The organism is uncultured Gemmiger sp. (assembly GCF_934561205.1).
Lineage (GTDB): Bacteria > Bacillota > Clostridia > Oscillospirales > Ruminococcaceae > Gemmiger.
This window is the reverse complement of sequence record NZ_CAKTFU010000011.1, coordinates 1-57,671: the sequence shown is the minus strand read 5'-3', so window position 1 is coordinate 57,671 and position 57,671 is coordinate 1. Positions and strand designations below refer to the sequence as shown.

General features: G+C 58.9%; 42 protein-coding genes and 3 tRNA genes (1 of these 45 running past the window's edge). 28 read left to right on the top strand and 17 right to left on the bottom strand.

Annotated features, from left to right (window positions below):
• From Q0I19_RS07945 to Q0I19_RS07920, 6 genes are all read left to right on the top strand, one after another.
• A protein-coding gene (locus Q0I19_RS07945) for a ParB/RepB/Spo0J family partition protein (protein WP_294760832.1) crosses the window boundary here: on the top strand, positions 1–73 show its final stretch. 767 nt of this gene lie to the left of the window's left edge; 73 of the gene's 840 nt are visible here — the last part of the coding sequence; its start codon lies beyond the left edge, outside the window; the stop codon is at positions 71–73.
• A gap of 339 nt (positions 74–412) precedes the next feature.
• Positions 413–1,177, top strand: coding sequence for a ParA family protein (locus tag Q0I19_RS07940; RefSeq protein ID WP_294760833.1), 765 nt, complete (start codon positions 413–415; stop codon positions 1,175–1,177).
• Positions 1,178–1,195: 18 nt separating this feature from the next.
• On the top strand, positions 1,196–2,086 hold the full coding sequence (locus Q0I19_RS07935) for a ParB/RepB/Spo0J family partition protein (RefSeq protein WP_294760835.1): 891 nt from the start codon (positions 1,196–1,198) through the stop codon (positions 2,084–2,086).
• 45 nt (positions 2,087–2,131) lie between these two features.
• Positions 2,132–3,442 (top strand): serine--tRNA ligase, encoded by a 1,311-nt coding sequence (gene serS / locus Q0I19_RS07930; RefSeq protein WP_294760837.1) that lies wholly within the window; start codon positions 2,132–2,134, stop codon positions 3,440–3,442.
• Between the two features lie 148 nt (positions 3,443–3,590).
• Positions 3,591–3,667, top strand: a tRNA-Met gene (locus tag Q0I19_RS07925).
• Between the two features lie 91 nt (positions 3,668–3,758).
• Positions 3,759–3,830 (top strand) — tRNA-Glu (locus Q0I19_RS07920).
• A gap of 814 nt (positions 3,831–4,644) precedes the next feature.
• Here Q0I19_RS07920 and uxuA read toward each other — a convergent pair.
• Positions 4,645–5,742: a mannonate dehydratase gene (gene uxuA, locus Q0I19_RS07915; protein ID WP_294760838.1), complete on the bottom strand. Its 1,098-nt coding sequence runs from the start codon at positions 5,740–5,742 to the stop codon at positions 4,645–4,647.
• A gap of 78 nt (positions 5,743–5,820) precedes the next feature.
• The gene (locus Q0I19_RS07910) at positions 5,821–7,437 is read right to left on the bottom strand and encodes a mannitol dehydrogenase family protein (RefSeq protein WP_294760840.1); all 1,617 of its coding nucleotides are present in this window, start codon (positions 7,435–7,437) and stop codon (positions 5,821–5,823) included.
• Positions 7,438–8,211: 774 nt separating this feature from the next.
• Between Q0I19_RS07910 and Q0I19_RS07905 the strand changes: the two genes are divergently transcribed.
• Genes Q0I19_RS07905 through Q0I19_RS07895 form a run of 3 tightly spaced genes read left to right on the top strand, consistent with a single transcriptional unit; the run spans position 8,212 to position 11,175 of the window.
• On the top strand, positions 8,212–9,078 hold the full coding sequence (locus Q0I19_RS07905; RefSeq protein WP_294760841.1) for an AraC family transcriptional regulator: 867 nt from the start codon (positions 8,212–8,214) through the stop codon (positions 9,076–9,078).
• Between the two features lie 57 nt (positions 9,079–9,135).
• Entirely contained in the window at positions 9,136–9,690 is a 555-nt protein-coding gene (locus Q0I19_RS07900; protein ID WP_294760842.1) for a YgjP-like metallopeptidase domain-containing protein, read from the top strand.
• Between the two features lie 54 nt (positions 9,691–9,744).
• Positions 9,745–11,175: a polysaccharide biosynthesis C-terminal domain-containing protein gene (locus tag Q0I19_RS07895; protein WP_294760844.1), complete on the top strand. Its 1,431-nt coding sequence runs from the start codon at positions 9,745–9,747 to the stop codon at positions 11,173–11,175.
• Positions 11,176–11,506: 331 nt separating this feature from the next.
• On the opposite strand, the gene Q0I19_RS07890 is transcribed toward Q0I19_RS07895, so the two are convergent.
• Positions 11,507–12,838 carry an MFS transporter gene (locus tag Q0I19_RS07890; protein ID WP_294760845.1) on the bottom strand — a complete coding sequence of 444 codons (1,332 nt, stop codon included), beginning with the start codon at positions 12,836–12,838 and terminating at the stop codon, positions 11,507–11,509.
• A gap of 201 nt (positions 12,839–13,039) precedes the next feature.
• On the opposite strand from Q0I19_RS07890, the gene Q0I19_RS07885 reads away from it, so the two are divergent.
• Positions 13,040–13,633: a cytidylate kinase-like family protein gene (locus Q0I19_RS07885; protein ID WP_294760846.1), complete on the top strand. Its 594-nt coding sequence runs from the start codon at positions 13,040–13,042 to the stop codon at positions 13,631–13,633.
• A gap of 9 nt (positions 13,634–13,642) precedes the next feature.
• Positions 13,643–14,383: a type I 3-dehydroquinate dehydratase gene (gene aroD, locus Q0I19_RS07880; protein ID WP_294760848.1), complete on the top strand. Its 741-nt coding sequence runs from the start codon at positions 13,643–13,645 to the stop codon at positions 14,381–14,383.
• A 105-nt stretch (positions 14,384–14,488) separates the two neighbouring features.
• Here aroD and Q0I19_RS07875 read toward each other — a convergent pair whose 3' ends face one another.
• The 5 genes from Q0I19_RS07875 to Q0I19_RS07855 form a co-directional block, all read right to left on the bottom strand.
• Positions 14,489–14,656, bottom strand: a complete 168-nt coding sequence (locus Q0I19_RS07875; RefSeq protein ID WP_294760850.1) for a 4Fe-4S binding protein — start codon at positions 14,654–14,656, stop codon at positions 14,489–14,491.
• Between the two features lie 160 nt (positions 14,657–14,816).
• A complete protein-coding gene (locus tag Q0I19_RS07870) occupies positions 14,817–15,656 on the bottom strand; it encodes a stage 0 sporulation family protein (protein ID WP_294760852.1) in 840 nt (279 codons plus the stop codon).
• Positions 15,657–15,998: 342 nt separating this feature from the next.
• Entirely contained in the window at positions 15,999–16,940 is a 942-nt protein-coding gene (locus Q0I19_RS07865) for a hypothetical protein (RefSeq protein ID WP_294760886.1), read from the bottom strand.
• Positions 16,940–17,263 (bottom strand): cyclic-di-AMP receptor, encoded by a 324-nt coding sequence (locus Q0I19_RS07860; protein ID WP_294760853.1) that lies wholly within the window; start codon positions 17,261–17,263, stop codon positions 16,940–16,942. The genes Q0I19_RS07865 and Q0I19_RS07860 overlap by 1 nt, the downstream gene beginning before the upstream one ends.
• 27 nt (positions 17,264–17,290) lie before the next feature.
• On the bottom strand, positions 17,291–17,935 hold the full coding sequence (locus tag Q0I19_RS07855; protein ID WP_294760854.1) for a Rhomboid family protein: 645 nt from the start codon (positions 17,933–17,935) through the stop codon (positions 17,291–17,293).
• A 717-nt stretch (positions 17,936–18,652) separates the two neighbouring features.
• Here Q0I19_RS07855 and Q0I19_RS07850 point away from each other — a divergent pair.
• From Q0I19_RS07850 to Q0I19_RS07835, 4 genes are all read left to right on the top strand, one after another.
• Complete coding sequence (locus tag Q0I19_RS07850) at positions 18,653–20,455, top strand: Na/Pi cotransporter family protein (RefSeq protein ID WP_294760855.1); 1,803 nt, start codon at positions 18,653–18,655, stop codon at positions 20,453–20,455.
• Between the two features lie 104 nt (positions 20,456–20,559).
• Positions 20,560–21,249, top strand: coding sequence for a response regulator transcription factor (locus Q0I19_RS07845; protein WP_294760857.1), 690 nt, complete (start codon positions 20,560–20,562; stop codon positions 21,247–21,249).
• Entirely contained in the window at positions 21,242–22,618 is a 1,377-nt protein-coding gene (locus Q0I19_RS07840; protein WP_294760858.1) for an ATP-binding protein, read from the top strand. Before Q0I19_RS07845 ends, Q0I19_RS07840 begins: the two co-directional genes overlap by 8 nt.
• A gap of 24 nt (positions 22,619–22,642) precedes the next feature.
• A complete protein-coding gene (locus Q0I19_RS07835; RefSeq protein WP_294760860.1) occupies positions 22,643–24,073 on the top strand; it encodes a glycosyltransferase family 39 protein in 1,431 nt (476 codons plus the stop codon).
• A gap of 292 nt (positions 24,074–24,365) precedes the next feature.
• On the opposite strand, the gene Q0I19_RS07830 is transcribed toward Q0I19_RS07835, so the two are convergent.
• From Q0I19_RS07830 to Q0I19_RS07800, 7 genes are all read right to left on the bottom strand, one after another.
• Positions 24,366–25,697 (bottom strand): hemolysin family protein, encoded by a 1,332-nt coding sequence (locus Q0I19_RS07830; RefSeq protein ID WP_294760861.1) that lies wholly within the window; start codon positions 25,695–25,697, stop codon positions 24,366–24,368.
• A 689-nt stretch (positions 25,698–26,386) separates the two neighbouring features.
• Positions 26,387–27,565 (bottom strand): acetylornithine/succinylornithine family transaminase, encoded by a 1,179-nt coding sequence (locus Q0I19_RS07825; protein WP_294760862.1) that lies wholly within the window; start codon positions 27,563–27,565, stop codon positions 26,387–26,389.
• Positions 27,566–27,583: 18 nt separating this feature from the next.
• Positions 27,584–28,432 carry an acetylglutamate kinase gene (argB, locus tag Q0I19_RS07820; protein WP_294760863.1) on the bottom strand — a complete coding sequence of 283 codons (849 nt, stop codon included), beginning with the start codon at positions 28,430–28,432 and terminating at the stop codon, positions 27,584–27,586.
• Between the two features lie 32 nt (positions 28,433–28,464).
• The gene (argJ, locus tag Q0I19_RS07815) at positions 28,465–29,697 is read right to left on the bottom strand and encodes a bifunctional glutamate N-acetyltransferase/amino-acid acetyltransferase ArgJ (protein WP_294760865.1); all 1,233 of its coding nucleotides are present in this window, start codon (positions 29,695–29,697) and stop codon (positions 28,465–28,467) included.
• A 182-nt stretch (positions 29,698–29,879) separates the two neighbouring features.
• The gene (gene argC, locus Q0I19_RS07810; protein ID WP_294760867.1) at positions 29,880–30,821 is read right to left on the bottom strand and encodes an N-acetyl-gamma-glutamyl-phosphate reductase; all 942 of its coding nucleotides are present in this window, start codon (positions 30,819–30,821) and stop codon (positions 29,880–29,882) included.
• Positions 30,822–30,979: 158 nt separating this feature from the next.
• Positions 30,980–32,365 carry an argininosuccinate lyase gene (gene argH, locus Q0I19_RS07805; RefSeq protein ID WP_294760869.1) on the bottom strand — a complete coding sequence of 462 codons (1,386 nt, stop codon included), beginning with the start codon at positions 32,363–32,365 and terminating at the stop codon, positions 30,980–30,982.
• Positions 32,366–32,662: 297 nt separating this feature from the next.
• Complete coding sequence (locus tag Q0I19_RS07800; protein ID WP_294760870.1) at positions 32,663–33,898, bottom strand: argininosuccinate synthase; 1,236 nt, start codon at positions 33,896–33,898, stop codon at positions 32,663–32,665.
• A 267-nt stretch (positions 33,899–34,165) separates the two neighbouring features.
• Here Q0I19_RS07800 and Q0I19_RS07795 point away from each other — a divergent pair, with 267 nt between their 5' ends.
• Positions 34,166–35,164, top strand: a complete 999-nt coding sequence (locus tag Q0I19_RS07795; protein WP_294760871.1) for a 2-hydroxyacid dehydrogenase — start codon at positions 34,166–34,168, stop codon at positions 35,162–35,164.
• A 425-nt stretch (positions 35,165–35,589) separates the two neighbouring features.
• On the opposite strand, the gene Q0I19_RS07790 is transcribed toward Q0I19_RS07795, so the two are convergent.
• Positions 35,590–37,080, bottom strand: coding sequence for a carboxypeptidase M32 (locus tag Q0I19_RS07790; protein ID WP_294760872.1), 1,491 nt, complete (start codon positions 37,078–37,080; stop codon positions 35,590–35,592).
• 138 nt (positions 37,081–37,218) lie between these two features.
• Between Q0I19_RS07790 and Q0I19_RS07785 the strand changes: the two genes are divergently transcribed.
• From Q0I19_RS07785 to Q0I19_RS07735, 11 genes are all read left to right on the top strand, one after another.
• On the top strand, positions 37,219–38,076 hold the full coding sequence (locus Q0I19_RS07785) for a glycosyltransferase family 2 protein (protein WP_294760873.1): 858 nt from the start codon (positions 37,219–37,221) through the stop codon (positions 38,074–38,076).
• A gap of 488 nt (positions 38,077–38,564) precedes the next feature.
• The gene (locus Q0I19_RS07780; RefSeq protein WP_294760874.1) at positions 38,565–39,461 is read left to right on the top strand and encodes a ribonuclease Z; all 897 of its coding nucleotides are present in this window, start codon (positions 38,565–38,567) and stop codon (positions 39,459–39,461) included.
• Entirely contained in the window at positions 39,458–39,814 is a 357-nt protein-coding gene (locus Q0I19_RS07775; RefSeq protein WP_294760875.1) for a NusG domain II-containing protein, read from the top strand. Before Q0I19_RS07780 ends, Q0I19_RS07775 begins: the two co-directional genes overlap by 4 nt.
• A 429-nt stretch (positions 39,815–40,243) precedes the next feature.
• A complete protein-coding gene (locus Q0I19_RS07770; protein WP_294760876.1) occupies positions 40,244–40,744 on the top strand; it encodes a GNAT family N-acetyltransferase in 501 nt (166 codons plus the stop codon).
• A 21-nt stretch (positions 40,745–40,765) separates the two neighbouring features.
• The gene (locus Q0I19_RS07765) at positions 40,766–41,890 is read left to right on the top strand and encodes an exonuclease SbcCD subunit D (protein WP_294760878.1); all 1,125 of its coding nucleotides are present in this window, start codon (positions 40,766–40,768) and stop codon (positions 41,888–41,890) included.
• On the top strand, positions 41,887–44,382 hold the full coding sequence (locus tag Q0I19_RS07760) for an SMC family ATPase (RefSeq protein ID WP_294760880.1): 2,496 nt from the start codon (positions 41,887–41,889) through the stop codon (positions 44,380–44,382). The genes Q0I19_RS07765 and Q0I19_RS07760 overlap by 4 nt, the downstream gene beginning before the upstream one ends.
• 3 nt (positions 44,383–44,385) lie before the next feature.
• Complete coding sequence (locus tag Q0I19_RS07755; RefSeq protein WP_366012617.1) at positions 44,386–44,943, top strand: prolyl-tRNA synthetase associated domain-containing protein; 558 nt, start codon at positions 44,386–44,388, stop codon at positions 44,941–44,943.
• Positions 44,927–46,351, top strand: a complete 1,425-nt coding sequence (locus Q0I19_RS07750; RefSeq protein WP_294760881.1) for an aminotransferase class I/II-fold pyridoxal phosphate-dependent enzyme — start codon at positions 44,927–44,929, stop codon at positions 46,349–46,351. Before Q0I19_RS07755 ends, Q0I19_RS07750 begins: the two co-directional genes overlap by 17 nt.
• A gap of 76 nt (positions 46,352–46,427) precedes the next feature.
• Positions 46,428–46,574 carry a six-cysteine ranthipeptide SCIFF gene (gene scfA / locus Q0I19_RS07745; RefSeq protein ID WP_078784854.1) on the top strand — a complete coding sequence of 49 codons (147 nt, stop codon included), beginning with the start codon at positions 46,428–46,430 and terminating at the stop codon, positions 46,572–46,574.
• 75 nt (positions 46,575–46,649) lie between these two features.
• A complete protein-coding gene (gene scfB / locus Q0I19_RS07740) occupies positions 46,650–48,113 on the top strand; it encodes a thioether cross-link-forming SCIFF peptide maturase (protein WP_294760882.1) in 1,464 nt (487 codons plus the stop codon).
• 67 nt (positions 48,114–48,180) lie between these two features.
• Positions 48,181–48,253: transfer RNA gene (locus Q0I19_RS07735), tRNA-Ile, on the top strand.
• Positions 48,254–48,623: 370 nt separating this feature from the next.
• Here Q0I19_RS07735 and Q0I19_RS07730 read toward each other — a convergent pair.
• Complete coding sequence (locus Q0I19_RS07730) at positions 48,624–56,795, bottom strand: YDG domain-containing protein (RefSeq protein ID WP_296023534.1); 8,172 nt, start codon at positions 56,793–56,795, stop codon at positions 48,624–48,626.
• 6 nt (positions 56,796–56,801) lie between these two features.
• On the opposite strand from Q0I19_RS07730, the gene Q0I19_RS07725 reads away from it, so the two are divergent.
• Positions 56,802–57,671: hypothetical protein (locus tag Q0I19_RS07725; RefSeq protein WP_296023531.1), on the top strand; the 870-nt coding region annotated here is incomplete at its 3' end.

Below are 57,671 nucleotides of genomic sequence, written 5' to 3'. Positions count from 1 at the left end.
GGAGTACACGGTGCGGATTCCTGTAAAGCCTGAGGAAGCCGCGGAGGAGGAATGTTTTGAGGTGAAGGTGTGATGGATAAAGCAAATGCCTGACCGGAAAATATTACACAGAGATAATAGATAAAAGATAATAGATAATAAATAAGGTGGAGTTTGTGCCAAAGGCACAAACAAACGATAGTTTCCCGCGTCATAAAAATGTGCCCGCGCGGCGGGCACACCACATTTCTTATTTATTATTTCTTATTTGAACAACGCTCCCTCTCCCCCAATGACCCGCAACCCTCCCCCTCAATGTTCCACGTGGAACATTTGCGGGGGATTTTTTGTGTTTGCCCCCTTTTTTATGCCCGCGCAATGTGCTATAATAGGTTTGTACATCTATTTCTGCGTTTTTTAGGAGGTCAACAAGGTGGCAAAGGTCGTTGCAGTGGCAAACCAAAAGGGCGGCGTGGGCAAAACCACGACCGCCGTCAACCTGTCGTCCTGCGTGGCTGCGCTGGGCAAACGGGTGCTGATCGTCGATCTCGACCCGCAGGGCAACACCACCAGCGCCTACGGCGTGTCCAAAAACAAGCTGGACGCCGACGTCTACACCTGCCTGATCGACGACGACGATGTGCGCTCCGCCATTGTCAAGACCGAGTACAACGCCGATTTGCTGCCGTCCAACACACAGCTGGCGGGCGCGGCGGTCGAGCTGGTCAACCTGCCCCGGCGCGAAATGCGTCTGCGCAGCGTGCTGGCGCCCATCGTGCCGCTGTACGATTACATCTTCATCGACTGCCCGCCGTCGCTCGACCTGCTGACCGTCAACGGCCTGTGCGCCAGCGACACGGTGCTGATCCCCCTGCAGTGCGAGTATTTCGCGCTGGAAGGCCTGACCGAGCTGATGAACACCTTAAAAATCGTGCGCAAAAAGTACAACCGCTATCTGGACATCGAGGGTGTGCTGTTCACGATGTACTCCGGGCGGCTGAACCTGACGATGCAGGTCGTCGCGCAGGTCAAAAAATACTACGGCGACAAGGTGTACAAGGCGGTCATCCCCCGCTCTGTCCGCCTGTCGGAAGCGCCCAGCTTCGGTATGCCCATCAATTTCTATGAGCCGAACGGCAAGGGCAGCGAGGCCTACATGGAGCTGGCGCGGGAATTCTTAAACCACAACGAACACTAAACCGCACAGGAGGTGCCTATGGCAAAGAAAAAGCTGGGCGGGCTTGGCAAGGGTCTGGACACCCTGTTTGCCGACCTGCCCGAAACGACCGGCGACGACGCGGGCGTTTCCACCCTGCCTTTGCGGGAAATTGAACCCGACCCCGAGCAGCCCCGCAAGCATTTTGACCAGGATGCGCTGAACCAGCTGGCCGCCAGCATCACCGAAAACGGCCTGCTGCAGCCCATCGCCGTGCGCCCCAAAAAGCTGGGTACCGGGTACATCATCATCGCGGGCGAGCGCCGCTGGCGCGCCGCGCGGCTGGCGGGTCTGGACGAGGTGCCCGTTTTAATCAAGGACGTCACCGACGAGCAGGCCGCCGCCTTAGCGCTGATCGAAAACCTGCAGCGCGAGGACCTGGACCCCATCGAGGTCGCCGAAGGCTGCAAGCAGCTGATTGAAAAGTACGGCTTAACGCAGGAAACCGCCGCCAAGCGGTTGGGCAAAAGCCGCAGCGCCGTCGCCAACAGTTTGCGTCTGCTCACCCTGCCCGACGACGTGCGCACCCAAGTGCGCGGCGGGCAGCTTTCCACCGGACATGCCAAGGTGCTTCTGGGCTTGCCCAGCGCCGGGCTGATGCAGGACGCCGCCAAGGAAATTGCCGAAAAAGGCTTGAACGTCCGCCAGACCGAGGTGCTTTGCAAAAAGCTGTCCAAGCCGCCCAAACCGCCCAAGCCCAAGCCCGACCCCTTTAACCGTCCCAAGCGCGCGGTGGAGATCGAGGCCGCGCTGAAAGAGGTCACCGGCAGCGAGGTCCACGTCGACTACAAGGACGGCAAAGGCTCGCTGAAAATCGACTTTTACAGCGATGAGATGCTGCAGCAGTTCGTCAGCCTTTTGGGGCAGTATGACCCCGAACGGCAGGACTAAAACTATAGATGCCATATTTTACCAATATGAGGAGTGTAAAGTATCATGTTAGACATTCGTTTTGTACGCGAAAACCCTGAGCTTGTCAAGGAGAATATCCGCAAAAAGTTCCAGGACAGCAAGCTGCCGCTGGTGGATGAGGTCATCCGTCTGGATGCCGAGTACCGCGCCGCCATCGGTGAGGCCAGCGACCTGCGCGCCAACCGCAACAAGCTGTCCAAGCAGATCGGCATGCTGATGGGTCAGGCCAAGAAGGACCCCGCCAAGGCCGCCGAAGCCGAGGAAGTCAAGAAGCAGGTCACCGCACAGGCCGACCGCCTGAAAGAGCTGGAGGCCAAAGAGGACGAGCTGCAGGCAAAGATCCAGGAGATCATGTACACCATCCCGCAGATGATTGACCCCAGCGTGCCCATCGGCCCCGATGACAGCCACAATGTTGAAGTTCAGCGCTTCGGCGATCCTGTCGTGCCCGACTACCCCATCCCCTACCACGTTGAAATCATGGAGAGCTTCAACGGCATCGATCTGGACGCCGCCGGCCGCGTTTCCGGCAACGGTTTCTACTACCTGCTGGGCGACATGGCCCGCCTGCACGAGGCTGTGCTGGCCTACGCCCGCGATTTCATGATCGACAAAAAGGGCTTTACCTATGTGATTCCCCCGTTCATGATGCATGGCGACGTCGTCAAGGGCGTTATGTCCTTCCCCGAAATGGACGCTATGATGTACAAAATCGAGGGTGAGGATCTGTATCTGATCGGCACATCCGAGCACACGATGATCGGTCGCTTCATTGACCAGACGCTGGAAGGCACTTCCCTGCCCCTCACCCTGACCAGCTACTCCCCCTGCTTCCGCAAGGAGAAGGGCGCCCACGGCATCGAGGAGCGCGGCATCTACCGCATCCACCAGTTTGAAAAGCAGGAGATGATCGTCGTCTGCAAGCCCGAGGACAGCATGGACTGGTACAACCGCCTGTGGAAAAACTCGGTGGAGCTGTTCCGCTCTCTGGAGATCCCTGTCCGCCAGCTGGAGTGCTGCTCCGGCGACTTGGCGGATCTGAAGGTCAAGAGCTGCGACATCGAGGCTTGGAGCCCCCGCCAGCAGAAGTATTTTGAGGTTTGCAGCTGCTCCAACCTGGGCGATGCACAGGCCCGCCGCCTGCACATCCGCTATAAGGACGAGGACGGCAAGCCGCAGCTGGCCCACACCCTGAACAACACCTGCGTGGCGCCCCCGCGTATGCTGATCGCCTTCCTGGAGAACCACCTGCAGGCGGACGGCAGCGTTACCATCCCCGAGGTGCTGCGCCCCTATATGGGCGGCAAGGCCGTTCTGGTGCCCAACAAGAAATAATTGGTTCTGAAATAGAAATCGGTCTGCCCGCGGCTGCTTGCCGCGGGCAGATTTTTTTCAAAAAGTTTGATTTTTTGCAAAAAATCGCTTGACAAATGCCGCCCGATTGCGTATAATAATAGAGCGCCTTGAAGCGCGGACAATACATGGCGGTATAGCTCAGTTGGCTAGAGCATTCGGTTCATACCCGAAGTGTCACCGGTTCAAATCCAGTTACCGCTACCACGTTACAGAGTTTCGCTAAGATAAGGGGGACGGTCGTCCGCAGTAGTGGACGATGAAAGTCGGAGGTTTTAGCGAAGCTCTGTATTTGTAAGGCCCGTTGGTCAAGCGGTTAAGACACGGCCCTTTCACGGCTGTAACATGGGTTCGATTCCCGTACGGGTCATAAAAAATTCCTCATCTCAGGATGAGGATTTTTTTTGTTTCCGTACGAGGAATCGAACAGGGCGGCGCACCGCAGTGCGCAAGCAAAGCCCCGGTGGGGCTTTGCTTAGCCCGCGGGAGATTCCCGTTCGGGTCATACCGCACGGCGGCTTCCCCCTTTGGGGGAAGCTGTCACCGTAGGTGACTGATGAGGGGGCACTTGCCGGACACTTCCCCCTCATCCGGCGCGTTCCGCGCCACCTTCCCCCCAAGGGGAAGGCTTTACCTCGCGGTAGGGGCGGGGCACGCCCCGCCCGCGACATAACGGAAACCGCTATTTACCGGGTTATTTGTAGGGGCGGCATATATGCCGCCCGTTGCAACCGCCCGGATATTGCGATATGACGGGCAAACGGCACGGGACGCATATATGCGTCCCCTACAAACCTGCCGGAAATGGGTGCTTTGCCTATAATCGCTCATCATCCGCTTATTCGTAGGGAGGGGTCTTGACCTCTCCTTGCAACCTAGCCGATTGTACGATGTATCAGGAAATAGCGCGCCATTCGGCGCGATTTAATGCGCTGCGCGCGGCCAGATGTGCGGATGGGTCAAGACCCATCCCTACAAATGTCCCGGAAGCAGGCTTTTTCTACTAGCTGCGGGACGCATATATGCGTTCCCTACAAATGTACCCGCAAGGTTTCCTATGGCGGCAGGTCGCGGGCGGGGCAATGCCCCGCCCCTACAAACCTGCCGGAAAAGCCATATAACACAAAAAGGGCAGCCCTTGCAGGCTGCCCTTTTTGTATAGGTTCGTATGAAGAAAACGGAGATTACTTATTCTTTTCCTCGTCCAGACGGTCGAGCAGGTCCCAGACGCCCAGCATATACTGGATGCCCAGGGCGCGGTCGTACTTGCCGTAGCCGGGGCGGCAGTTGCCGGGGCCTTCCTCCCACAGCTGGCGGCCGTGGTCGGGGCGGATATAGCCCTCGTAGCCGCCGTCGTGGTAGGCGCGCAGGATCTCAATGATGCCGGTCTCGCCGCAGCAATCGCGGTGGGCGGCCTCGCTGAAATCGCCGTTGTCGAAGTGGTGGATGTTGCGGATGTGGGCAAAGGCGATGCGGTCGCAATGCTTGCGCACGATCTCGGCAACGTTGTTGTTGGGGTCGGCGTTCAGGCTGCCGCTGCACAGGGTCAGGCAGTTGTACGGGTCGTCCACCATGGACAGGAAGCGGTCGATGTTCTCGGCGTTGGTCAGCAGGCGGGGCAGACCAAAGATATCCCACGGGGGATCATCCATATGGATGGCCATCTTGACGTCGCACTCGCGGCAGGTGGGCATCAGCGCTTCGAGGAAGTACTTCAGGTTATCCCACAGTTTCTCCTTGGTGACGGGGGCATATGCCTTGAACAGCTCGTCCAGCTTCGCCATACGCTCCGGCTCCCAGCCGGGGAAGGTCATGTTGTACTTCTCGGTGAAGTCGAGGATGTACTTTGCCATCGCCTTGTAGTCGTCCTGGATCATGTCCTTCTGATAGAACAGGGCGGTGGAGCCGTCACCCACGGGGTGGAACAGGTCGGTGCGGGTCCAGTCAAAGATGGGCATAAAGTTGTAGCAGATGACCTTGACACCGAACTTGGACAGGTTGCGGATGCACTGCTTGTAGTTTTCGATGTACTTGTCGCGGGTGGGCAGGCCGATCTTGATGTCGTCATGGACATTCACGGACTCGACAACGTCGCCGTTGAAGCCGTACTCGTGCAGCTGGTCCATAACTTCCTTGATTTCGGACTCCTCCCAGATTTCGCCGGGCATCTTGTGATGCAGCGCCCAGACGATGCTGGTAACACCGGGGATTTGCTTGATGTCGCGCAGGGTGATGGGGTCGTTGCCCTCACCGTACCAGCGCCAACCCATTTGCATTGGCATAGGGGCCTCCTTTTATTTTATGAATTTCGTTTATCTGATTGTACGCCGCCGGGCGGCGCGGGGTCCTGTGTTGTCTTATCAGCCGTTCAGGGCGTCGTGCAGGGTCTTGCGGACAGTACCGGCACCGGCGATCTCTGCCTTGAAGTATGCCTTGATCTTGTCAGCCAGCACAGTCTTGGTCAGGTCGCTGCCGAAGATGGAAGCGTTGGACAGGATGCCGTCCAGCTGGTCGGTGACGGTTTCGGGCTTGCCGAACTCGATACCGGCGAGCTTGGCCTGCAGGTCGTCCTTCAGCGGGTCGGCGGAAACCTCAAAGGCGTTGCCGTTGTCGTCGATGGCCAGCAGGTAGCGCAGCCAACCGGCGATGGCCAGAGGAATGGACACCAGCGTGTTCAGATCGCGGCCCTCGGCGACATAGCTCTTGATGGTCTCGCCAAAGCGGATGCCGACCTTCTGGGAGGTATCGGTGGCGATACGCTGGGGTGCGTCGGGCATAAAGGGGTTGGGCAGACGCTGCTCAACGACCTCGTCGATGAACGCCTTGGGGCTCATGATCTTGGGGTCAACGACAACGGGCAGACCCTCGACATAGCCCAGACGCTTGATGAGGGCGACGATGTCGGCGTCCTTCATCTCGTCGCAGATCAGGGTGTAGCCCAGCATGCAGCCGTAAACGCTCATGGCGGTGTGCAGGGGGTTCAGGCAGGTGGTGACCTTCATGCGCTCGGTCTTGTTGACGGTGTCGCGGTCGGTCATGTAGACGCCGGCCTTTTCCAGCGCGGGGCGGCCGTTGGGGAACTTGTCCTCAACGACCAGATACTGCGGGCGCTCGGCGTTGACGAACGCGGCAATGAAGGTGTTCTTGCCGGTGACGATGGGCTGCATATTCTCGATGCCGTCGGCAACCAGCTGCTCCTCCACGATCTTGTGGGGGCGCGGGGTGATCTTGTCGATCATGGACCAGGGGAAGGCGATCTTGCTCTCATCGCTGAGGTAGTCGATGAAATCCTGACCGACGTAGCCCTTTTCCAGCCAGGCCTTGGCAACGGTCATGACGCTGGACTGCAGCTTTTCGCCGTTGTGAGAGCAGTTGTCCATGCTGACGACGGCCAGGGGGTACGCACCGGCGTTGAAGCGCTCCAGCAGCAGGGCGGCGACCATGCTCATGGCATGGCGGGCGTGGGCGGGGCCTTCGTCAATGTCGGCCTGCACAACGGGCATCAGGCTGCCGTCGGGACGGTACAGGGCGTAGCCCTTCTCGGTGATGGTGAAGGAGATCATCTGCAGGCTGGGATCGGTGAAGATGGCCTTGAAGCGAGCCATCATCTCGGCGTCGGACGAATCGGCGCGCAGACCCTCGGCCACAGAACCGATGATCTCACGGCTGGTGGTGCCGTCCGGGTTGAGGGTGACGTTCATGGTCAGGTTGTCGAACGGGGTGTAGATCTTGTCAATGATGTCGTAGTCGAAGGTGTCGGCCGCAATGATGCCGCGGTCGGCCAGACCCTCGTTCAGCAGGCGCTGCTGCAGGGCGGCAATAAAGCCGCGGAAGATATTGCCCGCACCGAAGTGGACCCAGATGGGGTGCTCCTTGGTGGCGGCGGTCATGGCGGCGTGGTCGAACTTGGGCAGCTTAACGCCCAGCTTTTCCCACTCGGCTTTCTGGTTTACGATAGAAGCGGCATTCATCTGCATAGTGGTAGCTCTCCTTTTTTATAATCGCGGCAGCGCCTTGGCTGCTCTAAACCCTGTGGGCAGTTTTGTGCCCGCTATATTTATAGTATACCGCGCAATTTTTTTCGTTAAAATGGCCGTAGTTGCTTGAAAAATTGCAAAAATTGCGCTAAAATGAATTTTAGGAAATAATAAGGGTTTTGGGGCGGAAAATGCGGGTTGAACCTGCCGTAAGGGGAAGCCTTCCCCCTGGGGGGAAGGTGGCGCGGAACGCGCCGGATGAGGGGAAACCATCCGGCAGCTGCCCCCTCATCAGTCACCTGCGGTGACAGCTTCCCCCAAAAGGGGAAGCCCAGCTTGTAGAAAAATCCTGTTTCCGGAAGATTTGTAGGGATGGGTCTTGACCCATCCGCACATCTGGCCGCGCGCAGCGCATAAAATCGCGCCGAATGGCGCGTGGTTTCCCGATATATCGTGCTTTTTGCAAAGCAGCACGGAACGGTCGAGACCGTTCCCTACAAACCTACCGAGAGTTCGCAATCATCTTGTTAGGTTTATCGACAGTCTGAGCCTTCCCCTTGGGGGGAAGGTGGCGCGCTTGCGCGCCGGATGAGGGGAAACCATCCGGCAGCTGCCCCCCTCATCAGTCACCTGCGGTGACAGCTTCCCCCAAAAGGGGAAGCCGCTAATGCCGTTTGCCCGTTATGCTGTTGTAACCGCAAAATCGCGGGCGGGGCATGCCCCGCCCCTACTCATTCCCACTCTCAATTTTCAACTCTCCCAACGAGGTGTCCTATGTCCTCCTCCAACTTCAACCCCTACACCACGCGGCAGTCGATGATCGCGCCGGACTATGAGGTCTACCGCTACCACTCGGCTTATATGAACGAGGTCGAGCTGCACCACCACGATTTTTACGAGATCTACCTGCTGCTGCGCGGCCGCGTGGAATACATCGTCGAAAACCAGATCTACCGCGTGCGCCCCGGCGACTGGATGCTCATCAGCCCGCTGGAGCTGCATCAGGCGCGCATCGCCACCGATGCCGACGCGTATGAGCGCATCGTTTTGTGGATTCGGCGCTCCTATCTGGAAAGCCTGTCCACCCCGCGCACCAGCCTGACCCGCTGCTTTGACACCAGCGTGCCCGGCCACACCAACCTGATCCGTCTGCCGGGCACATCGGGCGCGCAGCTGCGCAGCACCGTCGAACGCCTGTGCGCCGCCAAGGCACAGCAGGACTACGGCAGCGACTTGCTGGCGCAGGGCGCCCTGATGGAGCTGCTGGTCGGGCTGAACCGCGCCGCCGCCGACCGCGCCGACATCCACCCCGCGGGCACCAGCGACCAGGTCGTGGACGCCGTGCTGCACTACATCAACCAGCACTACAACGAGCCGCTGACGCTGGATCTTTTGGCCGAAAAGTTTTTTATCAGCAAATATCACCTGCTGCGCAAGTTCGACGCGCAGGTTGGAACCACGGTGCATCGCTATATTTTGCAAAAACGCCTGCTGAACGCCAAGCAGCTTTTAGCAGGCGGCGTGCTGCCCAACGAGGTTTGCCAGTATTGCGGCTTTGGCGATTACGCCAACTTTTACCGCGCCTTTAAGGCGGAGTACAACCAGACCCCGCGCCAGTATGTGCAGAGCCTGCGGCGATAATTCCGCTTGCATAATGCAAAAAAAGCGAGTACAATGTTCAAAACGAAAGGGGTTTGTATGGCAGAACAGCGGGTCTCTGCGGGCATCGCCTACACGCTGACGCGGCGGCGGGTGCGCAACATCAACCTGCGTGTGCGGGCGGACGGCTCGGTTGCCGCCAGCGCCCCCACACGTCTGGCGGTAAAATGGGTGGACGCCTTTGTGGCCTCGCGCGCCGATTGGGTGCGCGCCGCACAGGCCCGCGCCGCCCGCCGCGCCGCTGCCGAACAGCAGCAAAACGACGCATTACCGCCAAAAGCGGACGCGCTGGCCCATATGACCGCGCTGTGCCGCGCATACTATCCACAGTTTGCGGCCACCTGCCCCTGCGGGCAGATGCCCAAAATTGCCGTGCGCGACATGAGCACCCGCTGGGGCTCCTGCAGCCTGAAAACCGGCACACTGGCCTTTGCGCGGCGGCTTTGTGTCATGCCCCCTGCCGCGCAGGAATATGTTGTGGTACACGAGTTTTGCCACTTCGCCCACCCCGACCACAGCCCCGCCTTCTGGGCGGCGGTGGCCGCCGTGCTGCCCGATTACAAGCAGCGCCAACGCCTGCTGAAATTGGGGTAGCGGCACACTTCCCCGAACCATCCCCCACCCTACCATGTATAAAGGAGCATTGCCGTGGCATCTTCGCACAAAAAATATCAAACGCTGATGAGCAATACCCTGCTGTTTGCCATTTCCAACTTCAGCTCCAAGCTGCTCAGCTTTTTTATCCGCCCCTACCTCAGCTACGCGCTGGACACCCCCGACATCATGGGCGTTTCCAGCCTGCTGCAGCAGGCCACCAACCTGCTGATCCCCGTCGTCAGCCTGGGCGTGGCGTATGCGGTCATCCGCTTCGGGCTGGACAAATCGATCAATAAGGACAGCGTCTTTGTCAACGGCGCGGCCACCATCGGCGCCGGCTTCTGCCTGCTGCTGCTGGCCATGCCGCTGGTTCGGCTGATACCCAACGCCGCCGAATACCTGCCGTTTTTGTACCTTTGCGTGCTGGCCAGCTGCCTGCGCACGCTGTGTACGCAGTTTATCCGTTCGCGGCTGCTCAACCGCCTTGTGGCGCTGGACGGTGTTCTGACAACGCTCAGTTTGCTTATCTACTACCTTGTTTTTTTGACGGTGTTCAAAATGGGCGCCACCGGCTTTTTGCTGGCCAACGCCATGGCAGACCTGACCAGTATGGTGTTTGTCTTTTTTGCCGGCAAATGCTACCAATATTTTGACGTTAAATCGTTTGATTTGCCGCTGTGGAAGGACATGCTGCGCTACTGCCTGCCCATGATCCCCGCGTCCATCAGCTTTTGGATCATCAACGCCAGCGACATGTTTTTTGTGCAGGCGCTGTGCGAGGGGTACGAAGGCCGCAGCGGCAACCACTGGGTGGGGCTGTTGTCGGCGGGGTATTTTCTGCCGCAGGTCATCACCATTCTGGGCACGATCTTCTACGAGGCGTGGCAGCTTTCCGCCGTGACCGAGGAAGCCGACCGTCAGGTGTTTTTCAGCAAGGTGTTCCGCATTTACGCCAGCGTCATGTTCTGCGGCGTGGCGGGCATCATTATGCTGTGCCAGCCTATGATGCGCATCTTCAAGGCCAGCTACTTCGAGGCATGGACTTTTGTGCCGTTCCTGACGCTCTGCTCCATGTGCACCTGCCTGAACCAGTTTTTGAACAGCATCTATGTGGTGTACAAGCGCAGCACCGGTTCGCTGGTCACGATGCTGTGCGGCGCGGTGGTCAACCTGATTTTGAACTACCTGTTCATTCAGTGGTTCGGCCCCTGGGGCGTGACCCCCGCCAGCTTCATCAGCCTGATGCTGGTGTTTATTCTGCGCGCCTACTCCACGCGCGGCTTGCTGGATATGGATTTCCACCCTGCGTGGCTGCTTTTGAACCTGGCCCTGGTGCTGGGCGAAATCTGGTTTATGTTCAATGTCGAGCATTGGGTGCTGCCGGTCATTGTCATCACGGCGGCGGTCTGCGCACTGAACCTGCGGGAGATTTTCAGTATGCTGGAAAAACTGCTGGGGCGGTTTATCAAAAAGAAAGCCTGACAAAACGGGTGTACAGCAAACGCAGGGGGGGGCGGCCATCGGCCGCCCCCCTTTAGGCTGTCGAAGAACCTTCTTTGACTTTATGCAGCATTTGCGACCTATCGAATGGTTTGTAGGGAACGGTCTTGACCGTTCCGTGCCGCCTCGCCAAAAGAACGACACAACGAGAAAACCGCGCGCCATTCGGCGCGATTTTATGCGCTGCGCGCGGCCAGATGTGCGGATGGGTCAAGACCCATCCCTACAAATCTTCCGGAAACAGGCTTTTTCTACAAGCTGAGGGGGCGGCCATCGGCCGCCCCCCTAGTTTATTTTCTATCCTACCCCAAAATCAATCCATGTCCTCAAAGGCTTCCAGACCCTTTTTGGCCTCGGCCTTGGTGTCGCCGTGGCGCACAAAGCACATCGTCACAAAGCTCAGTGCCACAAAGGTCGCGGCATACGGGAACAGCACGCGGTAGTCAATGGCGCGCATCAGGCTGCCCGCCACAATGGGCGTAACGACCTGCGCCGCCATCGAGAAGGTGTAATAATACCCCGTAAACTTGCCGATATCACTGCCGCGGCACATCTCCACGACCATGGGCAGCGAGTTGACGTTGATGGCCGCCCACGCCAGACCCACCAGCGCAAACACCACATACATGATGGGCTGGATGGAGGAGTACATCGTCGTAAGCAGGTAGCCCAGCATAAAGCAGGTGGCCAGCAGCACAATGCCGCACTGGATGGTACGCTTGCGGCCGATCCTGGCAGCCAGCGCGCCGATGGGAATGTACGACACGATCGCGCCCGCCGTGGCGACCAGCAAGCAGGTGGACGCACCGCCCAACCCCTCGCCCATGACGGCCTCGACATACTTGGTAAACCACGTTGTAACGCCATTATAGCCGATAAACCACAGCGAGATGGAAATCAGCAAAAAGGTCAGGCTGCGCTTGACGGGCGCGGGCAAAACCTCGTGGCCGGTGCCGTCATCGGCGGCAAGGTTCCATTCGGGGTGCGCCGCCTCCAGCTTTTGGTTTTCCACCTGCAGCTTGGGTTCCTTGATGGTCAGGTACAAAATCAGCACCGCCGTGACCATGATCATCGACACAATAAAGAACAGCGGGCGGTAGCTGACGTGCGCCAGCCCCTTGGTTTTGGACGCGGGGTACAGCACCGCCGCCAGGCCCAGGTACAAAATGCCGCCCACGGCACCCATCAGGTTGATGATGGCGTTGGCGCGGCTGCGCAGCGGCTTGGGGGTGACGTCGGGCATTAGGGCGACCGCCGGCGAACGGTAGGTGCCCATGGAAACCAGCAGCAGACCCAGCACCACAATAAACAGCACCAGCGTGCCCGGCGCGGGGTTGGCGGCGTAGCGGTCGTCCAGCAGGGGGATGAGGTTCATCAAAATGGCGGCAGCTGCCGTGCCGCCCACAATAAACGGCATACGGCGGCCGATTTTTGTGGTGGTCCTGTCGGACAGCGCACCAAAAAACGGCAGCAAAAACAGCGCCAGTACGTTATCCGCCGCCATGATGGCACCGGCGAAGGTCTCGTTCAGCTTGAAGGTGTCGGTCAAAATCAAGGTCATGACGCTGTCGTACATCTGCCAGAACGTACAGATGGACAAAAACGCCAGACCCACCAAAATGGTGCGGCGGTTGTTCAGTTTCACTTCAAATTCTCCTTACTTGCGGGGACGCTGCGCCCCATACTGGCTATATTGTATCATCGTTTGAACACTTTGTCTATATTTTTGTGGAAACTTGTACAATATTTGCTGAAATTTGACGAACACCTACACTTGCATTTGCCGTAGATTTTGTTACAATAGGGGTAAGAAATTTATTTGCCTGTTATAAAGGGAGGTCATTTTATGCGACGCATTATCACCATCGCCCGCGATTTCGGTGCCGGGGGCAGCACGCTGGGGCGGCGCCTGGCGCAGGAGCTGGGCATTGAATACTACGACCGCGACATTATTCTGCAAACCGCCAAGGCCAGCGCGCACCTCTCCCCCGCGCAGGTGCGCCAATGGGACGAGCGCGTCCCCCACGAGTTCGGCTTTACCCAAAGCCTGTTCAACTTTTACAGCCGCCCGTTGAGCGAGGAGCTGTGGAACGCGCAGGTGGCAGCCATCCGCCAGCTGGCCGAGCATGAAAGCTGCGTCATTGTGGGACGCAACGCCGACTATATCCTGCGCGAATTTGACCACACACTGCGCGTTTTTGTACATGCGGACAAATATTTCTGCATCCGCCACATGCAGGAGCTGATGCCCGACGCCACCCGCGACCAGATCGAGAAGGATATGGTCGCCGTGGACCGCGCCCGGCAGGACTATTGCACCCGCTACACCGGGCGGCAGTACGCCGACAGCCGCAACTACGACCTGACGCTGAACACCGGCAAGCTGGGCTTTGACAAAGCCTACGAGCTGCTGCTGGCGGCGGCGAAGGATATCAAGTAAGGGGTTTGTATGCTGACTGTCCGAGATATGGAGTTTTCGCCCACGCGGCCGCGCATCATCGTGCCGCTGTTTGCCCGCGATTTAATGTCGCTGCGCGCCCAGACCGCCGCCGCCGAGGCCAGCCCCTTTGCCGAGCTGGCCGAGCTGCGCCTGGACCCACTCCCGCGCGAAAGCTATACCGACGCCCTTTGTGCGGTGCGTGCCGCGCTGCACAAGCCGCTGATCGTCACGATACGCACCGCCGCCGAGGGGGGCGAAGCGCCCTTTACGCCCGACGCCTACCGCGATGCCTGCCTGCAGCTGCTGCAAGCGGGCGGCATGGACTTTTTGGACATTGAATGGCTGCCCGCCGCCGCCCACCGCGCCGCGCTGCTGGCAGCCGCCCACGAAAAAAACGTGCGGATCATTTTCAGCGAGCACCATTTTGATGTGACCCCCGCCACCGATGCCATGACCGAAACGCTGCTGGCCATGCAGCGCGCGGGGGCGGATATCGCCAAGCTGGCGGTCATGCCGCACACCGCCGCCGACGCCGCACGGCTTTTGCAGGCCACGGCACAGGCCGCCGACGCCTGCCCCGACGGCCATTTTCTGACAATGAGCATGGGCAAACTGGGCGAAGTCACCCGCTTTTGCGGCGGAGCGTTCGGCAGCTGTGCGACCTTCGGCACACTGGGGACCGCCAGTGCGCCCGGCCAGCCTGCCGCCGCCGCGCTGTACGACTGGCTGCAAAAAAGCGGCAGAACGTAAAAAAGTACAACAAAACCGCGCAGTTCCCGCCGTGGGAATTGCGCGGTTTTCCGTACAAACAAAAAACCGTGCGGTCTTTCGACCGCACGGGAATGCTTTGTCAGCTTATTCCGGCTGAATAGCACCGGTGGGGCAAACGCCCTCGCAGGCGCCGCAATCGACACAGGAAGCAGCGTCGACCACAGCCTTGTCCTCCATGCTGATTGCACCGACGGGGCAAGCGTCAACACATGCACCGCAAGCAACGCACTCGCTAGAAACAGTATGAGCCATCGTGATACTCCTTATCTCCGTGCTGATTCAAGTACCCTTACCGGCCCTGCACGGCTGCTTCCCGGTACGGCACACGGCGGGCAAGCCCACTATGTTACAAGTATTTTATCATAAAACGGCGGGGGATGCAAGTGTTCGCGGCAGGAATTTTTGCCGCGCATCAATCCATGTCGGGGTCGGGGGCTTTGGGGGCGCGCTTGCCGCCGCGCAAATAGACGCAGTCGGTCAGCTTATAGACGCGCGGCGCCAGAATTTCAACGTTGGAACGCACTTTCAGCGTGCCCGCCACAGGGTTTGCCTCAATGACGGTGCCCTCACCGTCAGGCGTGCGCACCACGCTGCCCACCTGCGGCGTGATGGAATTTAGGTATTCGTAGCTTTTTTGCTCGTAGGCAAGGCAGCACATCAGCCGCCCGCAGGAGCCGCTGATCTTGGCGGGGTTCAGGCTCAGGCCCTGTTCCTTGGCCATTTTGATGGACACAGGCTGGAAATTTTTCAAAAAGCGGCTGCAGCAGAACGGCTGCCCGCAGATGCCCAGCCCGCCCAGCATCTTGCTTTCGTCGCGCACGCCGATCTGGCGCAGCTCAATGCGGGTGTGGAACTGCGCGGCCAGGTCCTTGACCAGCTCGCGGAAATCCACGCGGTTGTCGGCGGTAAAGTAAAACACCAGCTTGCTGCGGTCCAGCGTGTACTCGGCGTCGACGAGTTTCATCTGCAGGTTGTGCGCGGCGATGCGCTGCTCACACACGGTGTAGGCCTGCTGCACGTCCACGCGGTTTTGGCGCATGCGGCGCACGTCCACGGCGTCGGCCACGCGGATGACCGGCTTGACCTCGCGCGAGAAGCCGGGCACCTCGTGCAGGCCGCGCACGACCTCGCCACATTCGGTGCCGCGGGCGGTGGTCACGATGACGTAATCGCCCTCGGTGACGGTGAACGCGCCGGGGTCAAAATAGTACGCCCGGCCGTTTTCTTTGAATTTAACAGAGATAACTTTCATTGGGTATTCCTTTTTGCAAATCTGAAATAGGATAGATGTATCGGGAAATAGCGCGCCGTTCGGCGCGGCAGCGTGGTTTATGGTATGTGTAGGGGCGACCATCGGTCGCCCGCCAATTTGGCGCAGCATCGCATTTTTTGTGGTTTTCTTACAAGGCAAACGGGCACGGGCGAGCAATGCTCGCCCCTACCAGTCTGTTAAAACTAAAACTTCACCTTTTTCGGCAGGTTTGTAGGGGACGCATATATGCGTCCCGTACAGTTTACCCGTTATACCGCATGATCGGGACGGCTGCGGCGGGCGGCATAGTAGCCGTGCCTACAAGAGTTTTTGTCAGACAGCTCATTGGTGTGCCGCTTTGCCCAGATCCGCCGCCAGAACCGCCAGAATCAGCTTCAGGTTGCCGTTGGCGGACAAGTCTTTTTTGGCGCTGTAAACCGCCTGCAAAGCATCGGCGGCAGCGGCGGGTTTCAGCCCCCCGCAGGCGTCCGCCCCGTAGGCGGGGCGGCGCAGCACGGCGCTGCACAGCTGCTCCAGTTGCCACAGCAGCGCGGCAAAGCCCTCGCGGTTTTTCTCGTACCCCGTCAAAAGTGCCAGGGCGCGGTAGGTATCCTGCTGCGCGGCGTGGCCCAGCAGCTTTTTGGCGTCGGCCAAAAGGGCGCGGGTGTCGGCGTCGGCAAACACCTGCAGCGCCTTGCCGATGTGCCCCTCATATAAAAAGGAAAGCTCCTGCGCCAAGGGTGCGGGCAAGCCGCGGCTGCCCAGCAAAGCGCAGCATTCGTCGGCGGGGACGGGCGCGACTGTGTAGGCCGCGCATCGGCTGCGAATGGTCGGCAGCACGGTGGCGGCGCTGGGCGCGGTCAGCAAAAACAGCACGTCGGCGGGCGGCTCCTCCAGAATTTTCAGCAGGGCGTTGGCCGCCGAGCCTTGGGTGCCGTTCAGGTTTTGCGCGCCGTAAATAAACATCACGCGGCCCGCGGCGTCGGTGCTCAGCGCCGAATGTTGGATCTTTTCCCGCATGGCGCGCACGTCGTCCACGGGGATACCCCCGCTTTTGCCGCTGCCGCGCAGGCTGACGCACTCGCTGTCGGTGCCGTTCAAAACGGCCTCGGCGTGGGCGCCGCCCTGCGGGTACAGGTAGTCCGCCGCCAAACAGCGCGCGGCAAAGCCCGCGCCGCAGCCCGGCTCGCCCACCAGCAAAATGGCATGGGGCAGCCGTCCGCCGCGCAGGGCCGCGCCCAGCTCGGCTTTTAAGGCCGTGTTACCGGCCAGACGTTCCAGCATCACAGCTTTTCAAAGCGCTCGACGTTGGTCACCATAATGGTTGCGCCGCCCACAGTCACCTGCATGGGCATGGCACTCTCGATGCCAAGACCCATTGTGGCGGTGCCGGGCACGATCTCGGTGCGCTGCTTGCAGCAGTTGGAGATGATGCCGATGCACTCGTCCACGCGCTCGTCCTCGGTGCAGATGAGCAGGGTCATGTTGCCGGCCATCAGGAAACCGCCGGTGGTGGACAGGCGGGTGACGTAGAATTTCTGCTTCAGCAGGTCGTGGCAGACAGCGCGGGAATCCTCTTTATTGACGATAGCGGTGATCAGTTTCATAATAAGCTCAACCTTTCTGTAAATAAATTAGCGGTTGCGGTTTTCCCAGTCGCGGCGGCGCTTTTGCGCGCTGGCGGTATCCTTGCACCAGTCGACAAGTTCCTTGCCGTAGAAGGCCAGGAAACCCGCCAGCCCCAGCACCAGGCTGAGTTTGGCGGCAACGCTGCCCGTAACAAAGCTGACGGCCCAGAAAAACAGCTCCAGCCAGCCAAGATACTTCATTTTGAACGGAATAACGCCAAAAAGCAGGGCGGTCTGCTCCGGCCAAAGCCAGGTGTAAGCGAACAGCATGCTCATAAAAATGGCGTCGGGCGTGGCGTAGCCCACCAGCAGGCAGCTTGCCCATGCGCCCAGCATACCCAGCACAAGGAACACCGTCATGCGGAAATCGCCCCACAGGCGGGTCAGTGCGTTGCCGATCCAGAAATAAAACAGCAGGTTCAAAATGCCGAACACGCCGCCCAGCCAGATGGGCTGGAACAAAAACGTGACCAGCCGCCACACCTGCCCGTGCAGCAGCGCGGCGCGGCTTAAAACGATGTACGATGCAAAATTGCGGTTGATCAGCAGCACGACCAGCCCGGCCATCAGCTGCCCGACCAGCAGCCCGTTGACCAGCTGCGGAATGGCCAGCCGACCGAAGCGGCGTTCCAGTTTATCGACCCAATCCATACGGAAAAATCCTCCTTGCGGTTTTGCCTATGGTAAATTCCTACTAATACCCTATTTTAACATTTTCCCGTGGGGAGTGCAACAGTTTCCCGTCGAAAAGCGCAGAATTTCCACAGCGGATTTTCGGGGTTTTCCACCGATTTTTTGCCCTTGCATCGTACAGGCCGTGCATAAGTGGGGGAGTTTTCCACACTTTCCACAGAGTTTTCAACATTTTCAACGTGGATAACCGATATACATTGTGGATAACTTCGGCGCAATATGCCGCAGAGATAAGGTCGCTGCGGTGCGGAGGGGAGGCAGTCACCTTGTAGAAAAAGTCTGTTTCCGGAAGATTTGTAGGGATGGGTCTTGACCCATCCGCACATCTGGCCGCGCGCAGCGCATAAAATCGCGCCGAATGGCGCGCGGTTTTCCCGCCATGTCGTGCTTTTGGCAAGGCAGCACGGAACGGTCAAGACCGTTCCCTACAAACCAATCGATAGGTCGCAAAGACTACATAAACGCAAAGATGTTTTTTCGGCAGTCGGGCGGCTGCGCATGTTTTTTACAAAACGCTGCCTTACGCACGGCCGTTTTACATAAATTTTACAAACACTTTACCTTGGCATGATGGCAAACCGGCGGGGACATCCTATATAATAGAAACTGGTATAGGGTGCGGCAAGCCTGTGTGTTTCCGCCCAGTATGAAAAAGAACGGATGTGTATACTTCCCATGACCATTTTTAATGTGTTTACCCTGATGGGCGGCATTGCGATGTTCCTGTACGGCATGGACCTTATGGGCAAATCGCTGGAACAAACCGCCGGCAGCAAGCTGCAGGGCATCTTGTCCACCATGACCGCCTCCCCCGTGCGCGCGCTGCTGCTCGGCATGGCCGTCACGGCGGTCATTCAGTCCAGCGGTGCCACCACCGTTATGGCCGTCGGTTTCGTCAACTCCGGTTTGATGGAACTGCACCAGGCCATCGGCGTCATCATGGGCGCCAACGTGGGCACCACCGTCACCGGCTGGCTGCTCTCGCTTTCCGGTTTGGAGGGGGACAGCTTTATCACCCGGATGCTCAACCCCAACGCGTGGAGCCCCATTCTGGGCTTTATCGGCATCTGGCTGTACACCTTCGGCAAGGACCGCCGCCGCGGCGTGGGCAAAATTATGCTGGGCTTCGCCATTTTGATGAGCGGCATGGGCATCATGTCCTCCGCCATGAGCCCCCTTGCCGACGAACCGTGGTTCATGCAGCTGTTCCTCAGCTTCAAAAACCCCATTCTCGGCGTCATTGCCGGTGCCGTGCTTACCGCGGTGCTGCAATCCAGCTCGGCCAGCGTGGGTATTTTGCAGGCGCTCTGCTCCACGGGGGCGGTCACCTTTTCCGCCGCCGTGCCCATCATCATGGGTCAGAACATCGGCACCACCGTCACGGCGCTGATCTCCAGCGCGGGCGCCAACAAAAACGCCAAGCGCACCGCCTTTGTCCACCTGTATTTCAACCTCATCGGCACCGTGGTGTTCCTGCTGGGGTTCTACGGCCTGAACGCCGTCATCGGCTTCAGCTTCTTTAACGAAACCGCCAACACCTTCGGCATCGCCATTGTGCACACCGTGTTCAACTTGGTCACCACCGCGATCCTGCTGCCCTTCAACCGCGTGCTGGAACGCCTGGCCATCATGACCGTGCCCGACTCCCCCACCGACAGCGGCGAGCAGCACTCCCTGCTGGACGAACGTCTGCTGACCACCCCGTCCGTCGCCGTCGGCCGCGCGATGCTGGTGGGCGGCGATATGGCCGAGATCTGCCGCACGGCGCTTTTGCAGGCCATGTCCACGACCCGCGTCTGGAACGACGCCATCGCCGACGAGGTCACCCGCAAGGAGGACGCCGTCGACCACTACGAGGACGTGCTGGGCACCTACCTTGTCAAATTGAGCGCCAAGCACCTCTCGCAGGACGATAACCGCACCGTCAACACGCTGCTGCACACCATCGGTGACTTCGAGCGCGTCAGCGACCACGCCGTCAACCTCATCAAGGCGGCGCGGGAAATTCGCGATAAGTCGATACAATTCAGCGAGGAAGCCCTCAATGACCTGAGCGTTCTGGAGGCGGCTGTGCAAGATATCGTAAACCGCACGGTGGATGCTTTCCAGAAAAACGACGTCTACGCGGCAAAAAAAATCGAGCCGCTGGAGGAAGTCGTGGACGGTCTGGTGCGCGAGGTCAAGAGCCGCCACATTATGCGCCTGCAGGCGGGCGCGTGCAGCATCGAGTACGGCTTTGTGCTGGACGACCTGCTGACCAACTACGAGCGCATCGCCGACCATTGCTCCAACATTGCCGTTGCCATGATCGAGGTTTCGCTGGATAAGTTTGACACCCACGAATACCTCAATGCCGTAAAGCACGGCGAAGACGTTAAATTTGAACGCCGCTACGAGAAATACCGTGACCGCTACACCTTTGAGCCGGAGGTCTATGCCGGCGCGGAGGACACCGAAAAAACCGAAAACGAAGCGTAAATACCATACCGTGTGCCGCCGCCGGGCCGCTATTTTCCAAGGGTACGACCTGACGAAACGCGCCGGAGGGCGGCACATTGTTTTATAGAGGAGGACTTTGTATCATGATTCTGATCGTTGAGGACGATTCCGGCATCCGCGAACTGGAAGAATACGCGCTGCAATCCAACGGGTTCGACGCCCGCGGCTGCGAGGACGCCGCCCATTTTTGGGCGATGCTGCGCGATACCACGCCGGAGTTGGTCATTCTGGACGTCATGCTGCCCGACGAGGACGGCTACCAGATTCTGGGCAAGCTGCGCGCCGACGCCGCGTACAGCCGCGTGCCTGTCATTATGGTCACCGCCAAAACCGGCGAGATCGACGTCGTCAAGGGGCTGGACCACGGCGCGGACGACTACCTGTGCAAGCCCTTCGGCGTGATGGAGTTTATTTCCCGCGTAAAGGCGGTGCTGCGCCGCAGTGCGGCCGCCGCCCCCGCGCCCAACCACCTGCTGCAATTCGGCGAGATCGAGCTGGACGATACCTCCCGCACCGTCCGCGCCGCCGGTGCCCCCGTGGAGCTTACTTATAAAGAATTTGCGCTGCTGCATCTGTTTTTGGAGCACCCCGAAGAAGTCCTGGCCCGCGAGCGCATCATGAAGGAAGTCTGGGACACCGACGACCTGCTGGAATCCCGCACCATCGACATGCACGTTCGCACGCTGCGCCAGAAGCTGGGCGCGGCGGGGGACGCCATCCGCACGGTGCGCAAGGTGGGCTACAAGCTGACCATGGAGGGCAACGATGACTGACACCGGCAAGGCCCCGCAAAGTATGCGCCGCCGCTACCGCAGCGCCATGATGTGGGTCAATGTTTTTTGCGTTGCGCTGACCTTTTTGCTCTGCACGGTGCTGTACCGCCAAATTTACGCCCACCGCGTGGATCAGTACCTGCAAAGCGTCGGGGCTGCCGTGGCCGCCGAATTTGACGGCGACGCCGCCGACCTGCCCGCCCGCCTGCCGCAAAACCAGCCGCTGCGCTTTACGCTGATCGCGCAGGACGGCACGGTTCTGTACGACAATTTCTCGCAGCAGCTGCCCAACCACGCCGACCGCCCCGAAGTACAGGCCGCGCTGCAAAACGGCACGGGCACGGCCACCCGCACCAGCGCCACGCTGGGCGTCGAGAGCCGCTATTTTGCCCTGCGGCTGGACACGCCGAACGGCGTGCAGGTGCTGCGCGTCGGGCAGGACGTGGCCAACATCTGGGGCGTCGGCATGAACACCCTGCCGCTGATCGGCCTGGCCCTGCTGCTGATCCTGGCGGGTGCGGCCGTCGTCAGCCGCGCCATGACCTATCGGCTGGTGCAGCCCATCACCCGCATGGCCGAAAGCCTTGACACCATCGAGGCCGATGTGCCCTATGAGGAATTGATCCCGCTGGCGCGCACCGTGCAGAGCGACCGCAAGCTGCGCGAGGACAATGAGACGATGCGCCGCGAGTTTACGGCCAACGTCAGCCATGAGCTGAAAACCCCGCTGACGAGCATTTCCGGCTACGCCGAGCTGATCGAAAGCGGCATGGCCAAACCGGAGGATATCCCCGGCTTTGCGGCGCGCATCCACAAGGAGGCGCTGCGCATGATCGCGCTGGTCAGCGACATTTTGCAGCTGAGCGAGCTGGACAGCAACCAGGCCGCCCACCGCAACGAGCAGCCCGTAGAGATGCAGAATGTCGATCTGGCGGCGCTGGTCAGGGAAATTGCACAGACCATGACGGTGAACGCCCGCCGCGCCTACATCACCCTGCAATACGACGCCAAGCCCGCCGTCGTGCACGGCAGCCGCGACCTGCTGGGCGAGCTGGCAACCAATTTGTGCGACAACGCCATACGCTACAACCAGCCGGGCGGCCATGTGGAGCTGCGCTGCGGCACGGGCGCGGACGGCTGCCCCTACCTGATTGTGGAGGATAACGGCATCGGCATCCCGCAGGACAGCCAATCCCGCGTGTTTGAACGGTTCTACCGCGTGGACAAAAGCCGCAGCAAGGCCACCGGCGGCACGGGGTTGGGGCTGGCAATCGTCAAGCACATTGCCCTTTTGCACGACGCCCGCATCGACCTGCAAAGCCAGGTCGGCAGCGGAACGGTCATCAAGGTGACCTTCCCGAAGGCGTAAACCGTACCGATCAAGGAGCTGCCCATGAAACTCTATCGCTGTTTTCAAGCCCTGTGGGGGGTTCTTTTGGCTGCCGTCGCTGTGCTGGTGACGATTTTCCACAACAACCCCACCCTTGAGATCAACCCTGTGTACATGGTGGGGCTTGCCGCCGTATGGCTTGTTATTTTGTACGCTGTAACGAAATTATGGCAGCGTCCGTGGCAGCCGCACCCCTTGGCGGCACCGCTGATTTTGGCGGTGTATACGGCCTTTTGTCTGCTGCTTTGCTGGACGCTGCGTGTCGGTGCCAATGACAGCTGGGACTACCCCATCGTAGCCCGTCAGGCGCAGGAACTGGTCTTGCAGGGCACACCCCCCGGGGATTATTTTGCGCTATACCCCAACAACGCCGCCCTGCTGTGGCTGTACGCCGGGCTGTTTACCGTGGCCCATGCGCTGGGGGCACAGCAGCTTATGAACGTACTTACGGTGTTCGGCTGCCTGTGCATTGCCGCGGGGCAGTGGTTTACCTACCAAAGTGCCTGCCTTTTGTGGGGCAAAAAGCGCGGGCTGCTGGCCCTTTGCTTTGCCCTGACCTGCCCCGCCCTGCTGTTTTACGGTGCCATCTGCTACACCGACACCGTCACCCTGCCGCTGGTTTCGGCCGCGCTGTGGGCGTGGCTGCGCGGCCGCCAAAGCAGTAAGCCCGCCCGCTGGCAGGCGCTGGCTCTTGCGCTTACGGCCGCCGCCGCGGTGCTGAAAATTTCGGCCGCCATTTTGGCCGTTGCCTTTGTTCTGGACTTTTTGCTGTACAAAACACCCGGCAAAAAAGCGATGCTTCGCGGTTTTGCCGCGTCTCTGGCGCTGTTTGCCGTACTGCTGGCGGCGGGCAGCAAGGCCGCCAAAGCCGCCTTGCCCCGCTACGACGGCGTACCTATCCCCTACACCCACTGGGTCATGATGGGGCTGAACGGCGACGGCGGTTACAACGATGACGATTACAAGCTGACGCTGGCCTACCCCACCTACGACGAGCGCGTGGACTTTACGCTGCGCACCATCGGGCAGCGCTTGTGCAGCATGGGCGTGGGTGGCACACTGCAGCATTTGGGGCGCAAGCTGTGCTACATTTGCAGCGACGGCCTGTGCTATGTGCAGCAAAAGCTGAACCACGGCGGCGTGAACCCGCAAAATATCTTTACGGCGTTTATCATACCGGGCGCCAAACATGTGCGCTGGCCGTACACCCTGGCCGATGCCTGGCAGCTGGCCTTGTGGATCCTGTGCGCCGTCGGTGCCCTGAACGCCGCCCGCCGCCGCGATGCCGATTTTGCCGTGGGCCGCATGGCGGTGTTTGGGCTGCTGCTGTTCTTGCTGCTGTGGGAAGCCCGAAGCCGCTACATCGTTAATTTTTTGCCCCTTATCCTGCTGTGCGGCGCAGACGGGCTAAACTTGAACAAAAAAGCCGAATAAAACAAAAAGGACGCTTGCGCGTCCTTTTTGTTCAAACTGTTGAAAAAACCTCTTTGACTTTATGCAACATATGCGAACTGTAAATTGATTTGTAGGGAACGGTCTCGACCGTTCCGTGCTGCCTTGCCAAAAGCACGACGCGGCGAGAAAACCGCGCGCCATTCGGCGCGATTTTATGCGCTGCGCGCGGCCAGATGTGCGGATGGGTCAAGACCCATCCCTACAAACATCCCGGAAACGAACTTTTTTACAAACAAAAAGGACGCTTGCGCGTCCTTTTTGTTTTTCTGAATTATTCCTCGTCCTCTTTTTCGGGCACGATCTTGCGCGCCACGGCCCACAAAATTTTGCGGTCCTCAATGCTTTGCACATCAAAATGGATGCCGCAGGTCTCCACCGACGGCGTGGTGCCGTCCTCGGGGATGGAGGGCAGGCAGCTTAAAATCATGCCCGCTACGGTGTCGTATTCGCGGTCCTCCGGCAGGGTAAAGTCCAGCTCCTCGGCAAATTCCTCCACCCGCATACTGCCGCTGACGCGCCAGATGCCCTCGCCCACTTCGGTCAGGTCCTTCGGCTCGGCGGGGTCGAACTCGTCAAAAATATCACCGACGATCTCTTCCAGCAGGTCCTCAATGGTCACAATGCCCGCCGTGCCGCCGTACTCGTCCACAACCACGGCCAGGTGCTGCTTTTGCGCCTGCATGTCCTTAAACAGCTGGTCGGCGTGTACGCTTTCGGGCACAAAATAGGCCGGGCGCAGCAGGGATTTCAGCGGCTGGGGGTCGTTGCCCTGCAGGTTCAGCAGGAAATCGCGGGCGTTCAGAATACCGCAGATATCGTTGATATCCTCGTCGTACACGGGGTAGCGGCTCAGGCCGGTTTCGCGGATGGTTTGCAGGATCTCCTCGTTGGTGTCCTCCAAAGAGAACGCTGTAACGTCAGGTTCCGGGGTCATGGCGCCGCTGGCGGTCATGTCGCCGAAGTCGAACACATTCTCGATCCACTCCTGCTCCTCGTGGGCGATGGTGCCCTGCTCGCCGCTGTTTTCCACCATCAGGCGCAGGTCCTCCTCGCTGGCAACGCCGTCCTCGGCCTCGGTTTTCATGCCGAACAGCGTCAGACAGCCGTTGGTCGTAACGCCCAGCAGGGCGATCATCGGCGCAAAGCAGAAGCGGATCACCCGCATAACGGTCAGCGCGGGGCGGGCGAACAGCATCGGCTTTTGCATGGCGACGCGCTTGGGCACCATCTCACCGAAGGCGATGGAGAAAAACGAGATGATGACGGTGACCACCACGGTGGAGATGACCCCCGCCACGCCCGCCGACAGCGGCAAATGCAGCGTAGTTACGAGGAAATAGCTTAAATAGCCGGAGAAGTTGGCCGTACCGAAGGCGGCGCTTAAAAAGCCGGACAGCGTGATGGCCACCTGAATGGCGGACAAAAAGCTGTTGGGGTTTTCCACGACCTTGAGCAGCGCGGCGGCGGTTTTGTCGCCGTCGTCGGCCTGTTTGCCCAGCTTAACGGGATTCAGCGAGAGAAACGCGATCTCCGAGCCGGCAAAAAAGGCGTTCAGCAGAATAAAGACGAGCTGTAATACGATTTGTTCGGGAAGATTTTCCACAAAAAGACACTCCTTGGTTGATAAATGGGCGGCGGTGCCGCAAAAGCAAATTCACGCAAAAAAAGCAAAGCCCCACGCGATGCCGCGCTAAGCCTTGCTTGTATCTCATTCACGTTTATGGATATTTCGTCGGGGGACTGTGTCGCCGTCGGCGTTCATATGCGGGTTGTTCCTTTCACAGCAGAATCATGGAATTAAATGGTATTATACAATGCTTGCCGGTATTTGTCAAGGGCGGTCAGACACGAACCGGCCGCCGATAAAACAAAAACGAGGCGGCCACTGCCCCGCCTCGTTTTCATAAAAAGAAGGAGAAAAACAGAACGTCTTGCCGTTTCCTGCAACGAAACGGAACCCACCCCTCTACAAGCGGATGCCCTTCCTTCAGACTCGGCAGGGCGCTCTGGTATTCCACTTCTTTATCGACCACAGGGGATATATTTTGTCCTCTGTGCTATGCTTCGATGCTTATATAGTACACGATTTTTGTCGGAAATGCAAGAGGTTTCAGTGTACAATGTGCTGTAAAATCTATGTATAATTTTGTGCAACTTGTCCCATATTCTGAACAATAGTCATACTTTACGTTCAATTTATGGCGCAAATCGTCATTTTGTGCGCAGTGCAAAAACAGTGCGATAAAACACCCCCGCCGCCCGAAGGTTCCGGGCAGCGGGGTTCGTTTCATTTCAGATGTTCCGCAGCACGTCCTGCAAAATTTGCAGCGTGCTGTCCACGTCGGCTTCGGTCAAAATCAGCGGCGGCAGCAGCCGCAGGCGGGTCTTGGCGGTCAGCACCAGCAGACCGCGCTGCTCGGCGGCGGCGCGCACGGCGGCGGCGCTTACATCGTCCGAAAAAGCGATGCCCACCATCAGGCCCAGGCCGCTGACCTCGGCCACATGGGGCAGCTTGGCCAGACCTGCGCGCAGGCGGGCGGCACAGGCGTTGACGTTTTGCAGACAGGCCGCGTCCAGCGTGTTTAGCACGGCCAGCGCACCCGCACAGGCAACGGGGTTGCCGCCAAAGGTGGAGCCGTGCGAACCGGGACCCATGTGCTCGGCCACGCGGCGGGTCATGGCAAACGCGCCGATGGGCAAGCCGCCGCCCAGCCCCTTGGCCAGCGTTACGATGTCGGGGTGCAGGTCAAACTGCTCACACGCCAAAAAGGTGCCTGTGCGGCCGATGCCGGTCTGCACCTCGTCCACGAGCAGCAAAATGTCCCGCGCCTTGCAAAATTCAGCGACAGAACGAACATATTTCTTATCCAGCGCCACAACGCCGCCCTCGCCCTGCACAAGCTCCAGCATCACGGCGCAGGTGTCGGCATCGGCGGCAGCCTGCAGCGCGGCAAAGTCCCCCGCCGTAACGTAGGCAAAATTCTGCGGGAAGGGGCCGAAATCGTGGTGGAACACATCCTGCCCCGTGGCGGTCAAGGTGGCCAGGGTGCGCCCGTGGAAGGAGTTGACCAGCGTGATGACCTTGCTGCGGTGCGCGCCGTAGGTGTCCACGCTGTATTTGCGGGCAGCCTTGATGGCACCCTCGTTGGCCTCGGCACCCGAATTGCCAAAGAACACCGCGTCCAGCCCCGTGCGCGCGCAGAGAGCCTCGGCCAGTGCGCCGCACGGCTGCGTGTAGTACAGGTTGGAGGTGTGCTGCAGCGCGGCCGCCTGTTGGGTGACGGCGGCGACCCACGCGGGGTGGCAGTACCCCAGCGAATTTACGCCGATGCCGGAGGTAAAATCCAGATAGCGCCGTCCCTCGGCGTCGGCGGCGTACATGCCCTGCCCCGACACCAGCGCCAGCGGACTGCGGTTGTAGGTGTGCAGGACGTGGGCATCGTCGCGGCGGATAATTTCAGTTGTGGTCATACAATCCCCCTATCGGTATCAGTCCTGACGGTAAAACATGGTGCCTGCGCCGCGGTCGCTGAACATTTCCAGCAAAATCGAGTGCGGCACACGCCCGTCAATGATGACCGCCTCGCGCACGCCCTTGCGGATGGCGTCGGCCATGCCCTCGATCTTGGGCAGCATACCGCCCGCAATGACGCCCTCCTGTTTGTAGCGCTCGATCTCGGCAAGCTCCACTTCGGGTATCAGCGTAGTTTCGTCGTTTTTGTCGTACAAAAGGCCGGCAATGTCGGTCATGCTGACGAGCTTTTCGGCGTGCAGCGCCACGGCAATTTCGGCGGCAGCGGTGTCGGCGTTGATGTTGTAGGGGATACCGTCGCGGTCCATGCCCACCGTGGCAATGACGGGGATAAAGCTGTCGTCCAGCAGGTGGTCGATCAGCGCGGTGTTGACCTTTTCGATCTCGCCCACAAAGCCGAGGTCGGCGTCCGTCTTGCGGTGGCAGGTGATCATGTGGCCGTCCATGCCGCACAGGCCGACGCCGCGGCCCTTCAGCAGCGCGACAAGGTCCTTGTTGACCTGCCCCGCCAGCACCTGCTGCACGATATCCATGGTTTCCTTGTCGGTGTAGCGCAGGCCGCCCACAAAGCGGGACTCCTTGCCCACGCGGGCGAGCATCTCGTTGATGGCGGGGCCGCCGCCGTGCACCAGCACCACGCGCACACCCAGCAGCGTCAGGGTGACAAGGTCGTTCATCACCGCAAGTTTCAGCGTGTCGTTGACCATGGCATTGCCGCCGTATTTGATAACCAGCGTTTTACCGTGGTATTTTTGGATGTAAGGTGTTGCCTCGCTGAACAGCAGCGCCATTTGTTCGTTTTTCATCGTGTCACTTCCCACCCTTACTGTAACCTTGCTCAGGTTCTGTAATCGCCGTTGATCTTTACATAGTCGTAGGTCAAATCGCAGCCCCACGCCTTGGCGGTGCAGCTGCCGCAGCCGAGGTCTACCAGAATTTCGATCTCGTTTTCCTGCAAAACCACGGCGGCCTCGTCCTCGCTGTAGGGGTGGTAGGCGGCGTTTTCGCAGACAAAGACCTCGCCCGCCTTGCTGCGCAGCCGCACGGCGGTTTTGCTGATGTCAAAGTCGCCGGGCGTGTAGCCGATGGCGCAGAGCACGCGCCCCCAGTTGGCGTCCGCGCCGAACATGGCGGCCTTGAACAGGGTCGAGTGGATGACGCTTTTGGACACGGCGCGGGCGGTGGCCAAATCGGGCGCACCCGTGACCGTGCATTCCAGCAGCTTGGTCGCGCCCTCGCCGTCCGCTGCCAGTTCGCGGCAGAGATGCTCGGCCACGGCGGTCAGCGCCGCCAAAAATGTATCGTAGGCAGGTGTGTTTTCGGTGATTTCCGCTCCGCTCAGGCCCGATGCCAGCAGCAGCACGGTGTCGTTGGTGGAGGTGTCGCCGTCCACGCTGATCTGGTTAAAGGTCGCGGGCACCACGGCGGACAGCGCCTTTTGCAGCAGCGCGGGCGCGATCTTGACGTCGGTGGTCATGAACAGCAGCATTGTTGCCATGTTGGGGTGGATCATGCCGGAGCCTTTGGCGATGGCGCCGATATGGCAGGTCGTGCCGTTTACTTCAAACGCCAGCGCGTACTCCTTGGGGTGGGTGTCGGTGGTCATGATGGCGGTGGCGGCGGCGTGGCTGCCGGCGGCGTCGGCGCGCAGCTGGGCGGCGGCCTCGGGGATGCCCTTGGCGAAGGGTTCCAGGCTCATGGCCTGGCCGATGACCCCCGTGGAGGACGGCAGAACGTCGTTTTCGTCAATGCCCAGCGCGTCGGCCACCAGCTTGCAGGTGTCCTGCGCCAGTTCCAGGCCGCCGGGGGCGCAGGTGTTGGCGTTGCCGCTGTTGACCAGAATGGCGCGGGCGTAGCCGTCCTGCAGATGGGCGCGGTCGACCTTGATGGGTGCGCCGTAGACCTTGTTGGTGGTGTAGCAGCCCGCCCCTGCGCAGCGGACGTCGGCAACGATCAACGCCAGATCGCGCTTTTCGTGGTTATGGCGAATGCCGCAGTGCACGCCCGCGGCCGAAAACCCTTTGGGCGCGCAGATGCCGCCCGAAATTACGGTAAATGGTGTGGTAGACATGGGGACCCCCTATTTTTAATGAATAGATAAAAGATAAAAGATAAAAATTATGGTGGGGTTTGTTCCCTTTGGTCGCAAACCGAAACGAGGCGGTGCTGTATGAAATGTGCCGCAGCAGGCGGCACACCTTATTTATTATCTTTTATCTCTTATCTTTTATCTTTTGTTGTATCTCTTATCTTTTATTGTTTTAAGCCTTCTGTTTCTTTTCTTCCCAGCATCAGGTTCATGCACTGCACGGCTGCGCCGGAGCTGCCCTTGCCGAGGTTGTCAAACAGGCTGATCAGCTGCATCTGTGTGCCGTCCGGGTTGGCCAAGCAGAAAATTTCCAGGCCGTCCCGCCCTGCCAGCTTGTTCGCGGCCAGAAATCCGCCGTCGGTGCCGCTGTTCAGCGGGTGCACCGTCACCAGCGCTTCGCCCGCGTAGTAGCTTGCCAGCGCATCCGCCACCTGCTGCGCGGTCAGCCCCAGCGCCGGCAGATCCAGCGGGATCATCGTTTCCATGCCCGCATAGTAGTCCGCCAAAACGGGGACAAACAGCGGCGGCTTGTCCAGCCCGGTGACGGCTGCCATCTCCGGCAGGTGCTTGTGATGCAGCGCCAACCCGTAGGGGCGGGCGGCGTTCAGCGCAGGGTCGGTGCGCGGGGCCTCGTATTCCGCAATCATCTTTTTGCCGCCGCCGGAGTAGCCCGTCAGGCTGTAACAGCATAGCTGCGTTGTTTTTGGCAGCAGACCCAGCTGCACCAGCGGCGCGGTGGGCGCAATAAAGCCTGTGGCATGGCAGCCGGGCACCGCCACGCGGGCGGCGGTTTTCAGCTTTTCGCGGGTGCCGTGCAGCTCCGGCAGACCGTAGACCCACGCGGGGTCGGTGCGGTGCGCGGTCGAGGTGTCCAGCACGCGCACATCGCTGCGCAGCAGCGGCACGACCTCGCGCGCCGCATCGTCCGGCAGGCACAAAAACGAAAGGTCGCTCTCATTGATGAGCGCCGCGCGGGCGTGCAGGTTTTTGCGGTCGGCGTCCGATATCGGCAGCACGGTGATATCGCTGCACTGCGCCAGCCGATCCGCGATGCGCAGCCCGGTCGTGCCCGCGCTGCCGTCAACGAAAATTTTATACTTTCCCATACTCTCTTACCCCGCCGAAACGGTTTCTCTGTCCGGCAGACCGCACGGGCGAGCGATGCTCGCCCCTACAAGTCACCCGACACTTTGCATATTTTGTTTGCGCCTGCGGCGCAAACTCCACCACATTTATTATCTCTTATCTTTTATCTATTATCTGTTTATTTTGTCTCCGCCAGCTTATCCTTCACGGCGGAAATCTGATACAGCACGCTCTCCTTTGCGGGGCCGCCGTAGCTGCTGCGGCCGCGGCAGCAGGTGGTCAGGTCAATGGCCGTGTACACGTCCTGCTCAAAAAGGTCGCTGTACTGTTTAAATTCGTCCAGCGTCAGTTCTTCCAGCGTTTTGCCGCTGCGCAGGCAGGCGGCCACCATCGTGCCCGTGCACTTGTACGCATCGCGGAAGGGCATCCCCTTTTTGGTCAGGTAATCGGCGCAGTCGGTGGCGTTGATAAAGCCCTTGGCGGCGGCGCGGCGCATGTTTTCGGGCAGCGGGGTCATGGTGGCCAGCATCGGCGTGATGGTGCGCAGGCAAAGTTCCAGCGTGTCCACCGCGTCAAAAATGGCCTCCTTGTCCTCCTGCATATCCTTGTCGTAGGCAAGGGGCAGGCCCTTCATCATGACCAGCAGGGTGTTCAAGTCGCCGTAAACGCGGCCCGTTTTGCCGCGGATCAGCTCGGTAACGTCGGGGTTTTTCTTCTGCGGCATAATGGACGAACCCGTCGTAAAGGCGTCGTCCAGCTCCACAAACTTGAATTCCCAGCTGCACCACAGGATAATTTCCTCGCTGAGACGCGATAAATGCATCATGCAGGTGGCCATGGCGCTGCACAGCTCAATGCAGAAATCCCTGTCGGACACGCCGTCAATGGAGTTGGCGCAGGGGGCGGCAAAGCCCAACTGCTCGGCGGTGTAAAAGCGGTCCAGCCCGTAGGTCGTGCCCGCCAATGCGCCGCTGCCCAGAGGGCACTCGGCGTCCATGCGGTGCACGGCGTCCTGCAAGCGGCCCAGATCCCGCAGCAGCATCCAGGCGTAGGCCATCAGATGGTGGCCGAAGGTCACGGGCTGCGCGCGCTGCAGGTGGGTGTAGCCGGGCATTACATAGTCCGCGCCCTGCTTGGCCCGGTCGCACAGCACGTTGATAAGCTCCGCGATCTGTGCGGCGATATGCCCCGCCGCGTCGCGCAGGTACAGGCGGATATCCAGCGCCACCTGGTCGTTGCGGCTGCGGCCCGTGTGCAGCCGTTTGCCGGCATCACCCACGCGGGCAGTCAGCGTTTGCTCCACAAAGGTGTGCACGTCCTCGGCGGCGGGGTCAATTTCCAGCGCACCGCTGTGCAGATCCTCTAAAATAGACTGCAAGCCTTTGTGGATATCGTCAACATCCTGCGGGGCGATGATGCCCTGCTTGCCCAGCATGGCCGAATGTACCATGCTGCCGCGGATGTCCTGCTCAATCATGCGGGCGTCAAACCGAATGGACGAGTTGAAGTCGTTGACGCGGCTGTCTACGGCCTTGGCCGACCGACCCTGCCAAAGTTGGGGCATACGATTTCCTCCTGATTTTCAACGTTTTGCGCGTAAAATGTTAAAAATGCGCCGCCGAAGCGGCGCATTGGTTTTGTAGAAAAAGTCTGTTTCCGGGATATTTGTAGGGATGGGTCTTGACCCATCCGCACATCTGGCCGCGCGCAGCGCATTAAATCGCGCCGAATGGCGCGCGGTTTTCTCGCCATGTCGTGCTTTTGGCAAGGCAGCTCGGAACGGTCAAGACCGTTCCCTACAAACCAACCGTTAGGTTGCAAATGCTGCATAAAGCCAAATAAGGTTTTTCAGTATTCTTGCTTACTGTTCTTTCCAGTTCTTTGCCAGCTTGGCGCGCTCGGCAATGGGCAGGCCAAACAGGTTGATAAACCCGGCTGCGTCGGCCTGGTTGTAATCCTCGTCCTCACCAAAGGATGCCGTCTGCTCGTCGTACAGGGTGTACGGGCTGGTAACACCGGCGTTGATCATGTTGCCCTTGTACAATTTCAGCGTAACATCGCCGGTTACGGTCTTTTGCAGGTCATCGGTAAAGGCGCAGATCGCCTCGCGCAGGGGGGTGAACCACTGGCCGTTGTAAACCAGCTCGCCCATCTTCTGGGCGATGATCTCCTTAAAATGGAAGGACTCCTTGTCCAGCGTGATGGTTTCCAGCACGTTGTGTGCCTTGTACAAAATGGCACCACCGGGGGTCTCGTACACGCCGCGGCTCTTCATGCCGACCAGGCGGTTTTCCACAATGTCCAAAAGGCCCACGCCGTTGGCGCCGCCGACCTGGTTCAGGTACTCGATCAGCGCTACACCGTCCATTTCGGTGCCGTCCACAGCGGTGGGGATGCCCTTTTCAAAGTGGATGGTCACATAGGTCGGGGTGTCGGGGGCCTGTTCGGGGCTGACGCCCAGCTCCAAAAAGCCCGGTTTATTGTACTGCGGCTCCAGGGACGGCTTTTCCAGGTCCAGACCCTCGTGGCTGAGGTGCCAGAGGTTCTTGTCCTTGGAATAGTTCGTCTCACGGTTGATTTTCAGCGGAATGTTGTGCGCCTCGGCGTAGTCGATCTCCTCGTCGCGGCTCTTGATGTTCCACTCCCGCCAGGGGGCGATGATGGCCATATCGGGGGCCATGGCCTTCAGGGTCAGCTCAAAACGCACCTGGTCGTTGCCCTTGCCGGTGCAGCCGTGGCAGATGGCGTCGGCACCCTCTTTTTTGGCGATGTCCGCCAGCGCCTTGGCGATGCAGGGACGCGCGTGGGAAGTGCCCAGCAGGTAGTCCTCGTACTTGGCGTCGGCCTTCAGGCAGGGCCAGATGTAGTTTTCGACGTAGTCCTTCTGCAGATCCAGCACATACAGCTTGGACGCGCCGGTTTTCAGCGCCTTTTCCTCCAGGCCGTCCAGCTCGGTGCCCTGACCGACGTTGCCGGAAACGGCGACGACCTCGCAGTTGTTGTAGTTTTCCTTCAGCCAGGGAATGATGATGGAGGTATCCAACCCGCCGGAGTACGCCAGAACGACCTTTTTGATGTCTTTTTTATCCTTTTTCATAAGAAACACCCCTTGTATATGTGCCTGAATATTTATACGGTTTATGTTGTTTATTATACACTTTCCTGCATAATTATCAAGTGGTAAAGATGACAAAGGATGAAAAATATTTCGTTTATTTTTGTGTAATCTGCCTATAATTGGGGCGGTATCGGGTCAATCCCCTTTTGCATAGGCCCCATATATCCAGCGGCACCCCAAAAAATGCATAAAATCTGTGTATAATTTTGCTTTTTGCGGGCACACTTACCCAAAGGGGGCGGCGCGATGTTTACCATCATGTTTTTCGGCACGCACGAGTACGACCACTATTATTTTGACGTGCTGGCAAAGGACGAGGCCTACGGCTGCCGTATTCGGTATCTGGCGGCCAACCTGGACGCCGACACCGCGCCGTTGGCACAGGGCGGCGATGCAGCCTGCGTTTTTGTCAACGCCGATTGCAGCGCCCCCGTGCTGGAAATCCTGGCCGCCGCCGGCATACGGCTGCTGCTTTTGCGCTGCGCGGGCTACAACAACGTGGATCTGCCCGCCGCCAAACATTACGGCATCACGGTGCTGCGCGTGCCCGGTTACAGCCCCGAGGCCGTGGCCGAACACGCCATGGCGCTGGCCTTGGCGGCCGATCGGCGCATCTGCAAGGCGTACATCAAGGTGCGCAACAACAATTTTTCGCTGGATGGGCTGCTGGGGCACAACCTGTACGGCGCGGCGGCGGGCATTGTGGGCACGGGGCGCATCGGCGCGGCGATGGCGCGTATCTGTTACGGTTTCGGCATGACGGTGCTTGCCTGCGACAAGTACAAAAACCCCGCGCTGGAGGGCATTGCGCGCTACGTTTCGCCCGATGAACTGCTGCGCACAGCGGACCTTGTCAGCCTGCACTGCCCGCTGACCGCCGACACCTACCATATGATCAACGCCGAAACCATAAAAATAATGCGTCCCAACGCGATTTTGGTAAATACCAGCCGCGGCGGGCTTATCGACACCGAAGCGCTGATCCACGCCCTGCGCGCGCGGAAATTCGGCGGCGTGGGGCTGGACGTTTACGAGGACGAGGACGGCCAGGTGTTTGAGGATTTTTCCGACACGGTGCTGCACAACGAGGTCGTGCCCATTTTGTTAAGCTTCCCCAACGTGGTCATCACGAGCCATCAGGCGTTTTTTACCCGCACGGCGCTGCAAAGCATCGCCATTACCACGATGGAAAACGCGCGGGCGTTTGCGTTGGGGCTGCCGCTGGTGAACGAAGTGGAAGAATAAAAAAACCCCTGTTTTCCGATGTGGAAAACAGGGGTTTTTACAGATAAAAGATAAGAGATAATAGATAAAAAATATGGTGTGCGCGCCCTGCGCGCACATTTTTATTATATTGCTATTGTCCCTTGGGTTGTAGGGGCGAGCATTGCTCGCCTCAGCTTGTAGAAAAAGCCCGTTTCCGGAAGATTTGTAGGGATGGGTCTCGACCCATCCGCACATATGGCCGCGCGCAGCGCATAAAATCGTGCCGAATGGCGCACGGTTATTTTCATAGCGTTATGCTTTTGGCGTGGCAACAAGGAGGGGTCAAGACCCCTCCCTACGATACAAAACCGTAAGGTCGTTGCAAGCGCAAACCCGCGGGCGGGGCATGCCCCGCCCCTACGGGAAGTGTGCTTGCCGAACAACCGCTTTCTGTTTCGCTAAATTTACAGGCGATAGATTTCGGTGTACTTGGCGGTCAGGTAATCGGTAAAATATTTCGCGTCAAATTCGCCGCCGCACAGGCTCTGCACCAGCCAGCGGGGGTCCTTCATGCTGCCCCACTGCCACAGGCGGTCTTTCAGGGCGGCCTTCAGCGGCTCCATGTCCCCTGCTGCCCAATCGGCGTCGAAATCGTGGGTCTTGCGCAGGTCGGCCACGGCCTGTGCGCCGTAGGCGCTGCCCAAAGCGTAACTCGGGAAATACCCCAAATCGCCCATCGACCAGTGGATATCCTGCAAACAGCCGTGGGCATCGTCGGGCACGTCCACGCCCAGATATTCCTTATACTTGGCGTTCCAGGCGGCGGGCAGGTCGGCCACGGCCAGGGTTCCCTGCATCATCGCCTTTTCCAGCTCGTAGCGCACCATAATGTGCAGCGCGTAGGTCAGCTCGTCCGCCTCGGTGCGGATCAGGCTCGGCTCGGCGCGGTTGACGGCACGCCAAATCTCCTCGGCGCTGACATCGGCCAGCTGCTGCGGGAACAGCTCTTTCAGCGTCGGGTACAGGTACTCGACAAAGGCGCGGCTGCGGCCGACGATATTCTCAAACAGGCGGCTCTGGCTTTCGTGCAGACCCATGGTCGCGCCGCCGGTCACGCCGGTGTAGTCGTAATCGGGGTTGATGTTCAGCTCATACAGGGCGTGGCCGCCCTCGTGCGCGACGCTGTACAGGTTGCTGAACATATCGCGCGGCATATAGTGCGTGGTAATTCTTACGTCCTTACGCCAAAATTCGGTGGTAAAGGGATGCTCGCTCTCGGCCAGCATACTGCGCTTGGGGTCCATGCCCCACAGCTGCATGATTTTTTCGCTGACCTTTTTCTGGGCGTCGATGGGCCATTCCTGGTCCAGAAAATCGGTGCGGATGGCCGCGCCGCGCTTTTGAATTTCCGCCAGCAGCGGCACAATGGTTTCACGCAGCTGCGCGAAAAACTCGTCGCACTTGGCGATGGTCAGGCCGCGCTCATATCGGTCCAGAAATACCTCATACGGGTCGCGGTCGGGGTCAAAATAGGCAGCCTGGGCGCGGCGGGCAGCGACGATTTTTTCCAGATACGGCGCAAACACGCTGAAATCATTGGTGCGCTTGGCCTTGGTCCAGGCAGGGATGCTCTGCTGGCACAGCTTGGCAAAGGCGGCGTATTCGGCGGCAGGAATTTTGGCAATTTCGTCGTACTCACGCTGTAAATTGTGCACCTCGGCCTGCTCCTGCTCGGTTTCGGCGTCTGCGGCGGCGGCTTTCAGCAGGGCGGCGGTGCCGTCGTTGACCAGCAGGTCAAAGCTCTGGCGGCTCAAAAACTCCATCGCCTCGGCGCGGCCGTCGTTGCCGTCCTCAGGCGCGACGGTCTCGCTGTCAAAGTCGATGACGCGCATGGCGTAGCTGTAACCGAACATTTGTTTTTCCAGTTCGCGGACTTTTTGCATGGATTCTTTCATAGCGTTGCCTCTTTTCAACAATATTGTTTATAACTTTATCGTACCATATTTCTTGAATTTCGGCAACATTTATGGTATCTTTGTGGTAGGATCTACCTTATTATAATACGCCCACAATTTTTCAGGAGGACGCGCCCTATGTGTGAACAACCTTTGGTCAGCATCATTGTGCCCATCTACAATGCACAGGACCATATTGCACGCTGTGTCGAGAGTATTCGCCGCCAAACCTACAAAAATCTGGAAATTATCCTGCTGAACGACGGCAGCAAGGACGTCAGCCTGCAGGTGTGCAAAATGTATGCCGGGGTGGACAAGCGCATTGTGCTGATCGACAAAACCAACAGCGGCGTGGCCGCCACCCGCAACCTGGGTCTGCGCGAGGCGCACGGCAAGTACCTGCAATTTGTTGATGCCGACGACACCCTGCAGCCCTACGCCACCGAGCTGCTTGTGCAAAAGGCCGAAGAATTCAACACAGATTTGGTCATTGCGCACTATAACCGCATCACCCTGCCCCGCCTGCGGGACGAGGACGAGGAGGACATCAACACCGTGCCGCAGCACCTGTTAAAGGTGCAGACCTTCGGCTTTTTGCTGGAAGGCCCCATGAACAAAGAGCAATTCGCCGCCGGCTTAATGCAGGAGCCTGCCAGCTTTTATTACGGTGTTATGTGGAATAAACTCTACCGCACCGACATTGTACACGCGCACGAGGATGTTGTCTGCGACGTGGACATGGACTGGAGCGAGGATTTGTACTTCAATTTAAGCTATATCCGCTACGCCAACAGCTTTTACGCGCTGTCCACGCCCATTTACAACTACTACAACAACCCCAAAAGCGCCGTACATACCGTGCTCAACCCCGTCAACGTGGTCAAAACGCGGTCGCAGCTGTTTACCTATTATAAAGAGCTGTACGAGCACATGGGATTATACGAAGAGTATAAAACGCAGATATTCAAGTATCTGGTGGCGGTGGCCGAGGCCTGACGCCGCGCTTAAATTCCCATAAACGGGACTGTAAAAAGTCTGTCGAAGGGCGTCGGTTTTCCACAGAGTTTTCAGTTTTCAACAAGGAGTTTTCCCGGGGCGCTGTGGAAAAGAAAAAGTTGTTAAGAGTTTCCACAAAAATCCTAACAACGGCGGGGGAAAAATTCCACCCCCGTTTTCTGCACCGTTATCGGGGTTTGGCGGGTTTTCCACCGTTTTAACACCCCCTACTACTACTACTAAAATAGTATTAGTAACTATGGCAATTTCCCGTAAACAAGGCGCTGCGTAAACGGCCTTGGACAATAAGGACAAAACCCCTGAGCTGCTTGCTTTATAAAATAAAGCGGGCAGCTTTTTGTGTGTATAAGCCTTGTATAAATATACTGTATACGAATAAGCATAGGGGCTTTATTTTGCCGCAAAAATGTGCTATACTATTTAGGATAATGGGGTACTTTAGGACTTACAAAAAAGGAGGTCTTGACTTGATACAGGTAACATTGCCGGGCACCGGCGGCACCCAGCCCCTGCCCGACCGCGCACTGGCCTGCATGGCGGTACATACCAACGGCGCCTCGCTGCTGATCGACTGCGGCGAGGGCACCCAGACAAGGCTGCGGCAATGCGGTATCAGCCTGTACAAGCTGGACGCCGTGCTGCTGACGCACTACCACGGGGATCATATTTTCGGCCTGCCGGGGCTTTTGCAGACCATGGGCAGCCAAAACCGCACCGCGCCGCTGATCGTGGCGGGGCCGGTGGGCATCAGCTCGGTGTCGGCGGCCATGGAAGTGCTGGCGGGCCCTTTGCCGTTTGAGGTGCAGTGGCAGGAGGTACGCCGCGACGAAACCCTGCAAATCGGGCCGCTGTGCGTGCAGGCTATCCCGCTGCAGCACCGTGTGCGGTGCCTGGGGTATAAAATTGAACTCCCCCGCGCCGGAAAATTTGACGCAGCTAAGGCGAAAGCGGCAAACATTCCCCTTGCCTACTGGAGCTTGCTGCAATCCGGGCAGAGCGTGGCGGGCTTTACGCCCGACCAGGTTTTGGGCAGCGCGCGCCGCGGGTTGAAGCTGGTCTATGCCACCGACACCGCCCCCTGCGAGGCACTGCTGAACGCCGCGCAGGACGCCGACCTTTTGTGCATGGACGCCACCTACGCCGACGATGCCGACCTGCCCAAGGCGGTTTTGTACGGACATTCGACCTGCCGCCAGGCGGGGGAGCTGGCCGCCGAAGCCAACGTGCGGCGCTTGTGGCTGACCCATTACAGCGCCGCCGTGACCGACACGGCACCCGGCCTTGCCGCCGCGCAGGAGCGTTTTGCCGCCGCCCGCGCCGGGGTGGACGGTATGCAGGAAGAAATGGATTTTGACAAAGCATGAAACATTTTTTTGCCGCCCATAAAAAAGAGCTGCTGTTTGTATGCGTAATTTTAGCCGTTGCAGCGCTGCTTTTTGCCTTTACCCACACAAAAGGGCAGGGGAACACTGCCGTTTTGCAGTACGGCGAAAACGCAGAAAAGCAGTACATTGACCTGACCCGCGACGCCGTGTACGACATCGACACGGGGAAGTATACCATTCATTTGCAGGTGCAAAACGGCGGGATACGGTTTATCGACAGCCCCTGCCCCGACCACCTGTGCGAAAATTTCGGCACCCTGCGCGAGGCAGGCGACTGGGCGGCGTGTATGCCGGCCAGGGCGAGTGTAACGGTTATTGACGGGAAACCGTGATACAAGGCGATAGACAGACGATTTACAAATAATAAATAAGAAATAATAAATAATAAAAAAGGTGTGCCGCCGTCGGCGGCACGATCAGAATGTCGAAAAACCTTATTTAATCTTATGCACCCTTTCGGTTGGTTTGTAGGGAACGGTCTTGACCGTTCCGTGCTGCCTTGCCAACAGCACGACACAGCGAGAAAACCGCGCGCCATTCGGCGCGATTTTATGCGCTGCGCGCGGCCAGATGTGCGGATGGGTCAAGACCCATCCCTACAAATATCCCGAAAAGTGATTTTTTTGACAAACTGCGGGACACATATATGCGTCCCCTACAAAACTACCGAAACTGCCATTTATTAAAACCGCCGCCGCGGGCGGCGCACCATATTTATTATCTTTTATCTATTATCTCTTATCTAAAAAAAGGAGTTACCCATGAATCCTACCTTTAAGCAGGTCACCAAGTCCCGCTATGTTTCGCTGGTCAGCGAGCTGGCACAGGAAATTTTTGTGCAGCACTACACCAAGCTGACCCCCAAGGTCGCGGCGGCGCTGGCCGAAAAATACCAAAGCGATATCCTGACCGATGACGAAATTCACAGCGGCGTCATCAACTACTTTCTCGTCTACCTGGGCAGCGAGCCGGTGGGCTATTTTGCGCTGGACCTCGGCCCCGCAGGTGCCATGTGCCTGAGCCGCATCTTCTTAAAAGAGGAGGCGCGCGGGCAGGGGATAGGCCGCAGCATCGCCGCCTACGCCCAAAAATTGGCCGAGGGCGACGGCCGCAGCCGCCTGTATATCAAATTCTGGGCCAAGGACCTAAAGGCCGAGGGCTTTTGCAAAAAGTGCCGTTTCCGCAAGGCAGAGGTCGTGCCTATGGAAGTTTTGGACGGTGTGACGTTAGATATTGCCACCTACGAGAAGCTGTGGCGGTAACAGGACCAAAGAGGTACATCCATGAAATTTTTGCATCTTGCGGACCTGCACCTGGGCAAGCGGGTCAACGGGTTCGATTTTTTGGAGGATCAGCGCTTTATTTTGGAGCAGGTGCTGGATATCTGCGACAAAAATAAGGTCGAGGCCGTGGTGATGGCGGGCGATATCTACGACAACCCCGTGCCGCCCGCCGCCGCCTGCACGCTGCTGGACTGGTTTTTGACCCAGCTTTCGGCGCGGCAGCTGCCCGTGCTGGCGGTTTCCGGCAACCACGACAGCGCCGAGCGCCTGGATTTTGCCGCCCAGCTGCTGGCAGGGCAGGGGGTGTATCTGGCGGGGCGGTTCAACGGCGCGCCGCGTCAGGTCGTGTTGGCCGACAATTACGGCGATGTCGAATTCTGCCTGCTGCCCTTTGTGCGGGCCGCGACCGTGCGCCATTTTTTGCCCGATGTCGATATCCCCGACTATGACGCCGCCGTGGCGGCCGCCCTGCAAAGGGCCGTGCCCGCCGCCAAGCGCAGGGTTCTGGTGGCGCACCAGATGGTCATTGCGGGGGCCAAAAGCCCCAAGCTGTCCGGCAGCGAGACGGTGCCTGTCAACGTCGGCACGGTAGAAGCTGTCGATGCATCGCATTTTTCTGAATTTTGCTACACGGCGCTGGGGCATATCCACCGCCCGCAAAGTGTCGGCAAAAACGGGGTGCGCTACGCGGGCGCACCGCTGTGCTACCACCTGGACGAGTGCGGCGCGCAAAAATCCGTGACGCTGGTCAAGCTGGGCCGCCGCGGGCTGGACCGCGTGGAGGTCGTGCCGCTGAAGCCCCGCCGCGAGATGCGGCATCTGACAGGCCCGCTGGCCAAGCTGACCGAAAACCCCACCGACACGTCGGATTACATCTGGGCCACCCTGACCGACCCCACGCCCCTGCCCGAGGCGATGGCCGCGCTGCGGGCCGCCTACCCCAACGCCATGCGGCTGGATTACCGCCCGCGCGAGGAGGCCGAAACCGCCGACCCGGCGCTGGCCGTGGAAGGCAAGAGCTTTGAGGAACTGTTTGAGGACTTTTTTGAGCAGATGAACGGCCGCCCCCTGACCGACGCCGAGGCCGCCGCTGTGGCTAAGATCCGAGAGGAGGCGCAAAAATGAAGCCGGAACGCTTGCGATTGACCGCCTTTGGCCCCTACGCCGGGCAGACCGAGTTGGATTTTTCGGCCTTTGGCGGCAGCGGATTGTTTTTGATCGGCGGCGACACCGGCAGCGGCAAGACCGCGCTGTTTGATGCCATCACTTTTGCCCTGTACGGCGAAACCACCGGCGAAAACCGAAAAACAACGATGCTGCGCAGTGATTTTGCCGAGCCCACGGCCGAGACCTGCGTGGAATTGCAATTTACCCACCGCGACCGCAGCTACACCGTGCGCCGCTGGCCCGAACAGCAGCGCGCCGCCAAGCGCGGCAGCGGCGTGGTAAAATGCCCGCCCAAGGCGGAATTGCTCCGTGAGCCGGAGGAGCCTGTCAGCGGTGCCGTGGCCGTAACCAACGCTGTAACGCAGCTTTTGGGCATTGACGCCAAACAGTTTGCGCAGGTGTCCATGCTGGCGCAAAACGATTTTACCCGCCTGCTCAACGCCCCCTCTGCCGAAAGAGCCGCGATACTGCGTCAAATTTTTGATACCTCCGACCACCAGCGTCTGGGGCAGGCCGCCGTGCAGGAGGCCACCAAGGCCGCCGACGCCTGTTCCCGTCTGGAGGACACCCTGCTTTTGCATTTAAGCAGCCTGCAGGCCGACCCCGCCGTGCCCGAAACGGCGGCAGAGTTGGCCGAAATGCAGACCGAGCAGGAGGTTTTTGCGACCGACAAGGCGCTGGCCCTGGCCGATGCTTTGCTGCGGCAGGACGCGCAGACCGCCGACCGCCAGAACGAAATTATACATAGCTTAGAGGAAAAACTCGCACGCGGCAATGCGGGTGTCAAGCTGGCAGAGCAGCAGGCCGTCCGCCGCCGCCAGCTGGAGGAACTGCAGGCCGAGGCCGACCGCACCGCCGAGGTGCAGACCAAGAGCGAGGCCGAGCAGGACGAGCTGCAAAAACGCATGACGGCGCTGAAAGAAAACATCGCGGACACCGAAAAGCAGCGCGACAGCCTGGGCCGCACCGACACCGAGCAGGTAAAATTACAGCATCAGATCGAGCTGGCGCAAAGCCTGACCGTGACCTGCGAGCGCCTTTTGAAGGAACTGGAACAGGAGGCCGAGCAGCGCGCCGACGCCGAGAAAAAGCAGGCCGCCTACGCCGCCGCGCAGGAAAAGCTGGACGAGGCCGAAAACGAATATATCTCGATGCAGCGGCAATTAAATGCCAACCGCGCCGGGCTTTTGGCGCAGGAACTGCATGCCGGCAGCCCCTGCCCCGTCTGCGGCAGCCGTCAGCACCCCAAAATTGCCGAGCTGCCCAAAAACCATGTGACCGAAAAACAGTTGGAGCAGCGCGAAAAATCGCTGGCCGCCCAGCGCCGCGCAACAGCCGACGCCAGCCGCGCCGCCGGTGAGGCCGTGACCCGCGTGGAGGAACTGCGCACCAATATTGTGCGTGAAGCCGACGAATTTTTTGCCAAGCGCGGCGCGCGCTACACAGGCCGCCCCGCCGCCGAGCTGGACAACCCCGCCCTGTACGAGGCACTGAGCACCCAGCAGACAAGCCTGGACGACGGCCTGCTGGGGCTGCACAAGCAGCTGAACCGCTACAAAAAAGAGACCGAGCAGCTGGACGCCGTGCTGCATCGGCTGGACATTCTGAACCAGCAGATGTCCGTGCTGGAAAAACAGTCCTTTGCCGCCGTGCGCCGCGCCACCAACGCCAAGGCGGGACACGCCGCCGCGCTGGCCCGCGTGCAGCAAATGCAGGAGACGCTGCCCAAGCGCAACGACCCCGAAACGCTGAACAAGCTGATGGCCGCCCTGCAGCGCTTGCAGACCGACCGCGCCGCCGCCATTGCTTTGCGGGACGCCGCCGTGCAGCGCCAGAACGCCAACCGCGCCGCCCAGCAGGGCTTGCAGACCACCCGCAAAAGGTGGGAGACCGCCCGCGAAAAACGCACCATGTGGGACAATTTAAGCAAGACCATCAACGGCAACCTGGCGGGCAAAATTAAATTGCCGTTTGAACAGTACGTTCAGGCGTTCTATTTTGACGGCGTGGTCGAGGCCGCCAACCTGCGCTTTACCCGCATGACCGACGGCCAGTACAAGCTGCTGCGCCGCAAGAGCGAAAGCCTTTCGGGCAAGACGGCGCTGGACCTGGACGTGTTTGACGCCTACACCGGCAAGACCCGCCCCGTGGGCAGTCTTTCGGGCGGCGAGAGTTTTATGGCCGCGCTGAGCATGGCGCTGGGCATCAGCGATACCATCCAGCAAAATGCGGGCGGCGTGACCATTGAAACGCTGTTTATTGACGAGGGCTTCGGTTCGCTGGACGCCGACAGCCTGGAAAAGGCCGTGGATACCCTGGCAGGGCTGACAGGCGGCAACAAGCTGATCGGCGTGATCTCCCACGTCGAGGCGCTGCAGGACCGCCTGACACGGCAGATCCGTGTCAGCAAGACCCGCGCGGGCAGCCGCGCCGAAGTGGTGGTGGAGTAATTTATGATGCAGCTTACCAAGGGGCGGCCCGCCGATGCCGCCGCCCGCGCACCGCGGGAACAGCGATGCTACGACTTTTTGGATGCGCTGGGCATCGCGTATGAGCGCGTTGACCACGCCCCTGCCGACACGATGCAGCTTTGCGCGGAAATCGACGAGGTGCTGCAGGCAATGATCTGCAAAAACCTGTTTTTGTGCAACCGCCAGCAGACGCAGTTTTATCTGCTGCTGATCCCTGAGGACAAGACCTTTAAGACCAAGGATATCAGCCACCAGCTGAACGTGGCGCGGCTGAGTTTCGGCACCGCCGAAAAAATGGGCGAGCTGCTGGACGTGCACCCCGGCAGCGTCAGCATTCTGGCGCTGATGAACGACACCGACAACCGTGTGCAGCTGCTGATCGACAGCGAGGTGACGGGGCGGGCGTTTTTCGGCTGCCACCCGTGCGAGAATACGTCCAGTCTGCGCATAAAAACAGACGATTTGACGCAGAAAATCATACCCGCCTTACATCATACCCCCCTATTTGTGGAGCTGCCCCGCTATGACGATGCAACCTGAATCCTCGCTGCAAAAGCAGCTGGAAGCCTTGGCCGCCGCCCGCACGCCGCTGCACATGCCCGGCCACAAGCGCCGCGTTTGGCCCGCTGCGGGTCTGGGCTGCGCCGCCTGGGATATGACGGAAATTGACGGCGCCGACGACCTGCACGAGGCCGACGGCATTCTGGCCGATGCCATGCGGCGTACCGCCGCGCTGTACGGCAGCCGCCGCTGTTGGTATTTGGTGGGGGGCAGCACGGTGGGCTTGCTGGCGGGTGTGCGCGCGCTGGCACCCTTCGGCAGTGAAATTCTGGTGGCGCGCAACTGCCACAAGGCGGTCTACCACGCGGTGGAGCTGGGGCAGCTGCGCGCGCATTACCTGCTGCCGCCGGTGGACCCCGCCTTTGGCGTGTACGGCAGCGTGCAGCCCGCCGACGTGCAGGCGGCGCTGGAACAGCACAAAAATATACGCTGTGTCGTGATAACCAGCCCGACGTATGAGGGTGTGGTTTCGGATATTGCGGCAATTGCCAAAATCTGCCACGCGCACGGCGTGCCACTTTTGGTGGACGAGGCCCACGGCGCACACTACCTGCCCTTTGCCGAACCGCTGGGCTGGCAGGGCGGCGCGGTGGCGGCGGGCGCGGACGTGGTGGTGCAAAGCGCGCACAAAACGCTGCCCAGCCTGACGCAGACTGCCTTTTTGCAGGTGAACGGGACCTTGGCCGACGATGCGGAAATCGAGCGGCAGTTGGACGTGTTTGAAACCAGCTCGCCCAGCTATCCGCTGCTGGTCAGCCTGGACGGATGTACCGCGTGGCTGGCAGGGCAGGGGAGAGCCGCCTTTGCCGAATGGCGCAAACAGCTGAATGATTTTGACGATGCTGTGCGAAATTTGCGGCATACGCCGATTTTGTGCCACGGCGCGGATACTTTGCAATGCCACCCCGATTTTTATGCTTTTGATGCAGGCAAAATCTTGCTGCGCATCGGCAGCCGGGGCGCGGAATTTCTGCGGCAAAACGGCTTTGAGCCGGAAATGGTGCGCGGGGACGACGTTCTGGCCATGACCTCGCCCTGCGACGCGGCGGACACCCTGCCGCGTCTGGCGCAGGTTTTGCAAAAATGGGACGATACAGCGAAGAAATTACAAAGCCCCGCGCTGACGCTGCCGCGACCCGGGCGGGCGGCTTTGCCGATCGGTCAGGCGGTTTTGCAGGGCAGCCGAACGCTGCCGATGCGGGAAGCGGCGGGGAAAATTTCCGCCGAATATATTTGGGCGTACCCGCCCGGTGTGCCGCTGCTGGCCCCCGGTGAGGAGATCACGCCGCAATTTTTGACGGCTGCACGCAATTTGCAAAGCGCGGGCACCCGCCTGCACCACAGCCGCTGCGCCGCGCCCGCGCAAATCGCCGTGCTGCAGCCCTGAAAAATGCCCTTGACTTTTCCGCGCCAAGCGTGTAGAATAATAGTAATTCTAAATTGTATAAAGGGGTGACTGTTTTATGAAGCACATTCAGACTCTCGAAACCCGTGATATGGCTAAGAGCCTGCTCAACGGCGGCTGCGGCGAATGCCAGACCTCCTGCCAGAGCGCTTGCAAGACCAGCTGCGGCATTGCCAACCAGCCTTGCGAAAAGACCGATAAGTAATTTATACGCGGTTATTGCCGGGTTGCCAGTAGGTACCCCGGCATTTTTTATGACCGCTGCCAAATAGGAGCAGCTATGATTCACCAATACAAACTGGGCGGCTACAACATTGTGCTGGACGTGTACAGCGGCAGCGTGCACGCCGTGGACGATGTGGCGTATGACGCCATCGGGCTGATCGACGCCGGCAAGACCCGCGCCGAGGCCGCCGAAATCCTGACCAAAAAATACGCAGGGCGCGCCGACGTGACCCCCGCCGACATCAACGACTGCCTTGACGACATCGACGAGCTGACCGCCGCAGGCCAGCTGTTTGCGCCGGACGCCTACGCCGACCACGCGTTTGACTTCAAAAACCGTTCCAATGTGGTCAAGGCGCTTTGCCTGCACGTTGCGCACACCTGCAACCTGAATTGCAGCTACTGCTTTGCCGCGCAGGGCAAGTTCCACGGCGAGGCGGGGCTGATGAGCTTTGAAACCGGCAAGCGCGCTTTGGACTTTTTGATCGAAAATTCAGGCACGCGCCGCAACCTGGAAGTGGACTTTTTCGGCGGCGAACCGCTGATGAACTTCGAGGTTTGCAAGCAGCTTGTCGCTTATGCACGCAGCATCGAGAAAAAGTACAACAAGAATTTCCGCTTTACCATGACCACCAACGGCATCGGCATTACCGACGAGGTCATTGACTGGTGCAACAAGGAATGTCATAATGTTGTGCTTTCGCTGGACGGACGCAAGGAAGTCAACGACCGTTTCCGCGTCGATCTGGCGGGCAACGGCAGCTATGACCGCATCGTGCCCAAATTCCAAAAGCTGGTGGCGGCACGCGGCGGCACGGGCTACTATATGCGCGGCACTTTTACGCATCACAACGTTGATTTTACCAAAGATTTGTTCCACATGGCGGACGACCTCGGCTTTACCGAGCTGTCGATGGAGCCGGTTGTTGCATCGCCCGACTCCCCCGAAGCGCTGACCGAGGACGACCTGCCCAAGCTGTTTGACCAGTATGAGCTGCTGGCCAACGATATGCTGCGCCGCCAAAAGGCGGGCAAGCCCATCACCTTCTACCATTATATTTTGGACTTAAAGCACGGCCCCTGCATTTACAAGCGCATTTCGGGCTGCGGTTCCGGCACCGAGTACATGGCCGTGACCCCCTGGGGCGATTTGTACCCCTGCCACCAGTTTGTGGGCGACCCCGCGTACAAGCTGGGCAACGTCTGGGACGGCGTGACCAACACCGCCCTGCGCGACGAGTTTAAGCTGTGCAACGTCTACGCCCGCCCCGACTGCAAGGATTGCTGGGCGCGGCTGTACTGCGCGGGCGGCTGCGCTGCCAACGCGCTGCACGCCACGGGGGACATCCACGGCACCTACGAGTACGGCTGCAAGGTGTTCCGCAAGCGCATGGAGTGCGCCCTGATGATGCAGGTTGCCCAGCGCCTGGACCCCGAACTTGCCCAAAACGCCGTGCGTTTTGAGAGCGACTGCGACGGCTGCGGCGAGGACGGCAACGTCGGCGTCTGCGAGAACTGACGCGATTTTTTGAAAAACCCCCTTGTTAAACGGCATAAAATCTGTTATACTATTAGGTACGTTATGCGGGCCGATAGCTTAACGGTTAAAGCCGGCGGCTCATAACCGCTTGAGTGGGGGTTCGAATCCCTCTCGGCCCATAAAACAAAAGGTCCATACCGTGTCCCGGTATGGACCTTTTGTTTTATGTCGGACGATAAAGCCTTCTCCCTTGGGGAGAAGGTGGCGCGCTTGCGCGCCGGATGAGGGGAAAATGTCCGGTAGGCACCCCCTCATCAGTCACCTGCGGTGACAGCTTCCCCCAAAGGGGGAAGCCATAGGGGAAAGCCCGCGGGAGAATCCCGTGACCCGTAATTTGAGTTTCATTGAAATAGCCCAAAATTTGGAGGTGCGCGGGTCGGGTGAGGACTACGACAACAACGCCTTAAACTTAAAAAAGAACGCAAAAAAGGCCCGACAGCCGTTGTGGCTGTCGGGCCAAAAACAATCTGTAATTGTCTTTATAACCGATTACTTATCGTTTCTTTTCTTGCAGACAAATACAACTGCAAGTCCGAGCAGGGATACCACCAGCAGCACGATGTACAGCGTGGGGTTGGAGGTATCGCCTGTTTGCGGTGCTGCCGTTATGGTGGACGGTTTTGAAGTGCTTGCAGGGGTCGGGGTCGGGGTAGGTGTGGGAGCAGCAACTTCGTTCTTCTTGGTTTCGCTGTCGTTCGAACTATTGCTGCTGCCCGGATTGCTGCCCGGATTGCTGCCCGAATTGCTGCCCGAATTGCTGCCGCTGCCCGGCACAGGGGTGTCCTTATAGGCAATCGCGTAGTAAGAGAAGCGGTCGGTCTTAAAGGTCAGCGTCTTGCTGGCTGCGTCAAACGCGGCATCCAGCACAGTAATTGTACCTTCATGGTTGCGCACAATGTAGTAGGTGCGGATGACCGCGCTGTTCGTATTGATGAGCGCGTCCGGCACCACAACGGAAATCGTCAATGCGTTCTTGGTCGTGCGCAGGGGAACACCGGTCTGTTGGCTGCCGTTCACGGTCATGTACTTGAACAGACTGATGTCGAGATAGTGCCCGATGGTGTAGTCCTTGGCGGCCTGTGCCATCGCCGCTTTGACTTCATCGTGGACATTGGCCTCTTTCACGGTCAGCACAATGTCCACGCTTGCGCCATTGGCAATCTGTGCCAGTTCATCGGCGGTAATGTCGCCGCTGTCCACCAACATGGCAAGCAATTCTGCCTTGTCGGTCAGCAGGGCAGCGGGCGGTACAGCGCCCTCAGATTGGACATCTACGTTTACCTTGCCGCTGCCGCCGGGGGCATCCTCGGCCTTGGCGGGGATAATCGCGTAGGTCTGTTCAACAGCGCCGGTATAGTTGCCCTGGGCGGTGACAGTCAGTGTGTATTTGCCTGGGGCGGTGGCGGTGTTGTCCGTCACGATGTAGGAATCGGCGGGGAGTTCTTTGCCGTCCAGCAGGACTTTTTCCACCGTTTGGGTCTGTTCCGCGCCGTTGGCGATAAGGCCCTTGCCCAGCACAACCTTTGCGCCCTTGATGGACTTCGGCTCGATGGCAAATTTGGCAGTGTTGGTGTAGGGGTCCAGCGTGTAATTGTGGTTGGTAGTGGTCGCCGTGACGGTGTAAGTACCTGCCTTGGCGGGCGGCGTGGTGTCGTTGTACTCGGTGCCATCGTTGGCTGTGCCGGTGTAGGTCAGCGTGATGGTCGGGGTATCCTCGCCCACAACATCGTTTGCCTTGACGGTGGCAGGGGTAATGGTCTCGCCGTAAGTGCCACCGTTGGGCGTGATGCTCACAGGAATCGCCTTGCGGTTGACCGTAACGGTTGCAGTGCCGGTGGCCGTCGTGTATTTTCCACCGTAGGACTTATCGGGGGTGAATGTCCACTTGGCATTATGGCTACCCGCATTGAGATTCTCGTCAGGTGTGTCCCATGTAAACGTGCCGTCGACTGCAACACCCGTGGCGGGGTCTTTCATCGTGCCCGTGATGGCGCTGTCGCTCAGCGCCTGACCATAGGTAATCTCGCTTGCGCTGATTGTGCCGTCCTCCGGCACGGGGGTGATCTGGTTCACCGCGCTGACATTGACAGTCAGAGTGATGTCCTCATAGTTGCTCGTGGAGATTGTAACCGTAATCGTGCCGAATTGTCCTTCGCCCGTGCCGCTTCTGTTTGCTTCCAGTGTCAGCTCACCGGTCTTGCCGTCTACAAGGGTAATAAAGGAGCCAACGCCCAGATTGGTATCAACCTTCTTGTTATAGGTGATCGTGCCGTAGTCACAGGGAGCAGTCAGCTTCGGCAGCAGCGCTGAGAGGTCAATGGAATAGGTCTTGTGCAGACCATTGTAGATGGTCAGCTCTACGGGCTGCACTGTGGGCGCAGCGGCCTTGATGATGCTGCCAGTCGTGCGGATGCTGCTCTGCTCCAGGAAGTAATTCTTCGCGGCCTGATCCATCAAGGTCACTGTGGCAGTGATGTCCTTGCCGTTGCCCACACCGGCATCTTTAAAGCTGGCGGTCACGGTGTAGTCTGTGTCTCGGTTCAAGATCACGTTGTCGAAGGTCACGCTGGTAATGTCCGCGTTTGTCGTGCCATCATAAGTCTTGGACGTAGCCGTTACCCCGGTGATCGGCAGCGGTTTCTTCCCAATGCTGACCGGCACGCTGGCGGGTTCGGTATCGTTGTGGTTTTCGTCACCCACGACCTTATAGTAGACGGTGTAGGTCCCGGCATCCTTTCCGTTGGGGATACTGTCAACGAACTCGCCGCTCTCGCCCAGACGGTACTTCATCGTGCCATCCTGCGTGCTGCCCGCAATAATCAGCGCCTGCTCCTGTCCGGTATAGGTCAGATTATCTTGCGCCGTGGGAGCGGTGAAGGCGGGGGTAGCCTTGTTCACCTTGATGGTCACAGTTCCGGTCGCGGTTGCATATTCCGGTGCATTAGGCGTGAACGTCCATTCGGCCTGATAGTCGCCGACTTTGTCGGGCTTGGTACTAGGATTCGTCCACTCGAAGGTGCCTTCGACCGTCTTGCCGTCGCCTTTCATGGTGCCAGCAATGGTGCTGACGCGCAGGATCTGGCCAAAGGTGATTGGCTCTGCGGTGATTTCGCCGTCCGGCACGGGAACGATCTTGTTCTTCGCGATGACTTCAACGGTCAGGAGCATGTCCTGATAGTTGTCCGTGGTGATCTTGACGCCTACGGTTCCGACGGAACCTTCGGTCTGAGATTCGACAGCCGGGACAGCCAACTGGAACTCATCGTTTGATGTGATCATTGCCATCGAATTTGCATAGCCGCCCTCTCCAATCAGATCGAAGTTGCAGACCTCATATTTGATGGAGCCGTACTTACATTTATCGCCCAGCGTCGGCAGCGCGGGAAGATTGACCAAGTAAGTCTTTGCCAGCCCGTTGATAACGGTCAGCTCTATGGGCTGCATCGTGGGCGCGGCGGCTTTGGTGATGGTGAACCGGTTCGCATCATCGGTCGAGATATCGCAAACGATCGTTTTGGAATCTTCCGTCGTGCTTTCAAACACATAGTTGTCGCTCGTAAGCGTCACAGTGAAGGAAAGCGATTTTCCGTTGCCGACCTCGGGCGAATCCGCATAGCTCTCATCTGTCTGCTTCATGGTGAAGCGGGCGTTCGTGATGCTGTAAGCACCCTTGGGGAGGCTGAGATTAGAAGCGTTTCTGCTGTTGAACGTCACCGCATCCTCAGAAAGCGGAGCCACTGCCGTCCCATCGTAGGTCTTAGTGACCGATGGGGTGCTGACAAAGCGCAGGAGTTCCATGGGTTTGATGGTCACGGTGAACGTACCGGTAGCTGGTTCGTGGTTCGCGGCTTCCGCCTTGTAGTAAACGGTGTATGTGCCCGCGTCGGTGAACGCCGGTCCGCGCGAAGTATAGTTGCCGTCTACCTTGTCGCTGTAGGTGAACGTCACGGGAGTGCTGTCTACGCTTTCTCCAGTCGCGATGATCGATGCGATCTGTTCCTCGCCGGTGTAATACATGCTGGATGCTTCCACGGAAACGGTCAGCTTCGCCGGTTTGACCTTGACGGTCACAGTTCCGGTCACAGCCGCGTATTTCTCGTAGTCCGCAGCCGGAGTGAACGTCCATTCGGCTTCATAGCTGTCATTTGCAGCTGGCTTGATTGTGCCGTCTGTCCACGCGAACGTGCCCTTGACCTCTTCCAGCGTGTTGGGGTCTTTCATCGTGCCGTTGACCGTGAGTTTACTGTCCGCCAGCTTCTGACCATAGGTGATGTCCGTTGCGCTGACAGAATTGCCCTTAGCCGGAACGGGAACGACTTTGTCCTGCACACTGACATGGATGGTCAGCGTGATCGTCTGATAGTTCGTGGTTTCGACCTCGACGGTTACCGTGCCAATTTCTTCACCTTGCGTGGAGCTTGCGGCCTTGTTGATGGACAGGCTCAGCTTGCCGTTTCCGATGGTTGCGCCGCCGGAATAGTACGCGGAGTCCATGAAGACGCTCGGCCGACCATATTGGATATCGCCGTAATTGCCGCCCTTAGGAAGGATCTTATCCAGAGCTTGATTCAAATCGATCTCGTAGGTATTTGCCAGATCGTTGAAAACGGTCTGATTAAGCTGGGTGTCACTCGCGATGGCGGCCTTATCGATCTTGAAGGTCTTGTCCGTTTCCGAACCCTTCAGCGTAAAGGCTTTTTCCTTCGTGCCGTCTTCAAAGGTATAGTTCGTATCTGTCAGCTTGACGGTGAAGGAGATGTTCTTTTCTGTTTCGCTTGCGTTGGCGGAATCATACTTGGCGTCGGTCAGCTCGAAACCGTTGCCCTCCGACAGGGGAAGCGGCAGTCCGGCCTGATAGCCTGCGGAGCCTGCTGCGCTTACAAGCGAAATTTTGCCGTCGGGCAGATCGGTCGTGCCGTCGTAAGCCTTGATCACGTCTCCGACCTCGACCTTCGCCTTGTGCGGAACGATTCTCCATTCGGCGGTTTTCGAGCCGGTGTAGTCGCTGCCTTTGGCTGCATTGATGGTCAGCGTCTGGGTGCTTACGCCAGCAGAGGAAGCAGTGCCGCTGGCGGTGTAATCAACGCCCAATTTCAGCGTCTTGCCGTTGTGCGTTACGGTGAAGCCCGGTGCGGTAGTGGTGGAGCGATAAGGCTCATAGGTGCTTTCGTTGCTGTTGTTGCGGAAGGTGATCACGGCATTTCTTAAGTCCGGCTTGGTGACTTTCAGCGTTTTGTGGCTGCTCGTCACCGAATAGCCGTCCTTGCTGGCGGTGAAATAAATATCGTAGGTTCCGATTGTGTTTGCGTCGAGGTCTACGACATAGTACCAGCTGGTGCCAATCTTTTTATATTCAGCTTTCTTCAGGCTGTATGTGGGCCCGTTGTTTCCAACGGTTTCCCCGATGTAGATGGATACATTCGCGTCCTTCGCATTGCAGCTGGCGCAGAGCTGGACGGTCGTGCCGCGCTCCACCTTCGGCGAGCTGCCGGTCAGGTTCTTGCCATTGACCTTTAGATACATGGTCTTGTTGGGGATGGGCAGGCTGTTGATGATAACGTTGCTCAACTGCGAGTCTTTGACATCATCCGGGGCATACCACTGGTAAGTGCCGTCTCCGTTGAGCACCTTGTATCCAAGTGCTGTGCCATTCAGAATATTATTCCACGTCGCGTACTCTGCCAACATCAATGTGCCAATTACCGCAGGATATTTCGACCCGGCGAGTTTTGCACCCTTGTGGGCAACGACCTTATCAATACTGGCCGTGGTGGAGTTTTGTGTGTTGCTCAAAGTGGTGGTGATATAGTTGCCCTTGGCGGCATTGACCGTCACCGTGCCCTTGATGGAATGGCCGTTCAGGTCAAGTGCCGTGTTCTGTGTGCCGTTGATGGTATAATCGCCGGTCACGTCGGTCAGCAGCTTGAATTCTGAGCCGCCGTCTCTGTCTGCATCAATGGCCGTTTGCAAATCAGCAAATCTCCGCCACAGCATGCCGCCCTCGCCATTGCTCAAGCCTGTTTCAGCCACCGCAGGCGCGCCGCAGTGGGGGCAGGCAGTGGCGCTTATGTCAAAGCCGTTCTTGCCGCCGTGGTCGCATGCGGAAACCGTGACATTGAAGAGCTTGCTTTCTGTGGCTTTTGCAAAGCTGCCGTCCGCGTTCTTGAATGCGCAGCCATTCGGGAGCAGCCCGGCCAGCGAGAGCGTACCGTTGCCGATCGGGATGATTTCGTCGTAGCTGCCGCCGTACAGCTTGGTATTTGTGATTTCGGCAGACGGACAGTTGACGAAGGCGAAGGCCAAGCTGCCAATGTGGCCGGCATCCTTACCGACAATCAACGTGCCCTCGTTCGTATTGCCGATTTTGGTTACTGTCACAGAGCTGATGGACCCGCCTGTCCAGTCGGTCAAATCCAATACGCCTTTTTCTCTGGTGTCCAAAGTGACGGAATCTAACGTAATATTACCGGTTCCGACGATTTTCAGTGTGCCGTAATGGGAACCAGGCCCATTGCGGTCAGCACCGATCGCAATCGGATTGCCGCTTGTAACAGTGTGACCGGCCAAATCCAGCGTGACGACCATTTGATCGGCGCCGGTTGCGGTTTCGTCATAGATATTGACATAAGCCGAAATTTCCGTGTCTGCCAGCAGTGTAATGGTCGTGCCGTTGGCGGCCTTGTTCAACGCATCGGCGAGGTCGGCCGTGTAGGTGGTCGTTTCGCCGACCGTTACCTTGGCAACCATTTTTGCGTTGCAGTCCGTGCAAACGCCGTCATTGCCTATATTTTTGTGCGGGCAATGGTAGCCGCAGATGGGGCAGATGCCGTTTACCAGCACCGACGTTTCTTCGGACTGATTTTTGTGTGCGTGCCATCTGCCGCAGTTGCAGAAGGCCATGCCATTCGTTTCATTATGGGTATAGCTGCATGTATGCGACTTGATCGTGTATGTTCCGGTTCTGAGTCTAGAACCACCGGCGTCCGCAAGACGGTCATCCGCCGTATAGAAGGCATGATCCTTGGCTAGCAGCTCAAGTGCCTTGTTGTAGTTGTCGCTGGCCGTGATGGCAATGGCATAACCGGTTTCAGAAGCGTCAACGTAGAACGTGCCCTGCGTCAGAGGATTGGTCAGTTTAGCGGTTCCGGTAATCGTCAGACCGCCGTTCAAGGATACGTTGCCCTGCAAATCCAGCTCGCCGTTCGTGGCATAGATCGCGGGCTTGCGGCCGTTGCTGCTGTTGTAGCCGCCCTGCGCGGAGAGGTCGCCCGTAATCACCAGCTTGCCGCCGGTGAGCGAGATGGCCGGGAAGGGATTTGCGTTGGAAGCGGTGTTCTGGTTGATCTGGCCCGCGCCCTCGATGATCAGCTCGCCGCCGATGACGGTCAGGGGCACGCCGGCTGTTGTTTCCAGCTTGTGGCCGTTCATGTTCAGCGTGAGCGCCCCAGCCGCCGACCCGTTGAACGTGACATTCTCGGTCAAATCCTGCCCCAGCGTTACCGATGTGATAGAAGCGTTATTCGCCGCTGCATTCAGAGCGGCCTGTAACGTGTTGTAGCAACTGTTGTTATTGTCAACGACGATTGATGCCACGCCGCAGTCGCACTTGCCGTTTTCAAAGCTGTGGGTGTGGGGCTTGACCGTTACATTGGTCAGCTCTTTTTCAGTGCTGTTCTGCGCGTTGTCACCTTGGTAGAAGGCATAGTTATCTGCCAGCAGGGGCATGAGTGAGATTGAACCGCTTGCGTTGGTGTTCGTAATTGTACCAAACGTGCCGCCGCTGATAGCGATGGTACCACCGTTATTGCAGAACCTCACATCGCCGAACGTGCCGCCTGTGATGTTCAGCGTGCCGTCGTTAAGCCAGGCACCCGCATGCGCTGAGCCGCTGTTGACGGTGACGGTGGCACCATCGCCTACTGTGAGGCCAAGCACCGTGCCGCCGCTGATGGTTACAGTGCCGCTGTTCCCGTCGCAGGTAAGGCAGCCTCCAATCTGGCCGCCCTGAATCGCCAGTGAACCTTTTACAAATTCGAGGTCTTTGATTTTGCCGCAGCTGCCCCCTTGAGCGCTATCTGCGACGGTCAGGTTGCCGTCGTAGGAATCAAGGATTCCGCCCTCCTCGTCAGGAACCACATCGCCCACAGTGAGATAATCCACCGTCATGCCGTTCAGGTCGAGCGTCAAGGTTTTCGTGACGACAGCCAAAGTGGCATACTCGCCCGCTTCGACGTCGCTCCATTTTGTCGTATGGTTCGCCAGCAGCTTGACGGTGTCGCCATCCTGTGCCGCATTCAGTGCCGCAGGGAGGGTTTTGTATGTACCGCTAACCGTGCCGTCTGATTTTGTTACCGAAGCGGCCTCAACGACAGCCTCGTTGACTGTGAGTTCCGCAGTTGTTGACCGTCCCTCTTCGTAGTTATTGGTCTTGTCGGTCTTGGCATAGACGTAATATGTGCCGGGTTCGCTGATTGCGGTGTTCTCGTCAATCTTGGGCATGGCATCGCTGCCCTCTACGTCAGAAGAGCCCGCCCAGCTTTTTAACGCGGAAGCCAGATAATAATATGTCACCGCAGCACCATCCGGCGCACCCTCGACAGACAGCAGCGGCAGGAGCTTTTCGCCCGCCGTGCAAGCCGTCTTGGAAAGAGATACGGTCAATTCGGGATGGGCCTTGTTGATGTAGCCATCGATCGTAAATTTTTCTTTGCCCTCTTTGAGCTTGTACTTTGCCGCGGCATCACCGATCAGCTTGATTTCCACAGTGACGGTATGCCATCCCGCGTCTGCGGAATCAAACGTCTTTGTTGCGGTAAAGCCCGTTTTTTCTTCGAGTTCAAACGTCTTTGTGCCGTCTGTAAACGTCAAGTTGATTGGAATCTTGCTGCCGTCCGTCGTGCCGTCATAGCCGCGCTGAATGGAAGAGGGTTTCATTGTGCACCAAATCTCCGTCCGCGTGTCTCCTTCGGAAACATAGATCCCGCCGCCCCCTTCTGTCGGGCTTCCGGGGGCTACATAGATCCCGCCGCCTTCGCCGTCCTGCTCCGCATCGTTAAGGGCGAGGGGTTCGTTTTGCCCCATCATGGTCGGTTCGCCCGGCTCGGCGGCAGCGGCCATGACAAGCCGGTTCTGAACCTTGGCCGCATCGTCGTCAGACGGGCTGCCGTCTGCTTTCAATTCGTCTTTCCCCGTTGCAGCAGCGGGTTCTTTGCCGGGTTCTTCGTCTGCGGAATTTTTTTCGGCAGCCGCAGGCGTATTCTCTGTCGGGTTTTCGTCGGGGCTTGCGGGCGAGGCATTCTCATCCGCGCCGTTTTTCGCAGGGGCGGTCGGTTCCTCTTTTTGCGGCGCAGGTGTCGGGGTTTCCGTCTCCTGCGTTGCAGCGACCGTCTGTTCCGGCTGCGATTCCTCTTTTTGCGGCGCAGGTGTCGGGGTTTCCGTCTCCTGCGTTGCAGCGACCGTTTGTTCCGGCTGCGATTCCTCTTTTTGCGGCGCAGGTGTCGGGGTTTCCGTCTCCTGCGTTGCAGCGACCGTCTGTTC

What these genes read in the sequence shown, in the direction of transcription:
- Q0I19_RS07935 (WP_294760835.1), top strand. Translation starts at nt 1,196, where the DNA reads ATGGCAAAGAAAAAGCTGGGCGGGCTTGGCAAGGGTCTGGACACCCTG.
- serS (WP_294760837.1), top strand. Translation starts at nt 2,132, where the DNA reads ATGTTAGACATTCGTTTTGTACGCGAAAACCCTGAGCTTGTCAAGGAG.
- uxuA (WP_294760838.1), bottom strand. Translation starts at nt 5,742, where the DNA reads ATGCCAATGCAAATGGGTTGGCGCTGGTACGGTGAGGGCAACGACCCC.
- Q0I19_RS07910 (WP_294760840.1), bottom strand. Translation starts at nt 7,437, where the DNA reads ATGCAGATGAATGCCGCTTCTATCGTAAACCAGAAAGCCGAGTGGGAA.
- Q0I19_RS07905 (WP_294760841.1), top strand. Translation starts at nt 8,212, where the DNA reads ATGTCCTCCTCCAACTTCAACCCCTACACCACGCGGCAGTCGATGATC.
- Q0I19_RS07900 (WP_294760842.1), top strand. Translation starts at nt 9,136, where the DNA reads ATGGCAGAACAGCGGGTCTCTGCGGGCATCGCCTACACGCTGACGCGG.
- Q0I19_RS07885 (WP_294760846.1), top strand. Translation starts at nt 13,040, where the DNA reads ATGCGACGCATTATCACCATCGCCCGCGATTTCGGTGCCGGGGGCAGC.
- aroD (WP_294760848.1), top strand. Translation starts at nt 13,643, where the DNA reads ATGCTGACTGTCCGAGATATGGAGTTTTCGCCCACGCGGCCGCGCATC.
- Q0I19_RS07875 (WP_294760850.1), bottom strand. Translation starts at nt 14,656, where the DNA reads ATGGCTCATACTGTTTCTAGCGAGTGCGTTGCTTGCGGTGCATGTGTT.
- Q0I19_RS07870 (WP_294760852.1), bottom strand. Translation starts at nt 15,656, where the DNA reads ATGAAAGTTATCTCTGTTAAATTCAAAGAAAACGGCCGGGCGTACTAT.
- Q0I19_RS07865 (WP_294760886.1), bottom strand. Translation starts at nt 16,940, where the DNA reads ATGCTGGAACGTCTGGCCGGTAACACGGCCTTAAAAGCCGAGCTGGGC.
- Q0I19_RS07860 (WP_294760853.1), bottom strand. Translation starts at nt 17,263, where the DNA reads ATGAAACTGATCACCGCTATCGTCAATAAAGAGGATTCCCGCGCTGTC.
- Q0I19_RS07855 (WP_294760854.1), bottom strand. Translation starts at nt 17,935, where the DNA reads ATGGATTGGGTCGATAAACTGGAACGCCGCTTCGGTCGGCTGGCCATT.
- Q0I19_RS07850 (WP_294760855.1), top strand. Translation starts at nt 18,653, where the DNA reads ATGACCATTTTTAATGTGTTTACCCTGATGGGCGGCATTGCGATGTTC.
- Q0I19_RS07845 (WP_294760857.1), top strand. Translation starts at nt 20,560, where the DNA reads ATGATTCTGATCGTTGAGGACGATTCCGGCATCCGCGAACTGGAAGAA.
- Q0I19_RS07840 (WP_294760858.1), top strand. Translation starts at nt 21,242, where the DNA reads ATGACTGACACCGGCAAGGCCCCGCAAAGTATGCGCCGCCGCTACCGC.
- Q0I19_RS07835 (WP_294760860.1), top strand. Translation starts at nt 22,643, where the DNA reads ATGAAACTCTATCGCTGTTTTCAAGCCCTGTGGGGGGTTCTTTTGGCT.
- Q0I19_RS07825 (WP_294760862.1), bottom strand. Translation starts at nt 27,565, where the DNA reads ATGACCACAACTGAAATTATCCGCCGCGACGATGCCCACGTCCTGCAC.
- argB (WP_294760863.1), bottom strand. Translation starts at nt 28,432, where the DNA reads ATGAAAAACGAACAAATGGCGCTGCTGTTCAGCGAGGCAACACCTTAC.
- argJ (WP_294760865.1), bottom strand. Translation starts at nt 29,697, where the DNA reads ATGTCTACCACACCATTTACCGTAATTTCGGGCGGCATCTGCGCGCCC.
- argC (WP_294760867.1), bottom strand. Translation starts at nt 30,821, where the DNA reads ATGGGAAAGTATAAAATTTTCGTTGACGGCAGCGCGGGCACGACCGGG.
- argH (WP_294760869.1), bottom strand. Translation starts at nt 32,365, where the DNA reads ATGCCCCAACTTTGGCAGGGTCGGTCGGCCAAGGCCGTAGACAGCCGC.
- Q0I19_RS07800 (WP_294760870.1), bottom strand. Translation starts at nt 33,898, where the DNA reads ATGAAAAAGGATAAAAAAGACATCAAAAAGGTCGTTCTGGCGTACTCC.
- Q0I19_RS07795 (WP_294760871.1), top strand. Translation starts at nt 34,166, where the DNA reads ATGTTTACCATCATGTTTTTCGGCACGCACGAGTACGACCACTATTAT.
- Q0I19_RS07790 (WP_294760872.1), bottom strand. Translation starts at nt 37,080, where the DNA reads ATGAAAGAATCCATGCAAAAAGTCCGCGAACTGGAAAAACAAATGTTC.
- Q0I19_RS07785 (WP_294760873.1), top strand. Translation starts at nt 37,219, where the DNA reads ATGTGTGAACAACCTTTGGTCAGCATCATTGTGCCCATCTACAATGCA.
- Q0I19_RS07775 (WP_294760875.1), top strand. Translation starts at nt 39,458, where the DNA reads ATGAAACATTTTTTTGCCGCCCATAAAAAAGAGCTGCTGTTTGTATGC.
- Q0I19_RS07770 (WP_294760876.1), top strand. Translation starts at nt 40,244, where the DNA reads ATGAATCCTACCTTTAAGCAGGTCACCAAGTCCCGCTATGTTTCGCTG.
- Q0I19_RS07765 (WP_294760878.1), top strand. Translation starts at nt 40,766, where the DNA reads ATGAAATTTTTGCATCTTGCGGACCTGCACCTGGGCAAGCGGGTCAAC.
- Q0I19_RS07760 (WP_294760880.1), top strand. Translation starts at nt 41,887, where the DNA reads ATGAAGCCGGAACGCTTGCGATTGACCGCCTTTGGCCCCTACGCCGGG.
- Q0I19_RS07755 (WP_366012617.1), top strand. Translation starts at nt 44,386, where the DNA reads ATGATGCAGCTTACCAAGGGGCGGCCCGCCGATGCCGCCGCCCGCGCA.
- Q0I19_RS07750 (WP_294760881.1), top strand. Translation starts at nt 44,927, where the DNA reads ATGACGATGCAACCTGAATCCTCGCTGCAAAAGCAGCTGGAAGCCTTG.
- scfA (WP_078784854.1), top strand. Translation starts at nt 46,428, where the DNA reads ATGAAGCACATTCAGACTCTCGAAACCCGTGATATGGCTAAGAGCCTG.
- scfB (WP_294760882.1), top strand. Translation starts at nt 46,650, where the DNA reads ATGATTCACCAATACAAACTGGGCGGCTACAACATTGTGCTGGACGTG.